A 56,691-nucleotide genomic window follows, 5' to 3' on the forward strand; every position below is an offset into this window, starting at 1 on the left:
CAGCCGGCGTTCGCCGGGGGTATCGAAGCGGCAGGTGGTACGAGCGGGGAAGAATTGAGCCATTTGGGTTGCCTGTTCCTTGGCGTGCTAGGGAGCACTGGTTAGTATGTAAGGCGGATCGGGGCGAGTAGCCGAGTTTTTTCGTCCACCGTGACGCCGCCCACCGGTGGATCGATGACGCGTGATCCACCCTACTTGCTACTTGCTGAACGCGATAGCCATGCGATTGAGTGATGGCCATCGTTGATGGGTATCGCTGCGCTCAACCCACCCTACCGGGCTATAGATGTCCCTCAAAGGCTCGATGCTGCAAGCTAATGAACAACTTATCCATCTCGTTAATACTTTTCCGCAGCTCGCTCTTCTGCCGGATGATGTTTTCGGCTATGCGTGCAAAGGTTTGTTGAAGCTCCATCGGAGGGATTGGAATGTGCATCTTTTTGAGGTGTGTCGGACCAAAGTGCTTAATCACAGCGCCTGACGCAAGTTTTTGTGCTTGCCGCAAAAACCAAGGCGAAGCGAGGAAGGCCTTCAAAAATTCAGCCGATAGTCCGGCGTGCCTAGGATTGAAACGGATGATGCCAGTGTAAAAAATTGAACCTACCGTTTCCTTGCCAACAACTGCAGGCTTCCCGAAGGTGGCACTGGTCAACACAAGGATGTCGCCTTCTGACAAAGCAAATTGTGACCATTTTCTCTCGAACATTTCACGATCAACAAAATTACATCCCTTAAGTGACACCTTCCCATCATTGATACCTGCCAGGCGCACCAAAGGCACGCCTGCATCACGGAAGTCTTTTGCAAGAATTCCGGGACCTTCTTGAAAAAACGTTGCCTCCGCCAAGTTGTGTAACTGCCAGTTTTTCGGATTTGTAATTGGATCGCCGAACATTTCCAAAAATACCGAATGCAGCAGTTGATCGAGCTTGGCGATGGCTTCGCGGCGCTTGGTGCGCAGAGCGTCGGCCTTGTCCAGAATCGCCGCGATACGGCGTTGCTCGGGGAGTGGTGGAAGCGGGATATTTAGCCCTTTAAGAAACTTAAAGTGCCTGCTGTAGCCAGCATCCGGAATCTTGGCTTGCCGCAAAAAGTGATACAGAAATTTGGCGTCACACTCTTTGTTTGGCTTCAGCACTTTGACGCCATCCGCCCCCATGACGAAGGGAAAGTCGATAAATTTGATCGCCTTTGTATGGTCGCCAAATACAACAACAGGAAGTTCGTCACTTCTAAAAGCGCATGTCATTTCATCGGTGTAACCCGCGATGAAGCGTTGGCCTTGATCAATCACAGGCAGCTCACCGGCAAGCTGGTACTCGGATTGAGGCAGCTTCGTGTTACCCCCTGAAACATCCCGAACAGCATCCGTGAACTTGATCATCTGGAGACTCAATTCAACATCCCCTCCAACTCATCCATCCCCCGCATAATCTCCGCCTCCAGCACCTTTAACTCGGCCAGAATTTTCTGCGGCGACTCGTGCTGCACTTCCTCGTACACCACTTGCTTATAGCGATTGATCGACAGGTCGTAGTCATTGCCGACGATCTCAGCCTTGGGCACCAGAAAGCTTTGGGCGGTGCGGTCCAGGCCGACGCTGGTGGTGCGGTTGTGCCAGCGTTTGATGATATCGGGCAGGTTGTTGGTTTCGTGCTTGCTGGCGTCCAGCTCGTTGCGCTTGTCGTCCAGCGAGAAGCCGTCGGCCTGCATGTTGTAGAACCAGACGTGATCGGTGCCGCCGGAGTTGGTTTTGGTAAACAGCAAAATGGCGGTGGATACGCCGGCATAGGGGCGGAACACGCCGGAGGGCATGGAGACGATACCGTCCAGTTTGTGCTCTTCCACCAGCATCTGCCGCAGCGCCTTGTGCGCCTTGCTGGAGCCGAACAGCACGCCGTCCGGGACGATCACCGCCGCGCGACCGCCGGCCTTCATCAGGCGCAGAAACAGGGCGAGAAATAGCAGCTCGGTCTTTTTGGTTTTAACGATTTGCTGCAGATCCTTGGCGCAGCTTTCGTAATCCAGGCTGCCAGCAAACGGCGGGTTGGCCAGAATCAAACTGAACTGCCCTTCTACGCTGGCATGGCCCTCACTGAGCGAGTCGCGGTTTTCAATCGCCGGGTTCTCCACGCCGTGCAGCAGCATGTTCATAGAACCGACGCGCAGCATCGTGCTGTCGAAGTCGAAGCCGTGAAAGGTGTCATGGTTAAAGCGCTTGGCGCTGGCCGCGTCCTGGTACAGCTCGTGGCTATGGTGTTTGTTCAGGTACTCAGCAGCCGTTACCAGAAAACCCGCGGTGCCGCAGGCCGGGTCGCAGATGGTGTCCGACGGCTTAGGCGCCATCATCTCGACCATCAGTTTGATGATGTGCCGCGGCGTGCGGAACTGGCCGTTCTGCCCGGCGCTGGCGATTTTGCCGAGCATGTATTCGTAGAGGTCGCCCTTGGTATCGCGGTCTTCCATGGGGATGGCGTCGAGCATATCCACCACCCTGGCCAGCAACGCCGGAGTGGGAATGGTGAAACGCGCATCCTTCATATGTGCGGCGTAGGTGGACTGACCATCCTCACCGCCCAGGGTTTTGATAAACGGGAACACTTTGTCCGCAACCAGCGTGTACAGGCTGGCCGGATCACCCAGCGCCTTGAACGCCGCCCAACGCAAGTGCGCCTGGTAGGGACTGAAAATCGGCTTATCAATCGGCTGCCCTGTACGCGCGGCTTTGCGCTCCTTAACCGTCTGCAATTCGTCGAGGCGTTTGATAAACAGCAAGTAGGTCATCTGCTCGATGACTTCCATGGGGTTGGAAATCCCGCCACTCCAAAACGCATTCCAGATTTGATCGACTTGGGATTTGATAGCGCCGGTGATCACGTAGATGACTGCCTAAATTGAAGAGTGGATTTACTGCCCTGAGCAGCGACGCTGTGGGCAATACGCAAAGGCGGGAAAACCGGCCTGGCAAAGTGCGCGCAGTGTAACGGTTAGCGCGCCACGCCGGGACAGTGAGCGCCCGCCCGAACGACACAAAGAGCCCACTAAAGAAAAATGCACGCACAAAAAAGCCCGATCATTTCTGACCGAGCTTCGATGTTGGGATTATTTGGTCGGGACGGAGTGATTCGAACACTCGACCCCTTGCACCCCATGCAAGTGCGCTACCGGGCTGCGCTACGCCCCGACTGGTGTTGCGGGTACCTTTGGCGTTAGCCGAAAGCGGGAGGAACTATAAACTAAGCATATGAATTACGGAAGGTTTTTCTTCGCAAAAATCATTTGCGCAGGACGAGGAGAACATCTTCCAGCTCGGCGATCATCTGCTTGATGAGTTGCTTGTACTGGGTGTTGTCGTCCTTGGCTTCGTCGCCGGTCAGGCGCAGCCGTGCACCGCCGATGGTGAAACCCTGGTCGTACAACAAGGCACGGATCTGGCGGATCATCAGCACATCCTGGCGCTGATAATACCGACGGTTGCCGCGACGCTTTACCGGGTTGAGCTGCGGAAACTCCTGCTCCCAATAACGAAGCACGTGCGGTTTCACCGCACAGAGTTCACTGACCTCGCCGATGGTGAAGTACCGCTTGCCGGGTATGACAGGCAGTTCGTCGTTATGACTTGGTTCCAGCATAAGCTTCAACTCTGGCTTTAAGCTTCTGGCCGGGGCGGAAAGTCACTACACGGCGGGCCGTGATAGGGATTTCCTCCCCTGTTTTTGGATTACGACCGGGGCGCTGACGCTTATCGCGCAGATCGAAGTTACCGAAGCCTGAGAGCTTCACCTGCTCATTGAGTTCCAAAGCCTGGCGGATTTCTTCGAAGAAGAGTTCCACCAGCTCCTTGGCTTCTCGCTTGTTCAGGCCCAGCTCATCGTACAGACGTTCGGCCATCTCAGCTTTCGTCAGTGCCCCCATACGCTAGTTCCTTAACGTGGCGTTGAACCTTTGTTCCAGGGAGGTGAGGATATTCTGGGTTGCGCTGCTCACCTCATCGTCATTCAGAGTGCGCGATGGATGCTGCCAGGTCAAGCCAACGGCGAGGCTTTTTCTAAGCGGATCAATGCCTTTACCGTGATAAACATCAAACAACCTGAGGTCGGTCAGCCATTCACCAGCCTGCTCACGAATATCGGCCAGCAGATGCTGGGCCGGTACTTCGCGATCTACCAGCAAAGCTAGGTCGCGGCGCACTTCGGGGAAGCGCGACAGCTCTTTGAATGCCGGCATGCGGCCCTGGGTGATTTCGCTCAACACCAGCTCGAACAGGAACAGCGGCTGATCGAGGCCGAGGGTCTTGGCCAGCTCCGGGTGGATGGCACCTACGTAACCAACCAGGCGCCCTTCCCGCTCGATGCGTGCGGTCTGGCCCGGATGCAGGGCACTGTGCTCGCCCGGCACGAAACTGAAGCTGCCGATGTCGCCAGCTGCAGCTAGGAGGGCTTCGACGTCTGCCTTGGCATCGAAGAAGTCCACGCCGTCACGGCCATGGGCCCAGCTCTCCGGCAGACGGCTGCCGGTGATCACGCCAGCGAGCATCGGCTCTTGCTTGAGTTCGTCCAGCTGGCCAACGAAACGCAGGCCGCTTTCGAACAGGCGCACGCGCGGCTGCTGGCGGTTGAGGTTGTGCTCCACAGCCTTGACCAGGCCCGGCCACAGCGAGGCGCGCATGGCGGCCATATCGGCGGAGATCGGGTTGGCCAGGGTCAGCGGCTGCACGCCCGGGCTGAACAGCTCGAACAGTTTGGGATCGATGAAGCTGTAGGTGATCGCTTCCTGGTAACCGCGGGCCACCAGCAGGCGACGCAGCACCGGCAGGTCAGCCACGGCTTCGGCCTTGGTCTGCGGCGCCAGGCGTGCTTGCGGGTAACGAACCGGCAGGCGGTTGTAGCCGTAAAGGCGGGCCAGCTCTTCGATCAGGTCGACTTCCAGGCTGATGTCGAAGCGGTGACTCGGTACTTTAACCTGCCACTGCCCTGCCCCTTGTGCTTCGATATCCAGGCCCAGTGCAGAGAGCAGTTTGACAATCAGTTCGTCGTCGAGCTTGAGGCCGAGCATCTGCTCGACGCGCTCGGCACGCAGGCTGATCGGTGCGATGTTCGGCAATTGCGCTTCGGCTACTGCTTCGATGATCGGGCCGGCTTCGCCGCCGACGATCTCCAGCAGCAACGACGTGGCGCGCTCCATGGCTTCGCGGGCAAGCTGCCAGTCCACGCCGCGCTCGAAGCGGTGCGAGGAGTCGGTGTGCAGACCGTAGGAACGGGCCTTGCCAGCGACGGCGATGGTGTCAAAGAAGGCGCTTTCGAGGAACAGGTCGCGGGTGTTGTCGCTGACGCCGCTGTGCTCGCCGCCCATCACACCGGCAATGGCCAGGGCGCGCTCATGGTCGGCGATGACCAGGGTGTCGGCACGCAGGGTGACTTCCTGGCCGTCGAGCAGTACCAGCTTCTCGCCCTCTTCGGCCATGCGCACACGAATGCCGCCCTGGATCACGTCGAGGTCGAAGGCGTGCATCGGCTGGCCGAGTTCGAGCATCACGTAGTTGGTGATGTCGACGGCGGCGTCGATGCTGCGTACGTCGGCACGGCGCAGACGCTCGACCATCCAGCGCGGGGTCGGCTTGGACAGGTCGACATTGCGCACCACGCGGCCCAGGTAACGCGGGCAGGCCTGGGTAGCGAGCACATCGACCGGGCGCACTTCGTCGTGGGTCGGGGCGACTGCAGCAACCTGTGGCCGGGTTACCGGCACGTCGTAGAGGGCACCGACTTCACGGGCCAGACCAGCCAGCGACAGGCAGTCACCGCGGTTGGGGGTGAGGTCGACTTCGATGCTGACGTCGTTGAGTTCGAAGTACTCGCGGATGTCCTGGCCAACCGGCGCATCGGCTGGCAGCTCGAGCAGGCCGTCGTTGTCTTCGCTAATCTGCAGCTCGGAAGCCGAGCAGAGCATGCCGTTGGACTCGACGCCGCGCAGCTTGGCCTTCTTGATCTTGAAGTCGCCGGGCAGTTCGGCGCCGATCATGGCGAACGGAATCTTCAGGCCGGGACGCACGTTGGGCGCGCCGCACACGACCTGGAAGGTTTCGCTGCCGTTGCTGACCTGGCACACGCGCAGTTTGTCGGCGTCCGGGTGCTGCTCGGTGCTCAGCACCTCGCCCACGATCACACCACTGAAGGCGCCGGCCACCGGGCTGACGCTGTCGACTTCGAGGCCGGCCATGGAGAGGCGCGCGACCAGTTCGTCACGGGAAACCTGCGGGCTTACCCAGCCACGCAGCCACTGTTCACTGAATTTCATACTGTCTGTTCTCCTGATCCGATTCGATTACAAAATGCGAGAGGTGCTAGCGAAATTGCGCCAGGAACCGCAGATCGTTATCGAAGAACAGCCGTAAATCGTTGACGCCATAGCGCAGCATGGCCAGGCGCTCGACGCCCATGCCGAAGGCGAAGCCGGAGTATTTTTCCGGGTCGATGCCGCTCATGCGCAGCACGTTCGGGTGCACCATGCCGCAGCCCATCACTTCCAGCCAGCCGGTCTGCTTGCACACGCGGCAGCCTTTGCCGCTGCACATCACGCACTGCATGTCGACTTCGGCCGACGGCTCGGTGAACGGGAAGAAGGAAGGACGGAAACGCACGCCCAGGGGCTTCTCGAAGAACACGCGGAGGAATTCCTCGATGGTGCCCTTGAGGTCAGCGAAGCTCACACCCTCGTCGACCAGCAGGCCTTCGACCTGGTGGAACATCGGCGAGTGGGTGATATCGGAATCGCAACGGTACACGCGGCCCGGGCAGACGATACGAATCGGCGGCTGCTGGGACTCCATGGTGCGTACCTGTACCGGCGAGGTATGGGTGCGCAGCAGCATGTTGGCGTTGAAATAGAAGGTGTCGTGCATGGCACGAGCCGGGTGGTGGCCCGGAATGTTGAGCGCCTCGAAGTTGTGGTAGTCGTTCTCCACTTCGGGGCCTTCGGCAATGCCGTAACCAATGCGCGTAAAGAATTGCTCGACGCGCTCCAGGGTACGGGTAACCGGGTGCAGACCACCCGATGCCTGACCACGGCCCGGCAGGGTGACATCGATACGTTCAGCGGCGAGCTTGGCGCTCAGCGCGGCCGACTCGAGAATGTCCTTGCGGCTGTTGAGGGCGTCCTGGACGCGCTCCTTGGCCGAGTTGATCAGAGCGCCCGCTTTGGGACGTTCTTCGGCAGACAGGTTGCCCAGAGTCTTCATCACCTGGGTCAGTTCGCCCTTCTTGCCCAGATAGTGAACCCGCAGTTGCTCCAGGGCGTTCACATCGTCGGTGTGGCTGACGGCCTCAAGCGCTTGCGAGACCAGCACATCCAGATTTTCCATTTACAGACTCCAGATACGAAACAGGGGAAGAGCTTGAAGGCTCTTCCCCTATTGGTGACGTTTAGCACCGGGCCGAAACCCGGTGATTGTCGGGGACTTAAGCCAGTACGGCTTTCGCTTTCTCGACAATCGCAGCAAACGCCGCTTTTTCGTTCACTGCCAGATCAGCCAGAACCTTACGGTCGATTTCGATCGACGCTTTTTTCAGGCCAGCGATGAAACGGCTGTAGGACAGACCGTTGACGCGAGCACCAGCGTTGATACGAGCGATCCACAGAGCGCGGAACTGACGTTTTTTCTGACGACGGTCACGATAGGCATATTGACCAGCCTTGATGACAGCCTGCTTGGCAACACGGAATACGCGCGAACGTGCACCGTAGTAGCCTTTAGCGAGTTTCAGAATTTTTTTGTGACGAGCACGAGCGATAACGCCACGTTTAACACGAGCCATGAGTTATTTCCTCTATCTTGACCGAGATTAACGAACGCGCAGCATGCGCGCGACCTTTGCAACGTCAGACGGATGCACCATGGTGCTACCGCGCAGGTGACGCTTACGTTTGGTCGACATCTTGGTCAGGATGTGGCTCTTGAAAGCGTGTTTGTGCTTGAAGCCGGTGGCGGTTTTCAGGAAACGCTTAGCCGCACCGCTTTTGGTTTTCATCTTTGGCATGTTCGGATACTCCGCATTCAGTTGATATAGATAACCATAAGGCCTGCCGTGCCCTGGAGGTTACTTCTTGCGTTTGGGAGCGATGACCATCATCAGTTGGCGTCCTTCCATCTTAGGATGCTGTTCGACGGTACCGTGTTCGGCGAGGTCAGCTTCGACCCGCTTCAACAGTTCCATACCCAGCTCCTGGTGGGCCATCTCACGACCACGGAATCTCAAAGAGATCTTGGCCTTGTCCCCTTCCATCAGGAAACGTACCAGGTTGCGAAGTTTTACCTGGTAATCCCCATCTTCCGTCCCTGGACGAAACTTGATTTCTTTAATCTGCTGCTGGTGCTGGTTCTTCTTGGCAATCGCTGCCTGCTTCTTCTTTTCGAAGAGGTGCTTGCCGTAATCCATGATCCGGCAAACCGGCGGCAATGCATCAGCAGAAATTTCCACCAGATCCAGCTTGGCGTCTTCGGCTATTTTAAGCGCTTCTTCAATAGAGACGATGCCAATCTGCTCGCCTTCAGCGCCAATTAACCGAACCTCGCGTGCCGAGATATTCTCGTTGATCGGGGCCTTCGGTGCAGCTCGTTTATCTTGTCTCATTTCACGCTTAATAATAATTACTCCAAATCTTGGCGACCGCGCCGGGAAACCGCTTGTGCGAGCAACTCATTGAATTGGGCGACGGGCATGGAGCCCAGGTCAGCACCTTCACGGGTACGCACAGCGACAGTTTGCGTCTCGACTTCGCGATCCCCGATGACTAGCAGATAGGGGACCTTGAGCAAAGTATGCTCGCGGATTTTAAAGCCTATCTTCTCGTTCCTCAAGTCGGACTTGGCACGATAGCCGCTTTGAGTGAGTGATTTTTCCACTTCGAGGGCAAAATCGGCCTGTTTATCGGTGATATTCATGATCACTGCCTGGGTTGGCGCCAGCCATGCCGGAAAGGCACCCTCGTAGTGTTCGATGAGAATTCCGATGAAACGCTCGAAGGAACCGAGAATCGCGCGGTGCAGCATGACCGGGATCTTGCGGCTGTTGTCTTCGGAAACGTAGCTCGCTTCCAGACGCTGCGGCATGTTCGGGTCGTACTGCAGGGTGCCGCACTGCCAGGCACGGCCGAGGCAGTCGAGCAGGGTGAATTCGATCTTCGGACCGTAGAATGCACCTTCGCCCGGCAGGTATTCCCACGGCAGGCCAGCGTCATTCAGGGCGTCGGCCAGGGCTTTCTCGGCGCGATCCCAGAAGGCGTCGTCGCCAACACGCTTGGCCGGACGAGTGGACAGCTTCATCTTGATGTCGCTGAAGCCGAAGTCCGAATAGACCTGCAGAGTCAGCTTGATGAAATCGGCCGCTTCTTTCTTCACCTGCTCTTCGGTGCAGAAGATGTGCGCGTCGTCCTGAGTGAAGCCGCGCACACGCATGATGCCGTGCAGGGCACCGGATGCTTCGTTGCGGTGGCAAGAACCGAACTCGGCCAGACGCAGCGGCAGCTCGCGGTAGCTCTTCAGGCCCTGATTGAAGATCTGCACATGACACGGGCAATTCATGGGCTTGATGGCGTAGTCGCGACTTTCCGACTCGGTGGTGAACATGTTGTCGGCGTAGTTGCCCCAGTGCCCGGACTTCTCCCACAGCACACGGTCGACGACCTGCGGGGTACGGACTTCCTGGTAGCCGTTTTCACGCTGCACACCACGCATGTACTGCTCGAGCACCTGATAGATGGTCCAGCCATTGGGGTGCCAGAACACCATGCCCGGCGCTTCTTCCTGGGTGTGGAAGAGATCGAGGCGCTTGCCGATCTTGCGGTGATCGCGCTTCTCGGCTTCTTCGATGCGCTGAATGTAGGCAGCCAACTGCTTCTTGTCGGCCCAGGCAGTGCCGTAGATGCGCTGCAGTTGCTCGTTCTTGGCATCGCCGCGCCAGTAGGCGCCGGACAGCTTGGTCAGCTTGAATGCCTTGAGGAAGCGGGTGTTGGGCACGTGCGGGCCGCGGCACATGTCCACGTACTCTTCGTGGTAGTACAGGCCCATGGCCTGCTCGTTCGGCATGTCTTCGACGAGGCGCAGTTTGTAGTCTTCGCTGCGCGAGGTGAACACGTCGATGACTTCGGCGCGCGGCGTTACTTTCTTGATGACGTCGTAGTCCTTGTCGATCAGCTCTTTCATGCGCGCTTCGATGGCGGTGACGTCATCGGGCGTGAAGGGGCGTTCGTAGGCGATGTCGTAATAGAAGCCATCGTCGATCACCGGGCCGATAACCATGCGTGCAGTCGGGTACAACTGCTTGACTGCATGGCCGATCAAGTGAGCACAGGAGTGGCGAATGATTTCTACGCCCTCCGCATCCTTGGGCGTGATGATCTGCAGGGTCGCATCGGCTTCGATCAGGTCACAGGCGTCAACCAGACGGCCATCGACCTTGCCAGCGACGGTGGCTTTGGCCAGGCCGGCACCAATGGATTGAGCCACCTCGAGTACGGATACCGGATGATCGAACGAACGCTGACTGCCGTCGGGAAGAGTAATGATAGGCATGGCGCTTCCTCTCCTAGTGGTGACCTCTACCAAAGGCCACATGGGTTGGGATGAGCCAGTAAGCGATCCATTGGCGTACCTGCCATACAGAGGCAGGAGCTGTTAGGCCAGCCAAGGAACCACAATCACTGGAAAGTGTTAAACGGTGGATGCTTGCAGAATCACGGACACCTGACAAGGCGCCCTAGAAAGCCCTGGGAGAATCTCCCCAAATCGCGAACAGCATCCCGAAAGGCAACAACCAGGAATCGCGATCAAAAAAAATGGCCGCCGAAGCGACCATTTAAAATTTGGTAGGCACAATTGGATTCGAACCAACGACCCCCACCATGTCAAGGTGGTGCTCTAACCAACTGAGCTATGTGCCTGCTGTGGGTGCGCATTTTACGTAGGCACGCTAAAGAGTCAATACCCTTTTTCGCTAACTGACTAAAAAAATTGAGTTTTTTGGATTTTGAGATGTGTAGCTGCCCTGCCCTCGCCGCCGTAACGCCAGCTCTTATTCCTGAGTATCGCTTCGCTCAACCCAGGCTACGATGATGCGCATCGCCCTCGTAGGGTGGAAAACGCTCTTCTATTCCAGCACTGGGACAGCAATTGATCGCTCCTCACGCTCAGCGTGGGAATGCATCCTGGGACGCTCTGCGTCCCTGCGAGCCGGGAAGCGGGCGCGGAGCGCCCAAGCCGATGCTCCCACGCTGGAGCGTGGGAGCAATCAATCAACCTGACGGTGGGTGCAAAGAGCGCCAGCTCAGCTACGCGCGCCCATCCACCCTACAAGAGACAGTTCACGTGCGGCATGCACCAGCCCCATACAAAACGGCGCTCTCGAGCGCCGTTTTGTTTTGCCAGATGAGATGGACTACTGGGCTGGGCACGCGGTGGGGGCACCGCACTGATCTGACGCAGCGCCCTGCTTGCCGATTACCGTGAAGCGCTTGTCGTCCGGGGCGATACGTTGGGCGCATTGACGGGCGCTGGTAGCTTCGGTTTTGCAGCCGCGTTCGTCGAGCACCTGAGACAGGTTGAACCAGCCCGGGGCGAAGTCCGGCTGGCGGCTGACACTTTCGCGTAACGCCGCTTCGGCACCGCGCAGATCACCACCGGCGTAACGGCTATTGGCCAGGGCGAACCAGCCTACGGCCTGCTCCGGCCAGCGTTGGGTGGCGGTGCGATAGGCGTGCTGGGCGACATCATTGCGGCCAACTTCTTCCAAGTCAGCGGCGGCCTTGAGCCATACGGTCGGCTCGGCGGTCGCGGGCAGAGTATCTGGCGGCATGGTCACTACGGCCCAGCGGTTGCCTCGCGCCCAGGTCTTGTCGAACGCGGCGAAGTCGGTCACCCAGCGGCGAGTGGTACCAGAGCGCAGGATCAGCGTCTGCTCACGGCGGTCGTAACCCACCAGCACCGCGAAGTGCCACTGCGGGTACCAGTCGAAGGCCAGGTTCTGCAGCACCAGCACCGGGTTGCCGGCAGCCACTTCGGCCAGCAGCGCGTCGAGCCTGGGCTTGAGCGGGTAAACGAGTAAATCGTGAGAGCGCGCTGCTGCCACCATTTCCACCTGCAAGCTGCCTTCGCGGCCAGGGATATAGACCTGATCCTGCAGGAAACCTGGGGTGGTCAGCACACCGCGCTGATTGAGCATGGTCGCCAAAGCGGCGGGGCCACACTGATAAGCGGTCTGCGGATAGAAGGGAACGCTGCTGAGCTCGACCCGCTCAGGCAGGCGCTCGGTCTCCGGTAAAAGTACCGGAGAGCTGGCGCACGCGCTGAGCAGGACGATCAGAAGTGAAGCGAGGAGCGGTCTTAGCGATTTATACATTTCACGAAACTGAAGAGGTCTGTGGCGCAGAGCATATCGGTGATGATGAAGATCACCAAGAACAACACAATGATGCCGACCACACCGGCACCAGCCGGGGCTTCAGAGAGCTGTGCATTGAATTGCGACAGTTCGGCGCTGGTCAGGTTGTTGATGCGGTTTTCCACCTGATCACGCTCGACGCCCATGGCGAGCAGCTTTTCCTTGACCTGCTGATCGTCGAGCATCGACAGCAGCTGCTGACGGTCGACCTGCTGTTGCTGCTCGGTGAGCACTTCACCCGTACCGATCATCGCGGCATTGGCGAGTGGAACCTGGGCGATCATGAGGACATGGAACACTGCCAACATGGCAGCCAGACGACGAAAGAACGGGGACTTGGTCATTTTGGTATCTCCTTATCAACCATCATCCTAGACCCGTGTGGCACTCGGCCAGTTCCACCTATATATACGACCACTGGTACATATGCTGCAGCCCAGGTAATCCGGGCACTCGGCCCGCGCCCGGCTCCAGCGAAAACCCGCCCGAATCACTCTGTATTTCACGCCTTTGCGAGCACGTGAAACTCACAGCGTCTGGCCCAGCTCGCAGCTCAGGTAATCAAGAAAACAGGTGATGCGCGACGTCAGTGCGGTGTTGCGGTAGTACACGGCATGGATCGGCTGGCGCACCTCCACGGTGTGCTCCGTGAGGATTTGTACCAGCTCGCCCGAAGCACGGTCGCGGTGGGTCATGAAATCCGCCAGGCAAACGATCCCCGCGCCGCTCAAGGCCAGTTGGCGCAGTGTCTCGCCGCTGGAGGCCTGCAGGCTGGGCTCGATGGCGTAACGGTCGCCGTGCTCATGGCGCAGCGGCCACAGGTTGAGGCTCTCCGGCTGGGTGAAGCCGAGCAGGCTATGCTCGCTCAGCGCCTCGACACTGCTCGGCACGCCTCGCTCCTGCAGATAGACCGGGCTGGCCAGAACGCGGATGCGATTGCTGCCCAGCGGCCGGGCATGCAGGGTGGAGTCGCGCAGCGGGCCGATGCGGATGGCCACGTCGGTGCGCTTCTCGATCAGGTCGATGATTTCATCGCTGCTGTGCAGCTCCAGCTGGATATTCGGGTAGCGCTCGCGAAAGCCTTTGACCAGCGGCACCATCGCATGCAGCACGAACGGCGCGGCAGCGTTGACGCGCAAGCGCCCGGCCGGCGTCTGCCTACGCACGCGCATCTGCTCCTCGGCTTCTTCGACACTGGCCACGATGCGCCGCGCCTGGACGAGAAAGGCATGGCCCTCCTCGGTCAGTTCCAGGCGCCGGGTGGTGCGCTGCAGCAACGTTACATCGAGCTTTTCTTCCAGTCGGCTAAGGGCACGGCTGATGCCCGAAGCGGTCTGCCCCAACTGCTGCGCGGCGGCGCTGATGGAGCCGCTGGCCACCACGGTACTGAAGGCAAGGAGTTCGTCGAGGGTGGTTTTCATGGCGACCATTCGTGATTGCGGCGCAAATATGTTCTGCATGAAACGCGGTTTTTCCGCATAAGTCCACGGCACATACTGGCTCACGAATCCAGCGCAACAACCCTTGGGCATCGCTGTCAGCTACAGACAGCTGTCCATTCAACAGGAGACTTACATGCCACAGATTCCCGCCCTCGGCCTCGGCACCTTCCGCCTCAAGGATCAGCAGGTGATCGATTCGGTACGCACCGGCCTTGAGCTTGGCTACCGGCATATCGACACCGCACAGATCTACGGCAACGAAGCCGAAGTGGGCCAAGCCATCGCCGAAAGCGGCGTGCCGCGCAGCGAACTGTTCGTCACCACCAAGATCTGGACCGACAACCTGGGCGCCGACAAGCTGATCCCCAGCCTGGAAGAAAGCCTGCGCAAGCTGCGCCTCGACCAGGTCGATCTGACCCTGATCCATTGGCCCTCCCCCAATGACGAACTACAGGTGGCCGAATACATGGCAGCCCTGCTGGAGGCCAAGGCTGCTGGTCTGACCGCGCTGATCGGTGTGTCCAACTTCACCAACGCGCATCTGCAACAGGCAATGGAGGTGGTCGGCGCTGACCAGATCGCCACCCACCAGGTGGAAATCCACCCGTTCCTGCAGAACCGCAAGGTGGTGGAGTTCGCCCAGGAACACGGCGTGCACCTGACCGCCTACATGCCACTGGCCTACGGCAAGGTGATGAGCGATCCGGTGATTCAGGACATCGCCGCCAAACACGCCGCCAATCCAGCACAGGTCGCACTGGCCTGGGCGCTGCAGCAGGGTTTCGCGGTGATTCCGTCATCCACCAAACGGGCCAACCTGGATAGCAACCTGGGCGCATTGAAGCTGACACTCAGCGAACAGGACATGGCAGCCATCGCCAAACTGGAGCGCGGGGAGCGGCTGGCCAACCCGGGGTTTGCGCCGCACTGGGATTAAAAATCGACCTTGCCCCTGCCCGCTTTGATCGCCCCGCGCTTGGTCTTGCCTTCCAGCCGACGCTTCTTGGAACCGAGGGTCGGTTTGGTCGGGCGGCGGGCCTTTTCGGTCTTGCCTGCGGAACGGATCAGCTCGGCCAGGCGCTCCAGGGCGTCGGCGCGGTTCTGTTCCTGGGTGCGATATTGCTGCGCCTTGATGATCACCACACCATCGGCAGTGATGCGGCTGTCACGCAGCGCCAACAGCCGTTCCTTGTAGAACGGCGGCAGTGACGACGCCTGGCTGTCGAAGCGCAGGTGCATGGCGCTGGACACCTTGTTGACGTTCTGCCCGCCCGCGCCCTGGGCGCGGATGGCGGTGAGTTCGACTTCGTCGTCAGGCAGATGGATGCTGTTGGAAATGACCAGCATGGGGGTTCCGGCAATGAGCTGAGCCGCGCAGCATAACGCCGGAGCGTCGCCAGGCACCAGCGCTCGCGGCCAACGGCACAGCTCAGGCTCGCTGCCGGAACGGCGCCAGAAACTGCTGGGCGCGGGCCGTTTGCGGGGCACTGAAGAAGGCTTCCGGCAAGCCGCTTTCAACGATGTGGCCGCCATCCATGAAGATGATTCGGCTGGCGACCTGCCGGGCGAACTCCATTTCATGGGTGACGATCACCATGGTCGCGCCCTCGGCGGCCAGATCGCGCATCACCTCCAGCACCTCGCCGACCAGCATCGGGTCGAGGGCGCTGGTGGGTTCGTCGAACAACAGCACGTCCGGCTTCATGGCCAGCGCACGGGCAATGCCGACCCGCTGTTTCTGCCCGCCCGAGAGCCGCGACGGGAACATGTTGGCCTTGTCGGCAAGCCCGACCTTGGCGAGCAGCGCCATAGCCTCGTCATGCACCTCCTTACGGTTGCGCTTCTGCACGTGTACCGGGGCTTCCATGATATTGCCGAGCACGGTCAGGTGCGGCCACAAAGCGAAGTGCTGGAACACCATACCGATGCGCGAGCGCATCTGCGCCAGTTCGGCATCGCCGATCCGCGCGCCGCCCTTGTGCGCACCGAAACGCTTGGAATTGAGACGGATGCTGCCGGCGTCCGGCGTCTCCAGCCAGTTGATACAGCGCAGCAGGGTCGACTTGCCGCAGCCCGACGGCCCGAGCAGGCACAGCACTTCGCCACGCTCCAAATCCAGGGATACATCCGCCAATACGCGGTTGGCGCCAAAGGACTTGGACACGCCCTGCACCTGCAACACCTTGGTCGTTGCTGACGTATCCACGTTGTTCATAAGACTGCTCATGCGCGGCGCACCTCGGCGTAACGGGTAAATAGGTTGGTGAGCAATTCGATGGCCAGACAGATCACCCAGTACATCAGCACCGCCGACAGAAAGCTGGCGAAGGGAATGAAGTAAGTCGACTGAATGGCGTTGATGGCGGCCGTCAGCTCGGTCACGGCGATGATTCCCAAAAAGGCGCTGTCCTTGACGATCTGGATCATCTGGTTGCCGATCATCGGTGTCGCGCGCAGCAGCACGGGCGGCATGATGATGCGCCGCAGCAAGCCGAAGCCGTGGAAGCCGAACGCCCTGCCCGCCTCGATGGTGTCGTGGGGCAGATCCTTCCAGGCGCCCTTGAGGATGATCGCCATGTAGGCGGTGTTGTAGATGATCAGCGCAACGATGCCCGACACCCAGTTGCTCAGCTGGATGCCCCCAGATGGCAGCCCGAAATAGATCAGGTACACCAGCAGCAGGAACGGCGTGCAGCGCATGCACTCACAGTAGAACGAAGCGCTGCGGCCAATGAACACGCGGTTCGACATCAGCAGCGGCGTGAGCAGAATCCCCAGCAGCAGCGAGACGCTGCCGGCGATCAGGATGAACACCAGGGTGTTCATGAAGCCTTCCAGAATTGACGGATAGTGCTGCCAGACGGTGATGAAATCGCTGAGGTTCATACGGCGGACTCCAGACCCTGGACGTTGCGCTCCAGGCGACGTTGCAGCCTGACCAGCAGAAAGATGATCGCCACGTACAGGCACAGCCCGACCAGCAACGGCGGCAATGGATCATAGGTTCTGGCGCCCACACGCTGGGCTGCACGGGTGATCTCGACCATGCCGATCACCGCGATGGCCGGGCTGGACTTCACCAGCATGGTCATCTCGTTGACCAGCCCAGGCAGGCTCGACTGCCAGACCTGGGGCAGCACGATGCGCATCACCCGCATGCGCCGCGGCATGCCGAAGGCCAGCGCCGCGTCGTACTGCTGTCGATCGAAGGCCAGCAAGGCCGCGCGCCATATCTCGCAGTTGAATGCAGCGGCGGTGACCGAAAGGGAAATCAGTGCGGCGAGCAGCGGGCTCAGCGAGATGCCGAACTGCGGCAGGCCGAAGTACACCAGCAGAATCAGGGTCACCGCAGGGCAGGATCTGATAATGCTGACGTAGACGAAGGCCAGTTGCCGGGCTACCGGGATCCGGGCCCAGCGCACCAGCGCCAGGCCCAGCCCCAGAGGAATGCCAATCACGATTCCTACCAGTGACACACCCACCGTGGCAAAGGCACCCTGCAGGATGCTCCAGTAGTCGTATGCATTCATGATGGCTTTATCAGTTCACGTTAAGCGGCATGTTCTCGAAGCGCACGCCCAACCATTTTTCCTGCAGGCGATACATCTCACCGCTTTCACGGATTTTCAGCAGTGCGTTGTTGATCACCTCGAGTACGCCATCGTTGCCTTTCTTGACGGCCCAGGCTTTGTGGCCAGGCTCACCGATCGGCTGCCCCAGCTCGAACACATCGCCACGCTCCTTGACCAGCGCACGCAAGGTCAGATCAGTGTTAACGACTGCATCGATACGGCCCTGGGCCAGATCTTGATAAGCCTCGGGATAGCCGTGGTACTCCATGATTTTCTTCACGCCCTCGCCTTTGCTGGCCTTGAGCTTGGCGTCGAATGCCTTGAGTTCGGCCAGGAAGGCACTACCGGTTTCAGCCCCGACTACCTTGCCGATCAGGTCTTCGGCGGTCTTGATCGAACTTCCCTTCTTCACCCCGTAGTAGGTCGCCGATTCAGCCGTTGGCGTGGTGTAGTCGAAGCTCTGCTTGCGTTCGGCGGTGACCATGACCGCAGACAGCGCCATGTCGAACTTGCCGCTGGTGACGCCAGAAAGAATCCCGGCCCAGGGCATGATCTGCTGACGCAGTTCCAGGCCGGTTTCCTTCTCTACCAGATCCTTGAGTTCGTTGTCGTAGCCGGTCGACTTGCCGTTCTCCATGAATTCGAAGGGACGGTAGTCATCTTCGGTGGCGACCACGACGTAGCCCCGAGCCTTCACCTCTTCAGCGGTCATGGCCTGGCTGATGGATACGGCGCCGATGGTGGTCGCCAGTGCCAGCGCGATAGCCGAAAGAGATTTACCAACGTGCCCCTTGGCAACAGCCGTGGAGCAAATAAGGTCGCGAATTGCTGACATGCTGACTTCCTTCTAGTTATTGACGTTGACATCAATGCGGGCACGCAAAACCACGGCCGGCGCAGCACAAGGGTCAAAGCAAGTGGCATGCCATTTATTTTTTACGGTTAATAATCAGATAGTTAATTAATTTTCAGGTTTTTTGATAGCTGGATCATGTGCATTGTTCGCCCCAACAGCGCTCGCGATATGGGTGGTATGCCACTTAAATGGGCGAGGCTTCATTCAGGCCAGTCCCCTGCCTGCAGTCACGTACTGCTCGAGGCGAAAGCAGGCTTGCGCTCTGGCTACGCATGAGCCCATTCGAGGGCGTATCACGCCTGCATCAAAACAAGGCACAAATAGGTGGCATACCCCACTTTAGTTCGTAAAGGGCAATTAAGATTCGCCACCGACAATCATAAAGAGTGGTATACCCCTCTATAAATAAAATAATAAATCTATATTTATCAATATATTGAGATTTTAATGGAAATAGATACGGGATAAATGGCACAGCCGTTGCACCCACTTGGGCATACCTCAACGCAGTGTTGGGTTCGCGACTAGTAGAAGGTGAAGAACAATGGCTGATGTAATCCTCAAAGGTGGTTACCTGATCGACCCCGCCCAGGGCTACGACGGGAATTTCGACATCGCCATCAGCAATGGTCGTATCGAGGCGATCACCGCGCCTGGCGCTGCCGGTGCGGCAACCACGGTGATCGATGTCAGCGGCAAGCTGGTTACGCCCGGCCTGATCGACACCCACGGCCACGTCTTCGAATTCGTGACCGGCCGCTTCGGGCTGGATGCCGATCTCGCCGGCGTGCATTCGGGGGTGACCACCCTGATCGACCAGGGCGGGCCATCGTGCATGACGCTGCCGGCGTTCCGCGAGCATGTGGTCAAGGCCAAGAAAACCCGCGTATTCGCCTACCTGTCGGCCTACCTGGTCGGCGGCCTGGAGGGTCATTTCTACCCCAGCCTGTATACCCCGGAGTGCGTGGACGTCGACGCGACCGTACGCGCGGCGCTGGCCAATACCGACATCATCAAGGGCTTCAAGGCCCACGCCGAATTGGGCGGCTTCGAACGCTGGGGCAGCGATGTGATGGCGATGAGCGCGGAGATCTCCCGGCGCGCCGGCATGCCGCTGTACATTCACTTCGGCCAGCTGTGGCCAAGCCCAGGAGACCCGAGCCCGGTGCATCCCGACTCGATCCTCGCCGATGTGGTGCCGATGCTCAAAGCTGGCGATATCCTCGCCCACCCGTTCTCCCGTCATCCGGGCGGTGTGGTCAGCGCCGACGGCAAGCTGCACCCCTTCATGACCCTGGCCAGGGACATGGGGCTGAAGGTGGATGTCGGTCACGGCTCGCACTTCAGCTTCCAGTGCGCGCGCATCGTTCTCGATGGCGGCGTGATTCCCGACACCCTCGGTGCCGACATGCACGGCTACAACACCCTGGTACCCGCGCCGCCGGGCACACCGAAAGAGCACTCGGATACCGAGCACATGTTCTTCGGCAAACAGCGCTTCTCCATGGCCTCGGCGATGACCAGCATGCTGGCCCTGGGCTTGCCCATCAACCACGTGGTGGCCATGGCCACCTGCAACCCGGTGGAGGTGTTCGGCCTGCCGAAAGACCTCGGCACCCTGGCCATCGGCAACCCGGCCGACATCAGCGTACTCAACGATGAACGTGGCCGCTTCCAGCTGAAGGACAACGAAGGCACCGCCGCCTACAGCGACCGCCTGCTGACCCCGGCGTTCTGCCTGAAAGACGGCGAGCGCTTCGACGCTGTCGCCTCGATCCTGCCGCCCTACTCCAGCTTTGCGGCCTGAGTGAACACATGGATCGCTCGCAAGCGCAGAGCTGGCGTAGACCCCAATCCTGTAGGAGCGTCGCCCCGGCGCGAAGCGATAGCGGTCACACCGCACCATCTGCGTCGGCCACATATTCGCCCCGAGGTCGGGGCTCCTACAACATGGAGGTGTTTGCAGACCTCACCCTGTAGGAGCGTCGCCCCGGCGCGAAGCGATAGCGGCCACACCGCACCATCCGTGTCGGCCACATATTCGCCCCGGGGTCGGGGCTCCTACAGCATGGAGGTGCTTGCAGACCTCACCCTGTAGGAGCGTCGCCCCGGCGCGAAGCGATAGCGGTCATACCGCACCATCTGCGTCGGCCGCATATTCGCCCCGGGGTCGGGGCTCCTACATGGCGGCTGGCGATAATGCGCTGAGGTCGCATGAATCACCTGTTATCTTTCATCGCCCACTGTCAGGAACATGCCCATGAAGCTTGCCAACGGAATGATCACCGATGATCCGATCCACCTTGCCGCCACCGGTTCGGGCCCGCTCGACGGCTTGAGCTTCGCGGTCAAGGACGTGATGGCAATCGCCGGCCACCGCACCGGCGGCGGTCATCCGCTATGGCGTAACAGCCACCCGCCTGCGCCAACCACCTCGCCGCTGATCGACCAACTGCTGGCCGCGGGCGCCACGCTGACGGGCAAGACTCACACCGACGAGCTGACTTACAGCCTGGCCGGCAGCAACGTCCACTACGGCACGCCACCTAATCCTGCGGTGCCGGGTGCGACAGCGGGTGGTTCGTCGAGCGGCTCGGCATCGGTGGTGGCCGCAGGCCTGGTGGATTTCGCCATGGGCAGCGATACCGGTGGCTCGATCCGCATTCCGGCCAGCTACTGTGGGATTTACGGGCTGCGCCCCAGCCATGGCGCGCTCACCTACGCGCACTGCGCGCAACTGGCACGCAGCTTCGACTGCCTGGGCTGGTTCGCCCGCGATGGGGAAACCCTGGAGCGGGTCGGCAAGGTGCTGTTGCCCACGAGTGAACCTCGCCTACGCCGTGTGCTGCTGGTCAGCAACGTGCGTGAGGAGGCTGGCGAAGCGGTGCTGGCGCAATTCAACAGCTGGCTGACACTGTCGCGCCTGCCACTGCCCTGTGATGGCTGGCAGGCACTGCCGTCGCTGGCCGACCTCGCCAACGATTTCCGCACCTTGCAGGCCTTCGAAGCCTGGCAGGAATACGGCAGCTGGATCAACCAGCACCAGCCGCAGTTCGGCCCAGGGGTGAAAGAGCGCTTCGCCAATGCCAGCCGCGTCAGTGCGGCGGATGCTACCGCTGCGCAGAAACGCCTCGGCATATTGCGTGCAGAGCTGGATGCCCTGCTCGGCGATGACGGCGTGCTTTGCTTGCCCACTGCACCCAGCCCGGCGATCGCCCTGACAGCCAGCGACGAGCAGGTCGAGCAGATTCGCCTGGCGACCCAGCGGATGACCGCTATTGCCGGCGTCGGCGGGTTACCTCAGGTATCCGTGCCGTTGCTGCAGACCGCTGACGGCCCGGTGGGCGTTTCGCTGATCGGCCCGCGTGGCAGTGACCGTGCGCTGCTCGCCCTGGCCCGTCAGCTGAGCTGAGGCCGCTTTGGCCTGTTTGCTAGACGCCTGATACAGAGATCAGTTGCCGGTCTCTGTAGGCTGTAGCCGCAAGGGAGCACTTCTGACCTCGTTGTTGGCCTCCACCAAGCGGATCAGCTGGAGCATGAACAGGTCACGCTCTTCGGCTGGCAGCGCCTCCAGCGTGCGGTCATGGGCACGCTGAACGGCATCGTTCATCTTCGTGACCAGGGTTTTGCCCTTGCGCGCCAGTTTCACCAGTTTGACGCGCTTGTCCTTTTCGCTCTGCCGGCGCAGCAACAATCCGCGCGCCTCGAGACGGGGAATCACCTCGGCAACGCTGGTGCGCTCCAGACCAATGGCCTGAGCGATGGTGTTCTGATCCATCTCGCCCAATATGCCCAGTGAACTGAGCAGGCTGTACTGCACGGGCGTGATGTCATGGCCTCGGGTTTCCTCCTGGAACAGGCTGCAATGCACCTGGTGCAGACGGCGTATCAAAAAACCAGGTCGACCCAACAGGCTCGAGCGACTCACGGCCTCGTCGACCATGGCTTTTACTTCTTGGTTGTCCATATTGCGCTCCGTAGCTCCTGGCTACTCGCTGATGATTAACAGTTGCGTCGTTACGTTTCGACAGATCCACCAGTGCCAGCGATCGTCAGCGCTATCCCTCCCCGCTCAGGCTCACCGGCGCTAACAGGCTGTTGAAAAACTACCTGCGTGGCCATCGCGACGTTAAAAACAGGCTCAAAATGCTCATTTACAACACGTAAACTCCGCTTTTTCGCCTGTTTTTGCCTTGCGCTGGCTGCCTCGCCAACGTTTTTCAACGGCCTGCTAACCACAAAATGCCAAACGACGATTCCCCTCAGCACGAATCATGCCGTCAAAGCTGGAGGCTTCTTGTTCGCATTTACGTCGTCAAGCTACCACACCTGCCCATATAAGTGGCATACCACTCAAATAGCGCACGCTTATATAGCAGTGCGCTGCCTTTAGCGCTCCCTCCCGGTATTGAAGGAAATCGGCTGATTGCGCCCCGCCTGGGTTGCAGGCGTAGACAAAAAACGTGGCATACCTCTTGCTTTTCATTGGCCATTGGAAACATTCGCGCACTGCGACTTTTCATCCCAGCGCTTAGCCGGCCTGGAATCCTTATGTGCAGGAACGGAGTTCGACCCATGAATTGCAAAGAGCATCTCAACAACCTGGACGCCCCGCTGGCACCCGCCCTGCTCAATGACTGGCATGTGGTCGCCAGCAGCAAGGAAGTGGTAGAGGGCACGCTGTATCCGTCCACCCTGTTCGACCGTGATCTGGTTATCTGGCGGGACTCCAAGGGCCAGGCCTATGTCTGGGAAGATCTGTGCATTCATCGCGGCGCGCGCTTGTCCAAAGGCTTCATCGCCTCCGACAAGGTGATCTGCCCGTACCACGGCTGGAACTACGACGGCAGCGCGCAGTGCACACTGATTCCGGCATCGCCCAACGAAACGCCGATGAAAAAAGCCAAGGCCATCGCTCACCATGTGAAGGAGGCCTACGGTTTCATCTGGACCTGCCTGGGTGAGCCGGCACAGGATATCGCCGCCTTCCCCGAATGGCTCGACGACAGCTACAAGAAGGTGGTCTGCGGGCCGTACGAGTTCAAATCCGGCTACCGCGCGCTGGAGAACTTCATCGACCCGACCCACTTTCCCTTCGTACACGCTGGCGTCAACGGCCTGATGGACGCACCGGATCCCATCGGCCAGTACCAGGTGTGGGAAGAGGATGGCGTGCTGGCCACCTCGGAAGTCCAGGTCACCCAGCCCTATGGCGACCCGCGCCAGGTGCCCGTCATCGCCTACTACGCCTACAAGTGCCTGCGCCCGGGCGTGGCCTATTTCAAGAAGCGCCTGATCATTTCCGACCCGTTGCGTGCCCATGAAGGTAACGAGAACGACCGTTTCTGCACCTTCTTCACCATGCAGCAGGTCAGCGAGACACGCAGCATCGTGCGCATCTGCTGCGCCATGAACTTCGACCCGATGCCCAGCGATGAAGACGTGCGCCGCCGTCAGGATCTGGTCTACGCCCAGGACAGCGCGATCGTCGACACCCAGCGCCCCGAGCGCATCCCCACCGACCTGCGCCAGGAGCTGCACCACAGCACCGACCTGCTCGGCATGAAGTACCGATCCTGGCTGCGCGGCATGGGTATCAACTATGGCACCGTCTGAAACGCTCGCGCCGACGTTCCGCCTCACGGCCATGCGCTACGGGGCACAGGACATCGTGCTCTACGAATTCCAGCCGCTGGACGGCCTGCCTCTGGCAGCCGTTCAGGCCGGCGCCCACCTGGACATCGTGCTGCCCAACGAGCAGATCCGCTCGTACTCGCTGCTCACTCCACTGTGCGATACCGAGCGCTATGTGGTCGCGGTCAAGCGCGACGCCGACGGCCTCGGCGGCTCGCGCTGGCTACACGATCAGGCACGGGTCGGCCAGACCTTCGTCCTGCAGCCGCCACGCAACCACTTCGCGCTCGCCGATGGCGATGCCCCGGTGCTGCTGCTCGCCGGTGGCATCGGTATCACGCCGCTGTTCTCGATGCTCGCGGAGCTGCGCAGTGCCGGGCGCCGGGTGCATCTGCACTACTGGAGCAGGTCGGCCGAGCAGACGCTGTTCCTCGACGCCCTGCAGCGCAGCGATGACGTGACCCTGCACGTCTCCGGTACTGCGGGCCGCAAGTCCCTTGCCGATATCCTCGCCGCTATCGACCCGCGCACCGAGATCTATTGCTGCGGCCCGCTGCGCATGCTCGCCGACCTCGAGACGCTGAGCGCCGCCCATGGCCTGGAGCACGTGCGCGTGGAGCGCTTCCAGAGCGCCAGCCCACCGGCCACAGCTAGCGAAACCTTCACCGTGGTGCTCGCGCGTTCGGGCACCGAAGTGCAGGTCTGCAAGGGCGAAACCATCCTCGGCGCGCTGCTCGAGGCCGGTGCCGATGTCATGTACTCCTGCGAGCAAGGCATCTGCGGTGCCTGCGAAGTGAAGGTCGTGGAAGGCGATCCGCTGCACGCGGACTCGGTGTACTCGGCCGAGGAACATGCTCAGCGCGGCAGCATGATGATCTGCTGCTCCAGCAGTAACAGCGCCCGGCTGGTGCTGGACATCTAGACACTCCAGGGAGCGAGCGAACCCCATGACCGATCTGCAGCCTGCGCTAGAAAAGCTTTATGCCGTGCGTCCCGTCTGGCAACGGGTGGTCAGCGCCGCCGAGGCCATCGGCCTGCCCGACAGAACCCTGCTGCACGCCGGGCCGCCCTTTCGTCTCGGTGAACAACCGAGCGCGCCGATCCTGTCATCCGCGGTGCTCTGCTGCCTGCACGAGGGCTGGGCCGACAGCGAGGCTGCAGCGCAATACCTGATCACCAGCGGTGAAGTGCGCCTCGAATCGGCACAGGATTTCAATGTGGTGACGCCACTGGCCGCGGTGATTTCACCGAGTACCACGCTGGTCGAGGTGGTCGATGCCGCTGGGATCAACCCGCGCCCCTGCTGGTCGATCCTGGGCAGTGGCCGGGGGCCGCAGATCCGTTTCGGCACGCGCCAGCAGGCGGTGATAGAACGTTTGGCCTGGCGCGATGGCGAGCTTGCCCGGGCATTGCAGAGCGCCCTCGCCGCCGGCCCCATCGATCTGCTTCCGGTGGCAGTCATCGGGCTGCAGCGCGGTGACGACCTGCACAGCGTCACCAGCGGTGCCAGCCGGGCACTGCAGGAGCGGCTGATACCGCTGCTGAAAGGCGCCGACGAGGTCGAGCGGATGCTCGATGAAACACCGCTGTTCTTCCTGACGCTGTGGATGGCCGCCTGCCATTTGCTGCTCGACACGCTGTGCGATGAGCCCGCAGCGCGATCGCTGCTGGTGGCAATGGCCGGCAACGGTATCGAGGTCGGCATCCGGCTGGCCGGCGAGCCCACTCGCTGGCGCACGGCCGCAGCCCACACACCACTAGGGCCACGCCTGAAAGCGGGTGAAGAACCAATCAGCCCGATGCTCGGCGACAGCGGTGTGATCGATGCCGCCGGCTTCGGCGCCCAGGCCTGGCACCACGCCACCGGTGTCGCCGCCGATATGGCCGGCTGGCTGCCGGGGCGCCCGGCTGGCGCACCGCACTGGCAGGTAGGCCAGCACCCACTGTTCGCCCCATTCGGCCTGGGAGCCGCTATCGACATCGAGCGGATCGACCCTCGCGCAAGCTTGCCGAACGTCGCTATCGCCATGCTCGATGCCCGGGGCGAGGCCGGCCTGCTAGGGCGCGGCGTATGCCTGACACCGGCACGCCTGTACGGGTCGCCTGCAGCCGATGAGTCGGAGCTGAACGATCCTCTGGTCATCGCCCAGGTCAGCGCAGCCTTCGAGCGTTACGAACAGGCATTGGTCAGCAACGACATCGCCACGCTGGACGAGCTGTTCTGGCAGAGCCCTCATACGGTTCGCTACGGCGCCACGGAAAACCTCTACGGCAGCGCCGCGATACGCGCGTTTCGTGATGGCCGCCCGGCAACCGGACTGTCACGCAAGATCATCGAGCGCTCGATAACCAGCTTCGGCAGCGACAGTGCCGTCACTCATATCGCCTTCAGCCGTGAGGGCAATCCGCGCACGGGCCGCCAGACCCAGACCTGGATACGCATCGCGGGCGCCTGGCGGATCGTGTCCGCCCATGTCAGCAACATGGACTAGCAGGCTGTTGAAAAACTACCTGCGTTGCCGTTGCTTCGTTAGAAACTGGCTCAAAATGCTCATTTACGGCTTGTAAACTCCGCTTTTTCGCCTGTTTCTGCCTCGCATCGGCGGCCTCGCCTACGTTTTTCAACGGCCTGTTAGGGTCTATCGGCTGAAACCTTTGCTTGAAATTTGCCGATACGAGCGCCGAGGCGCTCAAGTAACTTAGTCGACCGCGCAGGCATTTCAGAGAAGACCATGGATTCGATTACCCAAGCCGTACTCGGCGCCAGCATTCAGGGCGCTCTGCTGGGGCGTTGGCAAGGGCGCAAGGCGCTGCTGTACGGCGCCGTGCTGGGCACCTTGCCGGATCTGGATGTGGTCATCGACTATGGCGACTCGGTGGCGGCGATGACCTACCACCGGGGCTTCAGCCATTCACTGTTCGTGCTCACTGGTTTTGCCCTGCTGCTGACCTGGCTGCTACGACAGTGGCGACCACACCCTGGTTATTCGGCGCAGCGGCTGTTCCTGGCGATCTGGCTGGTACTGATTACCCATCCGCTGCTTGACGCCTTTACCAGCTACGGCACGCAGCTGTTCTGGCCATTCACACCAACACCGGCAGCCTGGTCGAGCATCTTCATCATCGATCCGGTCTACAGCCTGCCGCTGCTTGGCGCGGTGATCTATGGGCTGATCAGCGGCCTGAAAGATCGGGCCAACCCGGTGGTGAATTGGGCACTGGCGTTTTCTACCGTTTACCTGGCCTCGACCCTGGGCGGCAAATACATGGCCGAACAACGGGTTGAGCAGGAACTGGCCCGTCAGGGCATCGAGGCCAAAGCCATCTTCAGCTCGCCGACGCCATTCAATACGTTGCTGTGGCGAGTGATCGTGATCGAGGGTGAGGACTACCACGAAGCGCTAGTGGGCTGGTTCGACAGTGCACCACCGGTACTGGAAAGAATGCCTCGCGGTGCCGAGCTCGGGAAGGTGCTGGATGATTCGCCGTCTCACCAACGGCTGCAATGGTTCACGGATGACATACTGCGCTACGACAAGCTCGGCGACCACCTGGTGGTGACCGATATTCGCCTGGGCATGACCGGCTTCCACCCGTTCCGCTTCGATTTCGCCCATTGGCAGGACAACGCCTGGCAGGTGCAGCCTTATATCAATCGTTGGCCGGCAGAACGGGGTGACATGCAGCGCCTTGCCCTGCTCTGGCAGCGCATCTGGCAACCTTCGACGCCCGTGCCACTGGCGCTCTGGGCCAGCGAGCTGAGCCAGTACCCGCAGGGCGAGCGCTCACCCGCCGATACCGATCTGGCCCCAGGCCGCAAAGCCGCCAGCTCCGCAAACGACAAGAAAGACCCGGCGCTATAAACCGTAGCCTGGGTTGAGTGCAGCGATACCCGAGAAATCCCCTGGGTTTCGCAGGCTCAACCCAGGCTACATAGCTCGCGTACATCCGCCGGAGTTGTTAAACGAAAGCAGCCCGTAGCCTGGGTCGAGCGAAGCGATACCCGGGAAACCCTCTCCCAGGTATCACGGGCTCAGATTCGGAACTGCCGCACCAGGCCCTGCAGCTCGACGCCAAGACGGGCCAGTTCGGCACTCGATGCAGCGGTTTGTTGGCTGGCGCTGGCACTCTGCTCGCCGATGTCACGTACTCGCGTAACGCTCTCGCTGATGGTTTCCGCCACCGCGCTTTGCTCTTCCGCCGCCGCGGCGATCTGCTGGTTCATCTGCTCGATGGTACTCACCGCCTGGGTGATGCGGCCAAGCGCCTCCCCTGCCTCGCCTGCCAGGCTCACGGTGCGTTGAGTCAACGCCCGGCTGCCTTCCATCTGGGTCGCGGCGCCACCGGCCAGACGCTGCAGATTGGCGATCAGGTTTTCGATTTCCTGGGTCGAGTCATGGGTGCGTCGCGCCAGGGCTCGCACTTCATCGGCCACCACGGCGAAACCGCGCCCTTGGTCGCCAGCGCGGGCGGCCTCGATGGCGGCGTTGAGCGCCAGCAGGTTGGTCTGCTCGGCAACCGCGCGGATCACCTCGAGCACGCTGCCGATACGACCGCTTTCCTGATTCAGCTCCTGCATGGCTTCGGCCGACTGCTCGACCTCCTGGGCCAGCTTGCCGATCTGGCTGATCGCCTGCTGCACCACCTGATTGCCCTGCTGAGCTTCACGATCCGCATCTGCAGCGGCCAGCGATGCCTGCTCGGCGTTCTGCGCGACTTCCTGCACGGTGGCGGCCATCTGGTGCATGGCGGTAGCAGTCTGCTCGGTTTCGACCTTCTGGTTCTGCACGCCGGCGCTGGTCTGAGCGGTGATCGCCGAGAGCTGCTCGGCTGCCGCGGCGATCTGCCCAACACCGCCGCCAATCCGCCCGACCAGATCGCGCAGGCTACGGGTCATGCCCTGCATGGCTTCGAGCAGCTGACCGAGTTCATCGTGGCGATTAAGCGGCAAATCCTGACTGAGGTCACCGCCGGCGATACGCTGGGCGAAGGCCACCGTCTGGCGCAGCGGCGCGACGATGGAACGGCTGATACTCAGCGCCGCGAACAGGCCGATCAACACGGCCGCGCCGCCCATGCTGCCAAGCAGCAACATGGCGCTACGGCTGTCATCGGTCATGCTCTGCTCTTCGACGTTCTTGGCCTGCTCGGCCAGCGCCAGCACCTGGTCGGCTTGCTGGAGCATGGCCGCATCAGTGGCTTTGCTCTGTTCGTAGAGCGCCTGGAAATTGGTGAACGCCTGCTGATAAGTGCTGAGCGCCACCAGAGCAGCCTCGATCGCGCGTTTCTGATCGTCATTGAGCCACACCATCAGGCCGCTGGCTGACGATTGCAGGTCGTAACTGACGAAGTTCCAGTCTTCCAGCGCAGCTGGTGAACCATCGATGATGAACTGGCTTTCGTGGCCGCGCAGTTCGAGCATGCGCTTGCTGAGGTTGGAGGCGGTTTCCGCCAGGGTCAGTGGGTCGCTGCCCCGCAGTTGGTCGCCACCCAGACGTAACTCACGCACGGCATCGTACATACCCAGCTCGATCATCTCGAACTGGCTGCGCGCTTCCTGGGCCGCTTCGCCCATCTGGGTACGGGCCTCGCTGGCGCGAGCCTGCTGCTGCACGCTGGCATCGAACTGCTGCAGGTAATCAGCAGTGGCGGTATCCATGGCCTGCAGGCGCTCGCGTTCGGCGGGGGTGGCACTGGCGATCTGCTCGGCCAGGCCGGCACGCACCTTGGCGAGCTGCTCACGCATACGCTGCGCATCGGCTTCGCTGTGGCTGATGGCGTAGTCGCGCTCCATACGCCGCGCACCGAGTATCTGCGCGTCGATGGTCGACAGCCCGAGGGACTGGGCGTGCCCCTGCATCACCGCCTGCACGGCGACGAAACCACTGCCGGTCACGGCAACGGTCAGCAACAGCACCAGGCCAAAGCCCATCAGAAGTTTCTTGCCTACGGAAAGGTCGACGAACAGTCGAGTGGCAGAATGCAACATCTAAGCGGCTCCATTTATTTTTATAAATTGCAGTGCTCGAGCGCCGTTACATCGACGCTACTCATGGCTTCAGAAAGGTAATCGGCCGCGCGGCGCAAAGCCTTAACAAAAAGGCAGCGCCATTAAGTTGCCACTATACCTTCAGGTTCACTGAGAGGTTTGCTGTAGCGCAACAAAAGGTTGCAGCACGGCAACAGATGGCAAAAATGACACCCGCAGCGTTGTGCTGCGGGTGTCGCAGATGGCGGCCCCGTTGGTTACCGAGCGAGCCGACGCTGGCGCAGCTGGAAGCAGCCCCAGATGAACAGCAACCAGAACGGAATGGCGAACACCGACATGCGAATGCCCGGAATGAATAGCATCACACCAAGGATGAACAGCACGAACGCCAGGCACAGGTAGTTGGCGAAGGGAAACCAGAAGGCCTTGAACGACGGCTCGACGCCCTTGGCCTGCATGGCCTTGCGGAATTTGATGTGGGCCAGACTGATCATCGCCCAGTTGATCACCAGCGCGGCGACCACCAGGGACATCAGCAGCTCCAGTGCGCTCTTCGGTACCAGGTAGTTGACCACCACGCAGATCAGCGTGAAGGCTGCCGAGAAGAAGATCGCCAGTACCGGCACACCGCGCTTGTCGACCTTGAGCAGCGATTTGGGCGCATTGCCCTGCTCTGCCAGGCCATAGAGCATGCGGCTGTTGCAGTACACGCCGCTGTTGTAGACCGACAGCGCCGCGGTGAGCACCACGAAGTTGAGGATGTGCGCGGCGGTGTCGCTACCGATCAGCGAGAAGATCTGCACGAAGGGGCTGCTGCCGTAGGAGTCGCCACCGGCGGTGAGGGTCGCCACCAGATCGTCCCAGGGATGCAGCGACAGCAGTACGGTCAGCGCGCCGATGTAGAAGATCAGGATGCGATAGACCACCTGGTTGATCGCCTTGGGGATCACCGTTTTCGGCTGATCGGCTTCGGCCGCGGTGATGCCCACCAGCTCCAGGCCGCCGAAGGAGAACATGATGATGGCCATCATCATCACCAGCCCCGAGATACCGTTGGGGAAGAAACCACCGTGGCTCCACAGGTTACTGACCGATGCCTGCTCGCCGCCTGCGCCGCTGAACAGCAGGTAGCAACCGAGCAGGATCATGCCGATGATCGCCACCACCTTGATGATCGAGAACCAGAACTCGGCCTCGCCGAACACTCGCACATTGGTCAGGTTGATGGCATTGATGGCGACGAAGAACACCGCCGCAGTGGCCCAGGTCGGCACGTCTGGCCACCAGTACTGCACGTACTTGCCCACTGCAGTGAGCTCGGCCATGCCGACCAGCACGTAGAGCACCCAGTAGTTCCAGCCCGACAGGAAGCCCGCGAACGGCCCCCAGTAGGCGTTGGCGAAGTGGCTGAAGGAGCCGGCCACGGGCTCTTCGACGATCATTTCGCCGAGCTGGCGCATGATCAGGAAGGCGATGAAACCGCCAATCGCATAGCCAAGGATCATCGATGGTCCGGCCGACGCCATGACCCCGGCCGAGCCGAGGAACAAACCGGTGCCGATGGCGCCACCCAGGGCGATCAATTGAATATGGCGGTTCTTCAGGCCGCGCTTGAGCGGGCCTGTCTGGAGCATTTCGCTTGGCATCTGTCACCTGTGGGTGATCGACCGTGACGGGATCGAACCCGCTCGGCTCGTGGCCTGGCGGAATGGCTTGGTTTTCTCGTCGATCACTGCGCGTCGGGCTGGGCATCCGGTGCGGCTTGCTGGAATGCCTCGAGGGCCTCACAGCGTGCGGTCAGAGCGAGGATGCGAGGATACGCATCGAGGTCACAGTCGAAACGGCGCGCATTGTACACCTGTGGAACCAAACAGGCTTCCAGATAGCCGGGCCGCTTGCCCAGGGAAAATGTTTCACCGTACGCCACCAGGCCCTGCTCCACGGCAGTCAGGCCCTGAGCCACCCAGTGCCGGTACCAGACGTTTTTTTCCTCCTCGGAGACGCCCAACTCACGCTCGAGATACTGCAGCACCCGCAAGTTGTCGAGCGGATGCACCTCGCAGGCGATGTGCAGCGCCAGCGCCCTGACCGCCGCGCGCTGGGCCGGGTCACCAGGCAGTATCGCCGGCACCGGGAAGATCTCGTCGAGGTATTCGAGAATCGCCAGGGACTGGGCGATACGCACGCCACCGTTCTCCTCATCCACCAGCAGCGGCACCAGGCCCTGGGGGTTCAGCGCCCGGTAGGCATCGCCGTGCTGCTCACCACCGTCGCGAACCAGATGCACCGGCACGTGCCGGTAAGCGAGGCCCTTCAGGTTGAGTGCAATCCGCACCCGGTAAGCGGCGCTGGAGCGCCAGTAGCCGTATAGCGTCAACACGATGGCCTCCCTATTTGTAGGCGCCCGCCCCCGGGGCGAATCGCGTGGCGACGCCGAGTACGCGGCAAAACAGCTATCGCTTCGCGCCGAGGGCGACGCTCCTACAGGCTAGTGATAGCGTTCGACCTGCTGGTCGATGGCGCCGAAGATGCTTGCGCCAGCGGCGTCGAACATCTCGATGCGCACCCGGTCACCGAACTTGAGAAACGGGGTTTTCGCCTCGCCGTGTTCGAGCACTTCCAGCATGCGCTTCTCGGCCAGGCAGCTGGAGCCGGCACTGCGGTCGTAATTGGAGACGGTGCCCGAGCCGATGATGGTGCCGCTGCCCAGGGGGCGGGTACGCGCGGCGTGGGTAATCAGCGTGGGGAAGTCGAAGGTCATGTCGGTGCCGGCGTCGGGTTGGCCGAACAGCTGGTCGTTGATGTGCGACACCAGCGGCCGATGTACCCGCCCCTCGCGCCAGCTCTCGCCCAGCTCGTCCGGGGTGACCGCCACCGGTGAGAAACTCGACGATGGCTTGCTCTGGTAGAAGCCGAAGCCCTTGGCCAGCTCGCCGGGAATCAGGTTGCGCAGCGACACGTCGTTGACCAGCAGCAGCAACTGTACATGCCCGAGTGCCTGGGCAGGCGTGACACCCATCGGTACGTCGTCAGTGATCACCGCCAGTTCGGCTTCCAGATCGATACCCCAGGCTTCGTCACCCAGGCGGATCGGCGCGTGGGGCGGGATGAAGGCATCCGAACCGCCCTGGTACATCAGCGGCTCGTGCCAGAACGACTCGGGCATCTCGGCACCACGGGCCTTGCGCACCAGCTCGACATGATTGACGTAGGCACTGCCATCGGCCCAGTGATAGGCGCGCGGCAGCGGGCTGTGGCAATCGCGCTGGTCGAAGTCGAACGCGGCGGCCTCCAGGCCATCATTGAGACGCTGGTAGACCGCCTCCAACTGTGCCCGCACGCTCGCCCATTGATCCAGGGCGGCCTGCAGCGTGTGGGCGATCTGCGGCACGCGAACGGCACGTGACAGATCGCGGGAGACGACCACCAACACGCCGTCGCGCCCCTGGTTCAGTGATGCCAGTTTCATCAGGACTCCTTGCCCGGCGCACGCCAGGAATTCACGTACTCGGCAACGTCCACCGCAGCGGCGGCGTCAGCCACCTCCAGGGCACGACGCGTGTCGATCATCACCGCCACCTCATCGGTGAAGGTGGCTGGGTCGGTCTGCGCCTTCTTCAGGGCCTTGGGGTGCGGGCCATGGGGGAAGCCGCAGGGGTGCAGGGTGACCATCCCGGCTTCGATGTTGTCACGGCTGAAGAAATTGCCGCGGTGATAGAACAGCACTTCGTCGTAGTCATCGTTGTTGTGGAAGAACGGCACCTTGAGTGCACCGGGGTCGGACTCCACCGGGCGTGGTGTGAATGTGCAGACCACGAAACCATTGGCCACGAAGGTGGTGTGTACCGACGGTGGCAGGTGGTAGCGATGGCTCACCAGGGGCCGGATATCGCGCCAGTTGAGGCGCACCACGGTGTTGTCGCCGTGCCAGCCCACCACATCCAGCGGGTTGTAGGGGTAGGTCACGGTGCTGATCTGGTTGCGCCGCTTGATGCGGATCTGCCAGGAGCGTTCGTCCTGCTGGGCCCTGAAGGCATCATCGATATGTGGGTGATCGAGCACCGCCGGATCGAAGATCGCCTGAGGCCCGAGCAGCCCCTTGTCGGGAACCTGATAGGCGCCATCGGTGTTTTCGATCAGCAGGAAATGGCTGGGCGCTGTCGGCTCGATGCGCCAGGCGGTGCCACGGGGAATCACCAGATAATCGCCATCGCGATACTCCAGGTGCCCGAAATCACAGTAGAAGTGCCCTGCGCCGTCATGCACGAACAGCAGTTCGTCGCCATCGCTGTTGCGCACCAGGTGGTTCATGGCGCCGGCGGTCTTCCACACGCGCAAGCGAATGTCGGCGTTATGCAGGGTCAGCGGCGCCTGTAGCGGGCAGTCGTGCTCGCTGGCAATCCGGTTGAAGTCGAAGGCATGGGGCCGCAGCGGGCCCTGCCAGTCGACCCAGCCGGTGGGCGGATGCTTGTGATGCAGATGGGTCACAGGGCCGAAGAAACCCTCGCGGCCCATTTCCCGCTCGTAGGTCTCGGCCGGCAAGTCACAGTGAGCCTGGCGCGAGTGCTCGCCTTCACGCAGGGGAAAGCTGATCCATTGGCGGCTCATGGCGCTACTCCTCGCTAATCACACCACGACGCAGCTGATCCTCTTCGATGGATTCGAACAGGGCCTTGAAATTGCCCTCGCCGAAGCCCTGATTGCCCTTGCGCTGAATGATCTCGAAGAAGATCGGGCCGATCACCGTGTTGGTGAAAATCTGCAGCAGGATGCCGTCGTCTCCCGGCGCACCGTCGATCAGCAGGCTCAGGTCACGCAGCACGTCCAGCGGCTCGCCATGCCCGGCCACGCGCTGGTCGACCTTCTCGTAGTAAGTGTCCGGCGTGCTCATGAAGGCCACGCCGTTGGCCTGCAGCTTGCGCACGGTGGCGTAGATGTCGTCGGTGGACAGCGCGATATGCTGGATACCCTCACCGTGGTACTCGCGGATGAATTCCTCGATCTGCGACTTGTCGTCCGCCGACTCGTTGATGGGGATGCGGATCTTGCCGCAGGGCGCGGTCATGGCCCGGGAGACCAGGCCGGTGAGCTTGCCTTCGATATCGAAATAACGGATCTCGCGAAACCCGGCGATGCGCTCGTAGAAGCCGGACCAGACGTCCATCTGTCCGCGCTTCACGTTGTGGGTGAGGTGGTCGATCATCTGCAGGCCGACGGCGTTGTCGTCCGGGCCGCGACCTTCGATGAACTCGAAGTCCACGTCGTAGATGCTTTGTTCGCCGTAACGATCAACCAGATACAGCAGCGAGCCGCCGATGCCTTCGACGCAAGGAATGTTCAGCTCACCGAAGTTGGCGTGGCTGCCGACCAGGGTAGCGCCCTGCTCCTTCACATAGGCGGCAGCCTGGGCGGCGTTGTGAACCCGGAAGGCCATGGCACAGGCGCTCGGCCCGTGCTTCTCGGCAAAGGCGTGCACATGGCCAGTCGGGCTGCCATTGAGAACGAAATTGACGCCGTGCTGCTGGAACAGCCACACCTGCTTGCTGCGGTGCTTGGCCGTTTCGGTGAAGCCCATGGCGGTGAACAGCTGGCGCAGCTGATCGATGCCTTCAGGCGTAGGAGCGGTGAATTCGACGAACTCGAAACCGTCGGTTCCGATGGGGTTGTGCTGTTCGATTCTGGACACGGCGTTCATGGGTTGTCCTCGTTGTCATTATGGCTTCATGACAGTCGAGGCGAGTGTTCGGGGCAAGGCCCTCGGATGGGTGCGAGATGACTATTAGGTCGTGGCCGTGGCAACGGATCGATACATCACATGGGCGCGGGCCAATATTCACTGCTTTCAGAGCGACAGACCTCCACCGCTCGTAAACCTTTCTTTACAGCATGGTCGATTTGGCTGCCGACGGGATGATGGCCGAATGACAGGCAGATAACCGCAAACGCTGCCAGAATGACAACCATCCAAGACGAGCCAACAACGAGGCCGCTATGAGCAGTGAAACGCCTTCCGAAGCCGAGAGCCCCGCCGCGTTCGATCTCACCCCTGACAGCGATGAGGTGCGCCTGGCCAAGCTGGAAAAGGCCAACCGCCTCAACCGCCTGCTGATCTTCGGCTTGGCGCTGCTGCTGTTCATCGTGCTCTCCAGCCTGGCCACCTCGGCGGTGGTGAAGATGCTCGCTGACGAGCCACCTCCTTTCGACCCCGCGGCATTCGCCGCCGTCCAACAGCGTGCCGAAGCGCTGGAAAAGGAATTGGCCAGCCTCAAAGAGGATCAAAAACGCCAGGATGCCCTACTGAAACTGGCTGCCACCCCGCCGCCCGCGGCTCCAGCTGCCGCGGCGCCAGCGGCACCGCCGTCCCAGGACATCGCCGCGCTGAAACTTATGGGCCGCACCCTGCTGGGTCAGGAGCAGAGCTTCCAGCAGAGCCTGCAGGCCCTGAAGAACGGCATGCGCGACCTGGCCGACATGATCCCCGGCTCGCGCAGCTGGCTGGATGATTACAACGAAGAACTCGACAAGGCCGTCAACGCCAGCGTGCAACGCACCAAGGCGATCCAGCAATGGGGCAGTAAACTGCCACACGAGTAGAGAACGTTATCGGTAGCTCGGCGGATCGCCGCAAATGATGCGGTCAGGCCACAATCGTTTCGCGCCGAGGGCGACGCTCCTACAGGGCTGGCGGCAACCGCACAGCCTGCAGACAGCTCAGTAGTGTAGGAGCCCGCTTGCGGGCGAATCGTCTTGCCAACGCCGATCTTGCGATATGGCCGCTCTTGCATCGCCCGCAAGCGGGCTCCCACGCCGTACTGGGTTAGCCCGCCTAGTGCTGCAGATTGCCGTATAGCTTGGCGTACAGGCCGCCGTCGGCGATCAGTTGGCGGTGGTCACCATCTTCGGCGACGCTGCCGCCATCGAATACCAGTACCCGATCAGCCTGCTTAACCGCGCTCAGGCGGTGGGCGATGATCAGCGTGGTGCGGCCGCTGAGAAACTGCGCCAGGGCTTCGTGCAGGGCGTATTCGGTAGCGGCATCCAGTGCCGAGGTAGCTTCATCGAGAATCACTACCTTGGGTTCGGCAAGCACCATCCGTGCGATGGCCAGGCGTTGCCGCTGGCCTCCAGAGAGGCGCACGCCAGAACGACCCACAACAGTATCCAGGCCCTGCGGCAACTGGCGAATGGTCTGTGCCAACTGGGCAATGGTCAACGCGTGCCAGCAGGCTTCGTCACTGCGCTCGCGGCCCATGCACAGGTTGGCACGCACCGTATCGTTGAACAGCGCAGGATGCTGCAACACCACCGCCACATGCTCACGAATGACCGGCAGACCGATCTCCTCCTGGCTGCTGCCACCAAAGCGAATGATCCCCGCCTGCGGCGTGTACAAGCCCAGCAGCAGTTGCACCAGGGTGCTCTTGCCGCCGCCGCTGGCACCGACGATGGCGACCTTTTCTCCTGGCGCGATGGACATATTCAGCCCACTGAGCACTGGCTCTTCACCGTAGGAGAAGGTCAGCTCACGGATATCGATACCCACCGTTTCACGGCCCTTGAACGGATCGGCGCCACCGACATAGTCCGGTTCGTCGCGACGTGCCAGCAACTGGTTGATGCGGGTCAGCGCACCACCGGCGGCATAGAAGGCGTACTGCAGGCTGAGCAATTGCTCCACCGGACCGATCATGAACCACAGGTAGCTGAATACCGCGAGCATCTGGCCGATGGACAGGTCGGAGAACAGCACGGTGAGCATGGTCGCGGCGCGAAACACGTCAATGCCGAACTGGAATAGCAGGCCGCTGGCGCGGTTCGAGGCATCGGTCTTCCACTGCGAGGCGATGGCGTAATCACGTACCTCACGGGCACGCCCACCCAGGCGACCGAGAAAAAAGCCCTGGCGGTTACCGGCACGCACTTCCTGGATCGAATCCAGCGTTTCCGTCAGCGCCTGGGTGAACCGAGAGGTGCTGTCGTTCTCGAGTTTTTTCAGGTGTTTGACGCGCTTGCCCAATTGCACCGTGGCGTAAATCACCAGGGGATTGAACAGCAGAATCAGCAGCGCCAGCTTCCAGTGCATCCACAGCAAGATCCCCGAGGTGCCGGCCAGGGTCAGCACGCCGACCAGGAAGCGACTCAGGGTCTCGCCGATGAATTTGTCGAGGGTGTCGAGATCGGTGACCAAATGCGTGGTCACCGTGCCGCCGCCGAGGCTTTCGTACTCGGCGAGAGAAATACGCTTGAGCCGCTCGATCAGACGGATACGGATGCGATAGACGATGTCCTTGGAGAGCCGCGCGAACAGTCGCGCCTGCACCACGTTGAAAATCAGCGCACAGCCGCGCAGCACGAACGTCAGCGCCAGCATCAAAAAAATGTAGCCCACCGCCGTTTGCCAGGCGTCGGGCAGAAAGTTGTCCATCACCTTGAGCGCGGTATTGCCGTCACCTAACAGGACTTCATCGACCAGCAATGGCAGCAGCAAGGGGATTGGCACGCTGCACAGGGTCGCCAGCACGGCGACTAGATTGGCGAGGATCAGCGCTCGCTTGTGGCGCAAGGCCAGGCGACGGATTTCCGCCCAGCTCAGGCGATCAACCATCGATGGCATGCTCCAGCCAGCGCGCGAGCAGTGGCGACAGGGCGTCGAGTGGCTGATAGCCGTTGGTGAGCAACGCCAGGCGCCCGCCCTTCTCGGCCAGCAAGGTCGGGAAACCGGAGATGCCGAGATCTTGTGCCCAGCTGAAATCCGCGGCAGTGGCCTTGTGCTGTTCTTCGCTGTCGAAGGCTTCGGCGAATTCGATGCGCGGAATACCAACCTCTTCGGCCAAGCGCACCAGGGTCGTTGCCTGGGTCACGTCCGCACCTTCCTGGTAGAAGGCCTGCTGAATGCGGCGCGCCATTGGCCAGGCACTCTGTGGGTCGAGGCCACGCACGGTGACCACCGCTCGGCAAGCCGCCTCGGTGTCGTAACGCATGCCCTCGGGCAGCCCGGCATCAAAGTTGAATAGCTGACCAGTGCTGGCATTGACCGCCTGCCAGTAGCCCAGGTAACGCACCCGCGCGGCGGCATCGATGGCCACCTGATCACGGCGCAGACCGCCAAGCACCAGTTCCATCGGCACACCGCGCTCGGCGGCCTGGGCTGCCAGCGCTTCGACCACCGGCGCGAAGCCCCAGCACCAGGAGCACATCGGATCCATTACATAGAGTAGGCGCGCGTGCATCCTCAGGCCTCGTGTTTTTGGCGGGGGTTGTTGCCCAGAGGATGGGGCTGATTGCGCACTTTCGCCAGTTCGATCTGACGCTGGCGCTCACGGGCGCCCTCGCGGGTCTTCTCCGGCAGCGTGTCCCAACAGTGCGGGCAACTCACGCCTGGGCTGAAGTATTCAGAGGCGCGATCCTCGACCGAGATCGGCGTACGGCAAGCGTGACACTGGTCGTAGTCACCCTCGCTGAGGTCGTGACGCACGGTGACGCGGTTGTCGAAGACGAAGCAGTCGCCCTGCCAGCGGGTTTCTTCCTGAGGCACTTCTTCCAGGTATTTGAGGATGCCGCCCTTGAGGTGGTAAACCTCCTCGAAGCCTTCGTTGAGCATGTAGCTGGAGGCCTTCTCGCAGCGGATGCCACCGGTGCAGAACATCGCCACCTTCTTGTGCTTGCTGGGGTCGAAGTGCTCGCGGATGTAGGCCGGAAACTCGCGGAAGGATTTAGTCTGCGGGTCGATGGCGCCTTCGAAGGTGCCGATAGATACCTCGTAATCGTTGCGGGTGTCGATCAACAGCACTTCGGGGTCGGCGATCAGCGCGTTCCAGTCCTGAGGCTCAACGTAGGTACCAACACGCTGGTTAGGATCGACGCCCGGAACACCGAGGGTGACGATTTCCTTTTTCAGTTTGACCTTGGAACGGTAGAACGGCTGCTCGGCGCAGTACGACTCCTTGTGATCGACATCGGCCAGACGCGGATCGAGGGCGAACCAGGCGAACAGGCCGTCGATGCCTTCACGGCTGCCGGAAACGGTACCGTTGATGCCCTCTTCGGCGAGCAGCAGCGTGCCCTTGATGCCATTGGCGACCAAGGTGTCGAGCAAGGGTTGGCGCAGCGCCTCATAGTCCGGCAGGGAAACGAACTTGTAGAGCGCCGCCACGACGATATTGTTGGTCATGTCACTGTCCTTCAGTAGTCGCCCTCGCAAAGGGCGGACTGGGTACGAAATGGGAAACCACTGCCGCAAATCGCTCGCCACAGCCTCTGGCGTTGCCGGAGTATGGGCTGTCTTGGAAATGGGCCGGCTAGTTTACTGGTGTTGACCGCTCAGGTGTAGGGCGACGCGCAATGGGCTGCACCAAGCGCGCCACTGCCAGATAGTACGTGGCCAACGGAAATGATCCCGATCGACTCGAACGCTGATGGGCAGGACGCTGCCTTACCCTGCACAGACGATCAGTAAGCTACCTTTGCAGGTGCACCTGTTTTTCGTCGCCAGTTGCCGTCGTCGATCAGCACCAGCATCGACCTGAGTCGATCAACCCGATTCAAGGAGCCTCACATGCCCCGCCTCACCGCCAAGGACTTTCATCCCGAGCTGCTGGAGCTCTACGATTATTACGTGCACGGCCGGATCAGCCGCCGTGACTTTCTCGACCGCGCGACCCGATTCGCCGTCGGTGGCATTACTGCAGCCACCCTGCTCTCCTCCCTGAGCCCGGATTACGCCATGGCCGAGCAGGTCAAATTCACCGATCCGGACATCGTCGCCGATTACCTTCACTACTCCTCGCCCAATGGCACCGGCCAGGTGCGGGCCTATCTGGTTCGCCCGGCCAATGCCAAGGGGCCTGTGCCTGGCGTGGTGGTGGTACACGAGAATCGTGGCCTGAACCCCTATATCGAGGATGTCGCGAGGCGTGTCGCCAAGGCTGGTTTCATTGCTCTGGCGCCGGATGGCCTGAGTTCGGTGGGCGGCTACCCAGGCAATGACGAGAAAGGTCGCGAGTTGCAACAACAGGTCGACCCGGAAAAGTTGATGAACGATTTTTTCGCCGCAATCGAGTATCTGCAGGCCAGCGATCAGACTACCGACAAGATCGGCATCACCGGTTTCTGCTATGGCGGTGGAGTATCCAATGCGGCTGCGGTGGCCTACCCGGAACTGGCTGCGGCAGTGCCCTTCTATGGCCGCCAGGCAAAACCCGAAGACGTCACTCGGATCAAGGCGCCCCTGTTGCTGCATTTCGCCGAGACAGACCCGAACGTCAACGCCACCTGGCCGGCTTATGAGGCGGCACTCAAGGCTGCCGGCAATACCTACGAGGCGCACATTTACCCCGGTACCAATCACGGTTTCCACAACGATTCGACACCACGCTACGACGAAGCCGCTGCTGAACTCGCCTGGGAGCGCAGCATTGCCTGGTTCAAACGCTACCTGACCTGAATCGAACCTTACGTCCATTGATTTACTGGCCTGCACAAGGTCGAGGAGCAGTCATGAAAGCCATGATCATTCGCGCACCCGGCGGGCTGCAGCGCATCGAAGCCCGCGAAATCGCCGATCCCGGGCAACCCCAGGCAGGTCAGATCCGCGTGGCCTTGCACGCCAGCTCGCTGAATTTTCACGACCTGCTGGTGGCCAACGGCAGCATTCCTACGGCGGATGGCCGGATACTGATGGCCGACGGGGCCGGCGTGGTCGAAGCCGTGGGCGAAGGAGTCAGTGAGTTTCAGGTCGGCGACCCCGTGGTTTCCGGCTTCTTCCCACAATGGCCGGACGGCGACGTATTCGCCCCGGTCAGCAACTTCGCCGGCACACCGGGCGATGGCATCGACGGTTTCGCGACCCAGTACGCGGTACGCGCCGCCACCGCCTTCACCCATGCACCGCGTGGCTGGAGCCATGCCGAAGCAGCGACCATCACCACTGCGGGGCTGACCGCATGGCGAGCCTTGGTTGTAGACGGCGGGCTGAAAGCCGGTGACAGCGTACTGATTCTGGGCAGCGGCGGCGTGTCCATCGCGGCCCTGCAGATCGCCAGGATGATGGGCGCCTCGGTGATCGCCACCTCCTCGTCCGACGAGAAACTCGAGCGGCTGCGCCAGCTCGGTGCCGATCACACCATCAACTATCGAAAGACGCCGGACTGGGGCAAACGGGTGCTGGAGCTGACCGGTGGACGTGGCGTCGATCAGGTGGTCGAAGTCGGCGGCCCGGGTACCCTGGCGCAATCGATCAGCGCCGTGCGCGTGGGCGGTCATATCGCCCTGATCGGCGTGCTGACCGGGCGTCAGGGAGAGGTGCCGACCTCGCTACTGATGGCCAAACAGGTGCGCTTGCAGGGATTAATCGTCGGCAGCCGCCGCCATCAGCAGGATTACATCCGGGCGTTGCAACAGTCCGGCGTGCGCCCGATCCTCGACCGCAGCTTCGCCCTGGAAAACCTCGCGGATGCCTTCCGCTTGCAGGAAAGCGCCGGCCATTTCGGCAAGATCGTCGTCGAGTGGTAACAGCGTTACCGGAACGTCCGCGTAGGGTGGGCCGGGCGGCGATCCGCTTCAGCCCACCATTCACAACGCAGCCAGAGCCGATAACCCGCGAACCGCGCACGGCGAGCACCCGGCGACTGTGGCGCTGAACGGCCTCATGGTCGGTGAAGCGCTAACCAGCCTGCGCAATGGGGATCAATGATCGTGCTTGCTGCCACCGCGGCAGGTCGGCGAGTCCGGGGCAATGCCCTGAGCGGCCCATTCCTGAGGGGTGTAGGTGTGCAGCGCCAAGGCATGCACCTGGCTCATCAGATCGCCTAACACGCCATACACTTTCTGATGGCGCTTGACGGCGTTGAGGCCATCGAACTGCGGGCTGACGATCACGGCCTTGTAATGGGTTTCCAGGCCGCGGCTGTGCATGTGGCTCTCGTCCAGCACGTCGAGGTGCTCGGGTTGCAGGGCCGCAAAGGCTGTCTGGAGGTGTTCAATTTTGGACATCGATTGCTCCGCGAGGGAAACCGTGGCCGGCCAGTGCCGACCACGGCGGATATCAGGGCTTCTTGGCGCCCAGTTCAGTGCCCATGTCCGACAGCAGCTTGTTCACCGACGGTACCGCGCTTTCCAGCTTGGCCTGGGTGATCTGAGCGGACTGCGCGGTCAGTGCCGGCATTTTCTGCAGTACCTTCTGGCCCAGTGGCGACTGATAGAAGGCAATCAGATCCTTGAGTTCCTGTTCGTTGAAGTTGCTGGTGTAGAGCTTGACCATATCGGGCTTGAGCTTGTCCCAGCCGACCGCCTTGTCCAGCTCGGCGTTGGCCTTGGCCTGGTAGGTTTCCAGCACGGCCTGCTTGCTCTCAGGCGCCTTGGCCTCGGCGAAGCGCTGGGCGAACATTTGTTGAACCTGGGCGTACACCGGAACGGCGAGCTTGTCGGCGTGGGCGAGCTGCAGGAAGCGCTCAGCATCAGCGGCATGGCTGCGGGCATCGGCCAGCACCTGAGTGCTGCCGACAGCCAGCAGAGCGGCAATGCAGAGTGCGGGGATACGGGACATCGGGGTACTCCTGATCACGAGGGTGAGGTGCTTTGACCGACTGTCGCGCATTTTGTGCCCCGTTCCCTTGCCTCTCAAGCCTTTTCGCACAGGTGAACGATCTTGGCCTGGCTATCAAGAGCTCATGACTATCGCTAAATGCCTATTGGCGCACCCTTCCAGCAAGGTCCAAAATGCCAGTACTTGCTTGCCAACGAGCAACGCCTGCATGCTCGGCGACTGACTAGTGCACACATGGACGTGCCTGATGAATAGCCCTTTCGTTCTACCACCGCCAATTCCGTTGTGTGACCCGCAAGGTCGCTTCAACCCGGATGCAGCCGGCTGGTCGTCGCAACCTCGGGTCGACTGCTCCCTGCCGGGCAACCTGGGGCGCCGCAAGCGCTGGAACCACTGGAGCATCAATACACCTGACTGGACGCTGTCGCTGATTCAGGCCGATCTCGATTACGTCGGCTACGGCGCTGTCTATTTTCTCGACCTGAACAGCGGCCACAATGTGGCCCACAGCCAACTGAGCCTGTTCGGCCGCGGTTGCAGCCTGCCGGATACCCCACAGGGCAGCCATGCCTTCAACCACCCCCGCCTGCAGATTCATTTCAACGAATACCCTGGCCGCGTTCGCCTGACCGCCACCTCGACGAATATCGGCGGCATGCCCCTGCATCTGGCACTGGATATACAGCGCCCCGCCCATTTGGAATCGGTGAATTTGGTCATACCGCTCGGCAAAAAAAGCTTTCATGCTACTTGCCGACAGGTCGGCCTGCCGGCCAGCGGCAGTATTCACTTAGGTGATCGTGAATATCACTGCGCCAGCGGCCAGAGCTTCGCGTCGATGGATTTCGGCCGCGGTGTCTGGCCACTCAACAGCCATTGGACGCGCGCCGCATTTGCCGCACCAGGCGGCATCGGCGGCAATTTCGGCGCGGGCTGGACGGATCACAGTGGCCTGTCGGAGAACGCCCTGTGGTTTGGTGGACTCTTGCTGCACCTCGATCAAGCCGTACAGATGCGCCAGGTTCAGACAAACCCGCTGGCACCCTGGCACCTATGCACCGACGATGACCAGGTCGACCTCACCTTCACGCCGCGGCAGGTTCATATCGCCAAGCCACGGTTAGGCCTGCTGTACGCCGATACCCAGCAGTGGTTCGGCCACTACGACGGCATGCTCCGCGACGCCCAGGGCGAGCGCGTGCCCGTAAAGGCTGCGCAGGGCTGGATAGGCGCGACACAAACACGCTGGTAAACGACTGGAAGTGGAACGTGTAGCCGTTGTCGCAGCCTAAACTGCCTGAACAGCAACGGAGAGCCCCCTCATGAGTCGCACCGAAACCGACAGCATCGGCCCCATCGACGTCCCCGAAGAAGCCTACTGGGGCGCCCAGACCCAACGATCGCGAGTCAACTTCGCGATTGGCGAGGAACGCATGCCCATCGCTGTGGTGCATTCGCTCGCTTTGATCAAGAAAGCCGCTGCGCGCATCAACGACCGTATCGGCGACCTGCCGCCGGAGATCGCTCGGCTGATCGAACAGGCTGCCGACGAGGTGATCGCTGGGCAGCACGACGAACAGTTTCCACTGGTGGTCTGGCAAACCGGCAGCGGCACCCAGAGCAACATGAACGTCAATGAAGTGATCGCCGGGCGCGCCAACGAGCTGGCCGGCAACCCGCGCGGCGGCAAGAGCCCGGTGCACCCCAACGATCACGTCAACCGTGCCCAGAGCTCCAACGACTGCTTCCCGACCGCCATGCACATCGCCGCAGTCGGCGCGGTGCAACGCGACCTGCTGCCCGCCATCGGCGAATTGTCCGAAGCCCTGGCGGATCAGGCCGCGCGCCACAGCCGCCTGGTGAAGACCGGCCGTACGCACATGATGGACGCCACACCCATCACCTTCGGCCAGGAGCTGTCGGCTTTCGTGGCCCAGCTGGAATACTCGGAACAGGCGATCCGCGCGGCACTGCCAGCGGTCTGTGAGCTGGCCCAGGGTGGTACCGCAGTGGGCACCGGGCTGAACTCGCCATCTGGCTTCGGCGAGGCCATTGCCGCCGAACTGGCCGCATTGAGCGGCCTGCCATTGCGCAGCGCACCGAACAAGTTTGCTGCCCTCGCCGGCCACGAGCCGCTGGCAGCCCTTTCCGGCGCCCTGAAAACCCTGGCCACCACGCTGATGAAGATCGCCAATGACCTGCGCCTGCTCGGCTCCGGTCCCCGCGGCGGCTTTGCCGAAGTGCGCCTGCCGGCCAACGAGCCCGGCAGCTCGATCATGCCCGGCAAGGTCAACCCGACCCAGTGCGAAGCGCTGTCCATGCTCGCCTGCCAGGTGATGGGCAACGACGTGACCATCGGCTTCGCGGCCAGCCAGGGTCACCTGCAACTCAACGTCTACAAACCGGTGATCATCCATAACGTATTGCAGTCGATTCGCCTGCTGGCCGACGGCTGTCGCAACTTCCGTGAACACTGTATCGTCGGGATGCAACCTGATGAGCAGCGCATGGCGGAGCACCTGGAACGTGGCCTGATGCTGGTCACTGCCCTGAATCCGCATATCGGTTACGACAAGGCCGCCGAGATCGCCAAGAAGGCTTATCAGGACGGCACCACCCTGCGTGAAGCAGCGTTGGCGCTGGGTCATCTGACCGCGGAACAGTTCGACGCCTGGGTTCGCCCGGAAACCATGCTGGAGGCAGGGCAACATGACTGAAACCGCCAAGAGCGGCGCCACCCCACTCGAGGGTGATGGCAAGCGCATCCTGATGATCATCGGCACGCCGAAAAGCGACAGCCTGTGCCATTCGCTGGCCGAGGCCTACGCCCTTGGCGCGCGTACCGAAGGCCACGTGGTGCGGCAGATTCATCTGGGGGCGATCAGCTTCGATCCGGTGCTGCACGAAGGCTACACACAGAGCCAGACCCTGGAGCCGGACCTGCTCGAAGCCCAGCGACAGATTCACTGGGCCCAGCACCTGGTGTTCGTCTATCCGGTCTGGTGGGGCGGCTTGCCAGCGCTGCTCAAAGGCTTCTTTGATCGCGTGCTGCTACCCGGCTTCGCCTTCAAGTACCGCAGCGACTCGCAGCTGTGGGACAAACTGCTTAGCGGCCGCACTGCAGATCTACTGGTGACCCAGGACACGCCAAGCTGGTACTTCCGCTGGATCTACGGCGCCCCGGCTCACCGTCAGATGAAGCGCACCATTCTCGGTTTCTGCGGCATCAAGACCCGGCGCCTGGCGGAGTTCTCACCCGTGCGCCCCTCTTCGGAAACCCAGCGCCAGAACTGGCTGCGCCGCGCCGAACAGCTCGGTAGCCAGGTATAGAGCCGGAAGCGGACACTGGAGTTGGTGGGCTGAAGCCCACCCTACCGCCCTACGATTGAGCCATGTAGGGTGGGCTTCAGCGGATCGCCGCCCGGCCTACCACCTGGTCGCATCACCGCCATGAGGGGCAAGCGCTCAGGCTGGCGTGACGTGGATGAACATCAGCGCCACGCTGATGGTGACGAACGACAGCACGGTGGCCACCAGCAGGGTCGCGCTACAGCGATCCTCCAGGCCGAAGCGCTGACCGAGGATCGGGAAGATGCTCATCATCGGTGAGCAGGCGAACAACACCCCGACGGCCTTCATGACCGGATCTACGCCGGGCACCAGCATGAACGCGCAAAGCACCGCCAGTGGATGGAAAATCAGCTTGCCGGTGGATATCCACGCGGCGTCGATCCACACACCGCGAGCCTTCATGCCGAACAGTCCGGCACCGATCACGAACAGCGCCAGCGGCGCCGAAACCCCGGCCAGCATGTCGATGGGCTTGAGCAGCAGTGGCGGAATCTCGATCCCCAGCAGCGACACGCTGAGCCCAATGACGATGCCTATGATCACCGGGTTCTTCAGCAGCCGTCCAAAGGTCATACGCAGCACGGTCAACAAGTCGCCACCCTGCTGCTTACCTGCCTCGGCCAGTACCAGCGCCAACGGAATCAGCAGCAGGTTTTCCACCAGCATGCCCATGGCCATGCCCAGCACCGCAGGCGAACCGATGGCCGCCGCCACCAATGGGTACCCGACGAAGCCGCTGTTGGATACCGACATGCCCATGGCGTTGATCGCCGAGCCGGAAAGGTCGTCACGGCGCAGCCAGCGCGAAACGCAGAATGCTGCCACGAAGGCCACGCTGGAACCTACGGTGTAGGCCAGCAGGTAGCCGGGAATAAGGGTTTGCTGAATCGGCGAGGTGCCCAGGGTCTTGATCAGCAGCGCCGGCATCGCGAAGGTAATGACGAACGCACCGATGCCGCGAATCTGTTCGCGGCTGAGTACAGCGCTCATGGCGGCGGCATAACCGAGCCCGATCAGCAGAAAGATCGGCGCGGTGATCTGGAGGATTTGCAGCACGGTTTCAGAATTCCTTGTCGCTGGCAGCACCGACATCGTGGGCGGTGTTTTCGATCATGCAGAGCTCACGTGCCTGCAGTTGGCTCAACCGGCTTCGGGTACGCCCGAAGTCCTGGTGAGCCGAGCCGCGGCATAGGCGCTCGAGGCTGGACTCGCTGCACAGCAGCAAGTTAGCGCCGGCATCGTACGCGATATCGATCAGGTTGATGAACCGCTGACAGGCATCGGTGGGCTGCGAATCCAGGGTCGGTACCCCCGTCAGCGCAATACGCGGGTAGCGTTGCAGCAGCCAGAGGAAGTCCGCGGTGGAATGGGCGTTACCGCACAGCTCGGAGAACTCCAGCCAGGCGCGGCCAGGAGCCAGTGCCCTTACCTGCAGTGGATGATGGTTGACGGTCAGCGACTGGTCGCGCTGCGCCTCGTCATCCAGCGCCAGCCACTTTTCCAGGTACGCCAGGCCGCCCGCCGATTGTGGCCAGAGGTATTCGCCCCAGCGCTGCCCGCCACCGGGCAGTTCGCGGTAATCGATACCGGCGTCCAGCGCCAGCACGGTGAAGCGCTTTTCGATCATGTTGATCGCCGGCGTGAAGCGCTGGCGGTACAACGGATTGGGGCACAGGCCCGCGGGCGCATAGTTGGAGGTCATGACCAGGCCGACGCCCTCCTCGACCAGCACATCGAGCAGGCGCCGCAGGAGCATGGCATCGCCGATGTCATGCACGTGGAATTCGTCGAAGCACAGCAGGCGGATGTCCTGCGCCAGCGCGCGGATCGCCAGCACCAGAGGATCGGGGTGGCCGGCGAATGCCTTCATGCGCTCCTGCAATTCCTGCAGGAACGCATGGAAATGCACACGGCGCTTGGCGGCGAAGGGTACGGCGGCGAAGAAGGCATCCATGACGAAGCTCTTGCCGCGGCCTACGCCGCCCCACAGGTAAACCCCGGCGGCGGGTTTGCGCAGCCAGCCACGACGCCCGGTGCACCAGCCTTGCAGCCAATGCGCCAGGGTATCGATTGCTCGCTGCTGCTCGGTATCGGCACGAAAGCCGCGGGCTTCGAGTGCCGCCGTGAACCCCTGATGGATACGCTCGTCGATCTGCTCGACGGACGTATCCAACCCTCTGTCAGAAATCAAAAAACACCGTTTCGCCGTCCCCCTGAATGCGGATATCAAATCGGTAGGCCGGCTTGCCGTCAACCTCGCAGCGTTTGGCGACCAGGGTTTCACGACGCGATGGCTGCTCGATCAGGTTAAGCACCGGATCCTTGCCGTTGGCCTCGGCTTCATCGTCGAAGTAGATGCGCGTGTGCAGGTGGATGTTGATGCCGCGGGCGAACAGCGAGACGTTGACATGCGGCGCCATCGGCACCCCGGCGGCGTTGTCGACCACGCCGGGCTTGATGGTCTGCACCGTCCATTCGCTGCCGGCATCGAAGGTGGTCGCAGTGCGACCGAAACCGTTGAAGGGTTTGTCCAGATCGTACTCGGTGTCGTAGCGGCCCTGATGGTCGGCTTGCCAGAGTTCCAGAAAGGCGTCACGCACCAGGTGGCCGTTGCCATCGTAGACGTGGCCGATCAGGGTGATGTGCTCGCCCGGCGCACCAGGCTGAGCCATCTGGTTCCAGATTTCCTGCTCGCGGGTCGGGTTGCCGGCGGCAGCCAGTGCCAGGCCGATATGAACGTAAGGGCCGGCTGTTTGCGAAGCGGTTTCGCGCAAGAGTTCGACAGGCATGACAGGCTCCTCAGCAGTTCTCGAAGTGGGTCTTGCGCTGGCCGCGCAGCACGATGTCGAAGCGGTAGGCCAGGCAATCCATGGGGTTGGCCATGCTCATGTCGAGCTTGGCGATCAGCGTCTGTACCGCGTCCGGGTTGGCGATGGCCTTGACGATCGGGCACAGCAGGATCAGCGGATCCCCTTCGAAATACAGCTGGGTGATCAATTTGGTCGAAATCGACGGGCCACTGATCGAGAAGTGAATGTGCGCAGGGCGCCAGTCATTGGGGCCGTTGCGCCATGGGTACGGGCCCGGCTTGACGGTGCGAAAGCTGTAATTGCCTTCACTGTCGGTCAGGGCGCGGCCTACACCGCCGAAGTTCGGATCCAGCGGCGCCAGATAGCGGTCGTTCTTGTGGCGGTAACGGCCACCGGCATTGGCCTGCCACATTTCCACGAAGGTATGCGGAATCGGCTTGCCGTACTGATCCATCACCCGCCCGCAGACCAGGATGCGCTCGCCTACCGGCAGACCGCCATTGTTGAAGTTGAGCAGCAGATCGTTGTCGTACTTGCCCATTTTCAGATGGGTGAAGTCCGGCCCGGTGGTTTCCGAAATGGATTGCGGAATACTCACCAGCGCCTGACGCGGCGAACGCGGTATGGAGGTCTTGTAATCGGGGGTGAAGGCTTTGGGGTGCCAGTTACGATCACGAATGATGAAACGGCTATTGTCCTCAACAGGCATGACAGGCTCCGGTTATTGAAATTATGGAGTCGACCCGTTGACCGTGCTCAGACTTGGCCGACGGTACGGGCTCTGCGAAGTATGGTCGCGCGGATAGAGCATGGCGCCTATTGAAAACAGCGCGCCCATCCATAACCAATAGGTTATGGGTAAGGCTGGCGATATTGGCAACCCTGGAGCCCCATGGCGATGCATTGGTGGTAGCAGGAGGCTCGCGTGGATACACCTTAACCAGCCAATCGAACGAGACCAAGATATTGCTACCAGGACAATGACCCGCATGCGGCGTCTGGTGCGATAGGCTGCACCCATTCGTACAAATCACGAGGATCATTCGATGAGAGCTTTTCAGATAGGAACCCAGAACGGCCTGGACGCACTAACCCTTACCACTCGCCCTGAGCCCATTGCGGCACTGGGTGAGGTGATCGTGGCTCCGCGCATGGTAAGTCTCATCAGCCGAGACGTGCAGATCCTGCGCGGGATCTATGGCCCCAAGCAGACCCCGAAGCGGATTCCCACCTCGGAAGGTGTCGGTGACGTGATCGCGATTGGCGAGGGCGTGACCAACGTCAAGCCTGGCGACCGCGTTGTTTGCGGGCATTTTCCAGACTGGCTGGAGGGCGAGTTCCGCCCTACCGTGTTCAGCCACGACATTGGCGTCACTCACGACGGGTGGCTGGCCGAACGGATTGTGCTGCCTGCCACGTCGCTCATCCGAGTACCGGACAGCCTGGCAGACAAGGACGTAGCGACTCTGGCCTCAGCCGGCCTGACGGCATGGAATGCGCTCGTGGAGGTGTGCAAGGTGAAACCAGGCGAGCTCGTGCTCTGCCTGGGTACGGGCGGTGTCGCACTGGCAGCGCTACAGATCGCCAAACTTCACGGTGCGCGAGTGGCGATCACGTCTTCCAGCGACGAAAAGCTGGGCATCGTTCGCCAGCTCGGTGCCGACATTACCGTAAATTACCGTAAGAATCCTGACTGGGCTCCACAGCTCATGGCCCAGAACAATGACACGGGAGCCGATATCATCATCGAAACTGGCGGCCAGGATACCCTGGGCCAATCCATAGCAGCAGCAGCCGCCAACGGCCGTATTGCGGTGATAGGCGTAACGCCTGGGCAGAACTCACCAATCCCTGACTACCTGTCTCTGATCATCAAGAACGTGACGATCAGAGGTATCGCCAACGGCAACCGCAAAATGTTCGTCGACCTGATCCGGGCTGTCGAAGCAAACAGGATCGAAACCTTGGTGAACAAGACCTTCCGGTTTGAAGACGCCCCCGATGCTTATGCGTATTTCGCTGCCGCGAAGCATGTAGGAAAGGTAGTGATTGCGTTCGAATGACTCACCCCTGCAACGGTTTGGCCATGCCGAGCGTCTGTCGAGCATACGCAGTGCTTGGCGGTGCTGCCGTACGCGCAAACAGATCCCCCTCAGAGAAGGCGGTCTCGGTACTCCGCTGCCAGTTCACGTAATGTATCGCAGCACCACTGGGCAGCCAGTGGCAATGGCAGTGCCGCGTTGCTGCAGATACCAACCGAACCACCGGGCTCGCGAATGCCCAGAGACAGCTCCGCCAGTTCGCCGCTTTGCAGATCCAGGCGCACGGCGTCCAGCGGCGCGACCCAGACCGCGTCGCTGCATTGCACGTAACGCCGACTGAGAGCCGGCGAGAGGGTTTCCAGACGTTGTCGAGGCTGCGGCACCCCGCATTGCACGAACAGGCTGTCGGCATAGCGGCGGATGGTGGTGCCGGCCAACGGCAGCACCAGTGGATAATCACCCAACTGCGCCAGGCCTTCGTCGCCCAGGGCCAGCAGAGGGTGCCCCGGACGCACCACCAGACTCATCGACTCGCTATATAGATGCTCGAAGGTCAGGCCCTGGATCTCCGGGCTGTCGGTCATGCGCCCGACCACCAGGTCGAGCTCGCCGACGCGTAGCTGTGACAGCAGATAGGCGCTCGGCCCAGTGGCGACACTTACCACCAGCGCGGCGTGACGCTCATGGAGGCGCCGCACCACCTCCGGGATCAGCAGGCTCTCGACGGTCGACAACACGCCAACGCGCACATGGCCAGCGTCGTGCTCACCTCCGCGCAGGCTCGCCACGCCATCGCGCAGCGCCTGCACGCAAGGCCCGGCATAGCGCATGAACGCCAGACCGGCAGCCGTCAGGCTGACGCCGCCCTTGCCGCGTTCGAACAGCACCGCAGTGAGAATCTCCTCCAGTTCCTTGAGCGTCTTGGACACTGCTGGCTGGCTGATCGCCAGGCTATCGGCAGCTTTGGCGAAACTGCGCTGGCGGGCGATTTCGAGAAAGCAGGTCAGGTGGCGGAATTTGATGCGGTTATCGAGGTTCATGGCCATGGCGGTGCTGTTGAGGGCTGCGCCACAGTACCAGAATGCCTCGTACGGACGCCTCTCGAACGGGCGGGCGTTCACGATTTTCAACAGCGTGCGGCAGCAGGCGTATGTACTACGTCGTAATGACCAGAAAATGCAGGCTGAAAGCCAAGAAAAATGGCAAAACTTCAGCCCTTCTGCGACAGACAGCATTCGACTGCAAACAGTCCACTCTTAATTACGACAGGAAATATTGAACACTTAAAGATCCATATACGTTTTAACGTCGATAGTTGTTCAAACGATCAAACTAAAGTGCCAGCATCTCATCACTTCCTCCCTCATCTTAGTTGCCCAACTCTCAACAAGACCGATACAGGCCATCGAAAACTCGGGACGGTAGAATTCAACATGACCGCCTGTCGCCCTGATACGGCCAAAAACCTGAAAAGCGCGTCCCTGAGCGACTTACGGGCAGCTGAAAGCTCCAACCAGACGTGTCTATCACAGTCGAAAATCAATCACTTACGCCGTAATCGCAGCGAAAACCTGCTGCTTTTCATTAGTTCCCTGCTGCCCGGCTCGACATTGAAAATAGTCGAAACTTCTTCTTTCCTACCTAGGTCATGAACTACGTGGGAATTAATAATTAGAAAGCAGCTTTTCCTCCGGCCCCGACACGGGATTCAACTGGAACGACATGCGGCATATTCCCGTTAGCGTGCAAGCGAAAGAAACAGTTACGGGTCAAGGACAGAATCGATCGGAGGTGGTTATGGGAAACGCTGTCGTGGCAACACGGTTTGATCAGGCTTTATCGATAGAGATGCCACTCAAGCCGCAGAGCAAAATCACCAATCTGCATGCAGTCAAGAAGAAAGTCCTCTTTGTAAGTTCCGAGCTCGCCGACCTGATCAAGGTGGGCGGCCTGGGCGACGTGTCAGCCTCGCTGCCACGCGCCATGAGCACCAATCACGACGTCCGGGTACTGATCCCCGGCTACCGTCAGGTGCTGGAAAGTGGTCACGCCATTCGAGACGTAGGCAGCGTTCCCGGCCATGCCGCCCTGCCCCCGGCCCGCGTCGGCTGCATGACCCTACCCGACGGCCTGATCGTCTATGTACTGATCTGCCCCGAACTCTATGACCGTGACGGTACGCCCTACGCCGACAGCCACGGCCGTGACTGGCAGGACAATCACATCCGCTTTGCCCGCCTGGGCCTGGCTGCCGCTGAAATCGCTGCCGGCACCGCGTGCCTCAGTTGGTGCCCCGAGGTGGTTCACGCCAACGACTGGCCCGCTGCGCTTACGCCGGCCTACATGACCTGGCGCGGCCAGAACACGCCCACCGTGTTCACCATTCACAATCTCGCCTATCAGGGCCTGTGCAGCCTGGAGTGCAGCCCGGAGCTGGGCCTGCCCTCTTCGGCTTGCGGCCATCAGGGTATGGAGTTCTACGGCAAGCTGTCGTTCCTCAAGGCAGGCCTGGTCTACTCGGATCACGTGACCACGGTGAGCGAAAACTACGCCCGCGAGATCACTACCCAGGAATTCGGCTGTGGCCTGGAAGGCATGCTGCAGTTCAAGGTGCAGCTCAACCAGTTGAGCGGCATCCCCAATGGCATCGACGAGAGCTGGGACTCGTTGAACGACCCGCATCTGGTACAGGGCTTCGAGGCCCACGACTGGGAGAGCAAACGGGTCAACACCCGCCACGTCGAGAAGATGTTCGGCCTGGAGCAGAGCGATGGCCCGCTGTTCGCCGTGGTATCGCGCCTGGTGCAACAGAAAGGCATCGACCTGACCCTGGAAATCGCTGACACCATCGTTGCCGAAGGTGGCCGCATCGCCATCATCGGCCAAGGCGAAGAACACCTGGAAAACGCAGTGCGGGAACTCGCCCGCCGTCACCCAGGCCGAGTTGGCGCCAATGTTGGCTTCAACGAAACGGACGCGCGCTGCATGTTTGCGGGTAGCGACTTCCTGCTCATGCCGTCGCGCTTCGAGCCGTGCGGCCTCAGCCAGATGTATGCCCAGCGCTTCGGCTCGCTGCCGATTGCCCGCGCTACCGGCGGCCTGGCCGACACCATTGAGGATGGTGTCAGCGGCTTCCTGTTCAACGAAACCAGCAGCGAAAGTTATCTGGAAGCGGTACGCCGGGCCATGGCCGTGCACCGCAACCCGGAACTGCTCAACGCCATGCGCGCCCGCGCAATGGCATCACCGCTGTACTGGACACAGTCGGTGGAGCCCTATGCGGCGCTGTACCGCAAGCTGCTGGCCGCGAAGATGTCGGGTGGGAAATTGGCGTGATGGTTGAGAAATTCCGACGACATGGCGCCTGGCTGGACGAACATGGTCACACCCATTTCGCCCTCTGGGCACCAGACGCAAAGAGCGTGGCAGTAGAACTGCAAGACCATCAGCGACACGCAATGACCGCCAGCGAAGACGGCTGGTTCACGACAACGCTACCGGTAGGTGCCGGTAGCGATTACCGCTACCTGATCGACGAAGATCTGCTGGTACCCGACCCCGCGTCGCGCTGGCAGGCTAATGATGTGCATGGCCCGAGCCGAGTGGACGCACCAGACCAATACAATTGGCGTACGGCCAACTGGCAGGGTCGCCCCTGGCAGGAGACGGTGCTCTACGAACTGCACGTCGGCACCCTCGGCGGATACAGAGGCGTGCAAGAAAGGCTGCAGGCGCTGAGCGATCTGGGCATCACCGCCATCGAATTGATGCCGTTGGGCGAATTTCCCGGTGGCCGCAACTGGGGTTACGACGGGGTTCTGCCCTTCGCTCCGGACTCTTCCTACGGCACTCCCAACGAACTGCGCGCACTGATCGACCATGCTCACCAGTTGGGCTTGATGGTCTTCGTCGATGTGGTCTACAACCACTTCGGCCCCGACGGCAATTACCTCGGGCAGTACGCCAGCGGCTTCTTCCGTGAGGACGTCCACACGCCCTGGGGCCCTGCCATCGACTTCCGCCGCCACGAAGTGCGCGACTACTTCATCGAAAACGCCCTGATGTGGGTACAGGACTATCGCATCGACGGCCTGCGCCTGGATGCCGTGCATGCCATCGGCGAGCGCGACTTCCTGCTCGAACTGGCCGAGCGTCTGCACGGCTCGATAGCCAGCAGGCGCCATCTGCACCTGGTGCTGGAAAACGAGAACAACGACGCCGAGCTGCTGCAGCGTGGTTTCGTCGCCCAGTGGAACGACGACGGCCACAACGTGCTGCACCACCTGCTCACCGGCGAGCACGAAGGCTATTACGCCGACTTCGCCGAGGACGCCACGCACAAGCTCGCCCGCTGCCTGCGCGAGGGCTTCATCTACCAGGGTGAAACCACCCGCCACGGCACTGCCCGCGGTAGCAGCAGCGGGCACCTGCCACCCAGCGCCTTCGTGCTGTTTCTGCAGAATCACGATCAGGTCGGCAACCGCGCCCTTGGCGAACGCTTGCCGAGCCTGGCCAATGGCGATGCGCTGAAGAGCGCCACCGCTCTACTGCTGCTCAGCCCGATGATTCCCCTGCTGTTCATGGGCGAGGAATGGGGCAGCGAACAGCCGTTCCAGTTCTTCACCTCGCACAACGACGAGTTGGGCGAAGCGGTACGCAAAGGCCGGCAGAACGAGTTTCGCGAATTCTCCAGGTTCTCCGGTCAGGAAATTCCCGCCCCGAATGAAGTCAGTACATTCGAGACGTCCACCCCCGATCAGCAAACCCGCGAAACTGCTTCCGGCAAAGCCTGGCTGGCCTTCTACCGTGAACTGTTGAGCCTGCGCCGCGAGCACATCGTGCCGCGCCTGCCGGGTAGCCAGGCCCTTGAGAGCCGGGTACTGGGCGACGCCGCAGTGGCTGCCAGCTGGCAGTTGGGTGATGGGCAAATTCTGCGCATCGAACTGAACCTGAGCGATGCCGAAGTGGCCGCAGGTTCCCACGCGGGCGCCAGTACGCTGTTCGCCTATCGCGCGGAC

52 protein-coding genes, 2 tRNA genes and 1 pseudogene (2 of these 55 running past the window's edge) are annotated in these 56,691 nt (G+C 61.4%); 16 read left to right on the top strand and 39 right to left on the bottom strand.

Going from position 1 to position 56,691, the window contains the following annotated elements:
* The 16 genes from ACZ3GY_RS11370 to ACZ3GY_RS11445 all read right to left on the bottom strand — a co-directional run.
* On the bottom strand, positions 1-63 hold the beginning of the coding sequence (locus ACZ3GY_RS11370; protein ID WP_465910100.1) for a UvrD-helicase domain-containing protein. Its footprint begins 1,623 nt before the window's first position; 63 of the gene's 1,686 nt are visible here — the first part of the coding sequence; it begins with the start codon at positions 61-63; the stop codon falls past the left edge of the window.
* Positions 64-280: 217 nt separating this feature from the next.
* On the bottom strand, positions 281-1,384 hold the full coding sequence (locus ACZ3GY_RS11375; RefSeq protein ID WP_465910101.1) for a restriction endonuclease subunit S: 1,104 nt from the start codon (positions 1,382-1,384) through the stop codon (positions 281-283).
* A gap of 8 nt (positions 1,385-1,392) precedes the next feature.
* Positions 1,393-2,802 (bottom strand): type I restriction-modification system subunit M, encoded by a 1,410-nt coding sequence (locus ACZ3GY_RS11380; RefSeq protein WP_465910102.1) that lies wholly within the window; start codon positions 2,800-2,802, stop codon positions 1,393-1,395.
* A 305-nt stretch (positions 2,803-3,107) separates the two neighbouring features.
* Positions 3,108-3,184 (bottom strand) — tRNA-Pro (locus ACZ3GY_RS11385).
* Between the two features lie 91 nt (positions 3,185-3,275).
* Positions 3,276-3,632, bottom strand: a complete 357-nt coding sequence (locus ACZ3GY_RS11390) for a MerR family transcriptional regulator (protein WP_463565335.1) — start codon at positions 3,630-3,632, stop codon at positions 3,276-3,278.
* Positions 3,613-3,915, bottom strand: coding sequence for an integration host factor subunit alpha (gene ihfA, locus ACZ3GY_RS11395; protein WP_013791841.1), 303 nt, complete (start codon positions 3,913-3,915; stop codon positions 3,613-3,615). The genes ACZ3GY_RS11390 and ihfA overlap by 20 nt, the downstream gene beginning before the upstream one ends.
* Before the next feature lie 3 nt (positions 3,916-3,918).
* On the bottom strand, positions 3,919-6,297 hold the full coding sequence (gene pheT, locus ACZ3GY_RS11400) for a phenylalanine--tRNA ligase subunit beta (protein ID WP_465910104.1): 2,379 nt from the start codon (positions 6,295-6,297) through the stop codon (positions 3,919-3,921).
* 46 nt (positions 6,298-6,343) lie between these two features.
* A complete protein-coding gene (pheS, locus tag ACZ3GY_RS11405) occupies positions 6,344-7,360 on the bottom strand; it encodes a phenylalanine--tRNA ligase subunit alpha (protein ID WP_225833268.1) in 1,017 nt (338 codons plus the stop codon).
* Positions 7,361-7,457: 97 nt separating this feature from the next.
* A complete protein-coding gene (rplT, locus tag ACZ3GY_RS11410) occupies positions 7,458-7,814 on the bottom strand; it encodes a 50S ribosomal protein L20 (RefSeq protein WP_225833270.1) in 357 nt (118 codons plus the stop codon).
* Positions 7,815-7,841: 27 nt separating this feature from the next.
* Positions 7,842-8,036, bottom strand: coding sequence for a 50S ribosomal protein L35 (gene rpmI / locus ACZ3GY_RS11415; protein ID WP_042552869.1), 195 nt, complete (start codon positions 8,034-8,036; stop codon positions 7,842-7,844).
* 60 nt (positions 8,037-8,096) lie between these two features.
* Complete coding sequence (gene infC, locus ACZ3GY_RS11420) at positions 8,097-8,648, bottom strand: translation initiation factor IF-3 (protein ID WP_225839773.1); 552 nt, start codon at positions 8,646-8,648, stop codon at positions 8,097-8,099.
* Positions 8,648-10,570 (bottom strand): threonine--tRNA ligase, encoded by a 1,923-nt coding sequence (thrS, locus tag ACZ3GY_RS11425; RefSeq protein ID WP_465910105.1) that lies wholly within the window; start codon positions 10,568-10,570, stop codon positions 8,648-8,650. The genes infC and thrS overlap by 1 nt, the downstream gene beginning before the upstream one ends.
* A gap of 291 nt (positions 10,571-10,861) precedes the next feature.
* Positions 10,862-10,938, bottom strand: a tRNA-Val gene (locus tag ACZ3GY_RS11430).
* Positions 10,939-11,432: 494 nt separating this feature from the next.
* The gene (locus ACZ3GY_RS11435) at positions 11,433-12,392 is read right to left on the bottom strand and encodes a PA2778 family cysteine peptidase (protein ID WP_465910106.1); all 960 of its coding nucleotides are present in this window, start codon (positions 12,390-12,392) and stop codon (positions 11,433-11,435) included.
* Positions 12,377-12,778: a PA2779 family protein gene (locus ACZ3GY_RS11440; protein ID WP_042552865.1), complete on the bottom strand. Its 402-nt coding sequence runs from the start codon at positions 12,776-12,778 to the stop codon at positions 12,377-12,379. Before ACZ3GY_RS11440 ends, ACZ3GY_RS11435 begins: the two co-directional genes overlap by 16 nt.
* 183 nt (positions 12,779-12,961) lie before the next feature.
* Complete coding sequence (locus ACZ3GY_RS11445) at positions 12,962-13,855, bottom strand: LysR substrate-binding domain-containing protein (RefSeq protein ID WP_465910107.1); 894 nt, start codon at positions 13,853-13,855, stop codon at positions 12,962-12,964.
* Positions 13,856-14,009: 154 nt separating this feature from the next.
* Between ACZ3GY_RS11445 and dkgB the strand changes: the two genes are divergently transcribed.
* Positions 14,010-14,813 carry a 2,5-didehydrogluconate reductase DkgB gene (gene dkgB, locus ACZ3GY_RS11450; protein WP_465910108.1) on the top strand — a complete coding sequence of 268 codons (804 nt, stop codon included), beginning with the start codon at positions 14,010-14,012 and terminating at the stop codon, positions 14,811-14,813.
* Here dkgB and arfB read toward each other — a convergent pair.
* From arfB to ACZ3GY_RS11475, 5 genes are all read right to left on the bottom strand, one after another.
* Positions 14,810-15,223 carry an alternative ribosome rescue aminoacyl-tRNA hydrolase ArfB gene (arfB, locus tag ACZ3GY_RS11455; RefSeq protein ID WP_042552863.1) on the bottom strand — a complete coding sequence of 138 codons (414 nt, stop codon included), beginning with the start codon at positions 15,221-15,223 and terminating at the stop codon, positions 14,810-14,812. The two genes, dkgB and arfB, sit on opposite strands and share 4 nt — an antisense overlap.
* Positions 15,224-15,305: 82 nt before the next feature.
* Positions 15,306-16,103, bottom strand: a complete 798-nt coding sequence (locus tag ACZ3GY_RS11460; RefSeq protein ID WP_463565341.1) for an amino acid ABC transporter ATP-binding protein — start codon at positions 16,101-16,103, stop codon at positions 15,306-15,308.
* Complete coding sequence (locus tag ACZ3GY_RS11465) at positions 16,100-16,762, bottom strand: amino acid ABC transporter permease (RefSeq protein WP_225833283.1); 663 nt, start codon at positions 16,760-16,762, stop codon at positions 16,100-16,102. Before ACZ3GY_RS11465 ends, ACZ3GY_RS11460 begins: the two co-directional genes overlap by 4 nt.
* Positions 16,759-17,406 (bottom strand): amino acid ABC transporter permease, encoded by a 648-nt coding sequence (locus tag ACZ3GY_RS11470; protein WP_465910109.1) that lies wholly within the window; start codon positions 17,404-17,406, stop codon positions 16,759-16,761. The genes ACZ3GY_RS11465 and ACZ3GY_RS11470 overlap by 4 nt, the downstream gene beginning before the upstream one ends.
* Before the next feature lie 10 nt (positions 17,407-17,416).
* On the bottom strand, positions 17,417-18,283 hold the full coding sequence (locus tag ACZ3GY_RS11475) for a transporter substrate-binding domain-containing protein (protein ID WP_225833287.1): 867 nt from the start codon (positions 18,281-18,283) through the stop codon (positions 17,417-17,419).
* A 565-nt stretch (positions 18,284-18,848) separates the two neighbouring features.
* Here ACZ3GY_RS11475 and ACZ3GY_RS11480 point away from each other — a divergent pair.
* Positions 18,849-20,111: an amidohydrolase/deacetylase family metallohydrolase gene (locus ACZ3GY_RS11480; RefSeq protein WP_465910110.1), complete on the top strand. Its 1,263-nt coding sequence runs from the start codon at positions 18,849-18,851 to the stop codon at positions 20,109-20,111.
* 453 nt (positions 20,112-20,564) lie between these two features.
* The gene (locus tag ACZ3GY_RS11485; protein WP_465910111.1) at positions 20,565-21,716 is read left to right on the top strand and encodes an amidase; all 1,152 of its coding nucleotides are present in this window, start codon (positions 20,565-20,567) and stop codon (positions 21,714-21,716) included.
* 39 nt (positions 21,717-21,755) lie between these two features.
* Here the strand turns inward: ACZ3GY_RS11485 and ACZ3GY_RS11490 are convergent, their stop codons facing one another.
* Complete coding sequence (locus tag ACZ3GY_RS11490; RefSeq protein ID WP_225833295.1) at positions 21,756-22,271, bottom strand: MarR family winged helix-turn-helix transcriptional regulator; 516 nt, start codon at positions 22,269-22,271, stop codon at positions 21,756-21,758.
* 608 nt (positions 22,272-22,879) lie between these two features.
* Here ACZ3GY_RS11490 and ACZ3GY_RS11495 point away from each other — a divergent pair.
* The 4 genes from ACZ3GY_RS11495 to ACZ3GY_RS11510 all read left to right on the top strand — a co-directional run bounded on the left by ACZ3GY_RS11495 (position 22,880) and on the right by ACZ3GY_RS11510 (position 27,801).
* A complete protein-coding gene (locus ACZ3GY_RS11495; protein ID WP_465910112.1) occupies positions 22,880-23,920 on the top strand; it encodes a Rieske 2Fe-2S domain-containing protein in 1,041 nt (346 codons plus the stop codon).
* On the top strand, positions 23,907-24,860 hold the full coding sequence (locus ACZ3GY_RS11500; protein ID WP_465910113.1) for a PDR/VanB family oxidoreductase: 954 nt from the start codon (positions 23,907-23,909) through the stop codon (positions 24,858-24,860). Before ACZ3GY_RS11495 ends, ACZ3GY_RS11500 begins: the two co-directional genes overlap by 14 nt.
* A gap of 25 nt (positions 24,861-24,885) precedes the next feature.
* Entirely contained in the window at positions 24,886-26,430 is a 1,545-nt protein-coding gene (gene hpxZ / locus ACZ3GY_RS11505; RefSeq protein ID WP_465910114.1) for an oxalurate catabolism protein HpxZ, read from the top strand.
* Between the two features lie 240 nt (positions 26,431-26,670).
* Entirely contained in the window at positions 26,671-27,801 is a 1,131-nt protein-coding gene (locus ACZ3GY_RS11510; RefSeq protein WP_465910115.1) for a metal-dependent hydrolase, read from the top strand.
* A gap of 170 nt (positions 27,802-27,971) precedes the next feature.
* Here the strand turns inward: ACZ3GY_RS11510 and ACZ3GY_RS11515 are convergent, their stop codons facing one another.
* The 7 genes and pseudogenes from ACZ3GY_RS11515 to hppD all read right to left on the bottom strand — a co-directional run bounded on the left by ACZ3GY_RS11515 (position 27,972) and on the right by hppD (position 35,622).
* Positions 27,972-28,844 carry a methyl-accepting chemotaxis protein gene (locus tag ACZ3GY_RS11515; protein ID WP_463566076.1) on the bottom strand — a complete coding sequence of 291 codons (873 nt, stop codon included), beginning with the start codon at positions 28,842-28,844 and terminating at the stop codon, positions 27,972-27,974.
* Positions 28,827-29,927, bottom strand: a pseudogene (locus ACZ3GY_RS11520) (HAMP domain-containing protein); the annotation flags it as partial. The gene ACZ3GY_RS11515 and the pseudogene ACZ3GY_RS11520, both read right to left, overlap by 18 nt.
* Before the next feature lie 257 nt (positions 29,928-30,184).
* Positions 30,185-31,573, bottom strand: coding sequence for an amino acid permease (locus tag ACZ3GY_RS11525; RefSeq protein WP_465910116.1), 1,389 nt, complete (start codon positions 31,571-31,573; stop codon positions 30,185-30,187).
* 83 nt (positions 31,574-31,656) lie between these two features.
* A complete protein-coding gene (maiA, locus tag ACZ3GY_RS11530; RefSeq protein WP_465910117.1) occupies positions 31,657-32,307 on the bottom strand; it encodes a maleylacetoacetate isomerase in 651 nt (216 codons plus the stop codon).
* Positions 32,308-32,415: 108 nt separating this feature from the next.
* Positions 32,416-33,396 (bottom strand): fumarylacetoacetate hydrolase family protein, encoded by a 981-nt coding sequence (locus tag ACZ3GY_RS11535; RefSeq protein WP_465910118.1) that lies wholly within the window; start codon positions 33,394-33,396, stop codon positions 32,416-32,418.
* Positions 33,396-34,535 carry a homogentisate 1,2-dioxygenase gene (locus ACZ3GY_RS11540; RefSeq protein ID WP_465910119.1) on the bottom strand — a complete coding sequence of 380 codons (1,140 nt, stop codon included), beginning with the start codon at positions 34,533-34,535 and terminating at the stop codon, positions 33,396-33,398. Before ACZ3GY_RS11540 ends, ACZ3GY_RS11535 begins: the two co-directional genes overlap by 1 nt.
* Before the next feature lie 4 nt (positions 34,536-34,539).
* Positions 34,540-35,622: a 4-hydroxyphenylpyruvate dioxygenase gene (gene hppD, locus ACZ3GY_RS11545; RefSeq protein WP_465910120.1), complete on the bottom strand. Its 1,083-nt coding sequence runs from the start codon at positions 35,620-35,622 to the stop codon at positions 34,540-34,542.
* 296 nt (positions 35,623-35,918) lie between these two features.
* Between hppD and ACZ3GY_RS11550 the strand changes: the two genes are divergently transcribed.
* Positions 35,919-36,521 carry a hypothetical protein gene (locus tag ACZ3GY_RS11550; RefSeq protein ID WP_465910121.1) on the top strand — a complete coding sequence of 201 codons (603 nt, stop codon included), beginning with the start codon at positions 35,919-35,921 and terminating at the stop codon, positions 36,519-36,521.
* Positions 36,522-36,753: 232 nt separating this feature from the next.
* Here ACZ3GY_RS11550 and ACZ3GY_RS11555 read toward each other — a convergent pair whose 3' ends face one another.
* From ACZ3GY_RS11555 to trhO, 3 genes are read right to left on the bottom strand one after another with little or no spacing between them, the layout of a single operon-like run.
* Entirely contained in the window at positions 36,754-38,532 is a 1,779-nt protein-coding gene (locus ACZ3GY_RS11555) for an ABC transporter ATP-binding protein (protein WP_463565357.1), read from the bottom strand.
* Positions 38,525-39,157: a DsbA family protein gene (locus tag ACZ3GY_RS11560; protein WP_463565358.1), complete on the bottom strand. Its 633-nt coding sequence runs from the start codon at positions 39,155-39,157 to the stop codon at positions 38,525-38,527. The genes ACZ3GY_RS11555 and ACZ3GY_RS11560 overlap by 8 nt, the downstream gene beginning before the upstream one ends.
* Positions 39,158-39,159: 2 nt before the next feature.
* Entirely contained in the window at positions 39,160-40,098 is a 939-nt protein-coding gene (gene trhO / locus ACZ3GY_RS11565) for an oxygen-dependent tRNA uridine(34) hydroxylase TrhO (protein WP_463565359.1), read from the bottom strand.
* 384 nt (positions 40,099-40,482) lie between these two features.
* On the opposite strand from trhO, the gene yghX reads away from it, so the two are divergent.
* Positions 40,483-41,370 (top strand): YghX family hydrolase, encoded by an 888-nt coding sequence (gene yghX / locus ACZ3GY_RS11570; RefSeq protein ID WP_465910123.1) that lies wholly within the window; start codon positions 40,483-40,485, stop codon positions 41,368-41,370.
* A 53-nt stretch (positions 41,371-41,423) separates the two neighbouring features.
* Positions 41,424-42,437 (top strand): zinc-dependent alcohol dehydrogenase family protein, encoded by a 1,014-nt coding sequence (locus ACZ3GY_RS11575; RefSeq protein ID WP_465910124.1) that lies wholly within the window; start codon positions 41,424-41,426, stop codon positions 42,435-42,437.
* Between the two features lie 174 nt (positions 42,438-42,611).
* On the opposite strand, the gene ACZ3GY_RS11580 is transcribed toward ACZ3GY_RS11575, so the two are convergent.
* Both ACZ3GY_RS11580 and ACZ3GY_RS11585 read right to left on the bottom strand, forming a co-directional pair.
* On the bottom strand, positions 42,612-42,917 hold the full coding sequence (locus ACZ3GY_RS11580) for a BolA family protein (RefSeq protein ID WP_225833328.1): 306 nt from the start codon (positions 42,915-42,917) through the stop codon (positions 42,612-42,614).
* 52 nt (positions 42,918-42,969) lie between these two features.
* Positions 42,970-43,470 (bottom strand): DUF2059 domain-containing protein, encoded by a 501-nt coding sequence (locus tag ACZ3GY_RS11585; RefSeq protein ID WP_463565362.1) that lies wholly within the window; start codon positions 43,468-43,470, stop codon positions 42,970-42,972.
* A 247-nt stretch (positions 43,471-43,717) separates the two neighbouring features.
* On the opposite strand from ACZ3GY_RS11585, the gene ACZ3GY_RS11590 reads away from it, so the two are divergent.
* The 3 genes from ACZ3GY_RS11590 to ACZ3GY_RS11600 all read left to right on the top strand — a co-directional run bounded on the left by ACZ3GY_RS11590 (position 43,718) and on the right by ACZ3GY_RS11600 (position 46,800).
* Positions 43,718-44,722 carry a DUF2804 domain-containing protein gene (locus tag ACZ3GY_RS11590; protein WP_463565363.1) on the top strand — a complete coding sequence of 335 codons (1,005 nt, stop codon included), beginning with the start codon at positions 43,718-43,720 and terminating at the stop codon, positions 44,720-44,722.
* A gap of 70 nt (positions 44,723-44,792) precedes the next feature.
* Positions 44,793-46,187 (top strand): class II fumarate hydratase, encoded by a 1,395-nt coding sequence (locus ACZ3GY_RS11595; RefSeq protein WP_465910125.1) that lies wholly within the window; start codon positions 44,793-44,795, stop codon positions 46,185-46,187.
* On the top strand, positions 46,180-46,800 hold the full coding sequence (locus ACZ3GY_RS11600; protein ID WP_463565365.1) for an NAD(P)H-dependent oxidoreductase: 621 nt from the start codon (positions 46,180-46,182) through the stop codon (positions 46,798-46,800). Before ACZ3GY_RS11595 ends, ACZ3GY_RS11600 begins: the two co-directional genes overlap by 8 nt.
* Before the next feature lie 135 nt (positions 46,801-46,935).
* Here the strand turns inward: ACZ3GY_RS11600 and ACZ3GY_RS11605 are convergent, their stop codons facing one another.
* The 4 genes from ACZ3GY_RS11605 to pcaH are packed head-to-tail and all read right to left on the bottom strand — an operon-like array spanning position 46,936 to position 50,340.
* Positions 46,936-47,877: an AEC family transporter gene (locus ACZ3GY_RS11605; RefSeq protein WP_465910126.1), complete on the bottom strand. Its 942-nt coding sequence runs from the start codon at positions 47,875-47,877 to the stop codon at positions 46,936-46,938.
* Between the two features lie 4 nt (positions 47,878-47,881).
* A complete protein-coding gene (gene zapE / locus ACZ3GY_RS11610) occupies positions 47,882-48,994 on the bottom strand; it encodes a cell division protein ZapE (protein WP_465910127.1) in 1,113 nt (370 codons plus the stop codon).
* A 7-nt stretch (positions 48,995-49,001) separates the two neighbouring features.
* Positions 49,002-49,610, bottom strand: a complete 609-nt coding sequence (pcaG, locus tag ACZ3GY_RS11615; protein ID WP_465910128.1) for a protocatechuate 3,4-dioxygenase subunit alpha — start codon at positions 49,608-49,610, stop codon at positions 49,002-49,004.
* 10 nt (positions 49,611-49,620) lie between these two features.
* Positions 49,621-50,340 (bottom strand): protocatechuate 3,4-dioxygenase subunit beta, encoded by a 720-nt coding sequence (gene pcaH, locus ACZ3GY_RS11620; RefSeq protein ID WP_463565368.1) that lies wholly within the window; start codon positions 50,338-50,340, stop codon positions 49,621-49,623.
* A gap of 337 nt (positions 50,341-50,677) precedes the next feature.
* Between pcaH and ACZ3GY_RS11625 the strand changes: the two genes are divergently transcribed.
* Entirely contained in the window at positions 50,678-51,694 is a 1,017-nt protein-coding gene (locus ACZ3GY_RS11625; RefSeq protein ID WP_463565369.1) for a zinc-dependent alcohol dehydrogenase family protein, read from the top strand.
* Between the two features lie 89 nt (positions 51,695-51,783).
* On the opposite strand, the gene pcaQ is transcribed toward ACZ3GY_RS11625, so the two are convergent.
* Positions 51,784-52,713, bottom strand: coding sequence for a pca operon transcription factor PcaQ (pcaQ, locus tag ACZ3GY_RS11630; protein ID WP_465911019.1), 930 nt, complete (start codon positions 52,711-52,713; stop codon positions 51,784-51,786).
* A gap of 808 nt (positions 52,714-53,521) precedes the next feature.
* On the opposite strand from pcaQ, the gene glgA reads away from it, so the two are divergent.
* A complete protein-coding gene (gene glgA / locus ACZ3GY_RS11635; RefSeq protein WP_463566078.1) occupies positions 53,522-55,009 on the top strand; it encodes a glycogen synthase GlgA in 1,488 nt (495 codons plus the stop codon).
* Positions 55,009-56,691, top strand: the 5' portion of a protein-coding gene (treZ, locus tag ACZ3GY_RS11640) for a malto-oligosyltrehalose trehalohydrolase (RefSeq protein ID WP_465910130.1). 60 nt of this gene lie beyond the right edge of the window; the window shows 1,683 of its 1,743 coding nt (coding positions 1-1,683); it begins with the start codon at positions 55,009-55,011; the stop codon falls past the right edge of the window. Before glgA ends, treZ begins: the two co-directional genes overlap by 1 nt.

It is taken from the genome of Pseudomonas sp. PME37.24/006, assembly GCF_055556635.1.

Bases quoted from the DNA above. Each gene is read 5' to 3' on its own strand.
- hppD (WP_465910120.1), bottom strand. From the start codon at position 35,622: ATGAACGCCGTGTCCAGAATCGAACAGCACAACCCCATCGGAACCGAC.
- ACZ3GY_RS11580 (WP_225833328.1), bottom strand. From the start codon at position 42,917: ATGTCCAAAATTGAACACCTCCAGACAGCCTTTGCGGCCCTGCAACCC.
- ACZ3GY_RS11445 (WP_465910107.1), bottom strand. From the start codon at position 13,855: ATGAAAACCACCCTCGACGAACTCCTTGCCTTCAGTACCGTGGTGGCC.
- ACZ3GY_RS11375 (WP_465910101.1), bottom strand. From the start codon at position 1,384: ATGATCAAGTTCACGGATGCTGTTCGGGATGTTTCAGGGGGTAACACG.
- ACZ3GY_RS11460 (WP_463565341.1), bottom strand. From the start codon at position 16,103: ATGAGCAGTCTTATGAACAACGTGGATACGTCAGCAACGACCAAGGTG.
- ACZ3GY_RS11470 (WP_465910109.1), bottom strand. From the start codon at position 17,406: ATGAATGCATACGACTACTGGAGCATCCTGCAGGGTGCCTTTGCCACG.
- ACZ3GY_RS11515 (WP_463566076.1), bottom strand. From the start codon at position 28,844: ATGCAGGGCATGACCCGTAGCCTGCGCGATCTGGTCGGGCGGATTGGC.
- ACZ3GY_RS11465 (WP_225833283.1), bottom strand. From the start codon at position 16,762: ATGAACCTCAGCGATTTCATCACCGTCTGGCAGCACTATCCGTCAATT.
- ACZ3GY_RS11625 (WP_463565369.1), top strand. From the start codon at position 50,678: ATGAGAGCTTTTCAGATAGGAACCCAGAACGGCCTGGACGCACTAACC.
- rplT (WP_225833270.1), bottom strand. From the start codon at position 7,814: ATGGCTCGTGTTAAACGTGGCGTTATCGCTCGTGCTCGTCACAAAAAA.
- ACZ3GY_RS11380 (WP_465910102.1), bottom strand. From the start codon at position 2,802: ATGGAAGTCATCGAGCAGATGACCTACTTGCTGTTTATCAAACGCCTC.
- pheT (WP_465910104.1), bottom strand. From the start codon at position 6,297: ATGAAATTCAGTGAACAGTGGCTGCGTGGCTGGGTAAGCCCGCAGGTT.
- yghX (WP_465910123.1), top strand. From the start codon at position 40,483: ATGCCCCGCCTCACCGCCAAGGACTTTCATCCCGAGCTGCTGGAGCTC.
- pheS (WP_225833268.1), bottom strand. From the start codon at position 7,360: ATGGAAAATCTGGATGTGCTGGTCTCGCAAGCGCTTGAGGCCGTCAGC.
- ACZ3GY_RS11480 (WP_465910110.1), top strand. From the start codon at position 18,849: ATGGCTGATGTAATCCTCAAAGGTGGTTACCTGATCGACCCCGCCCAG.
- ACZ3GY_RS11485 (WP_465910111.1), top strand. From the start codon at position 20,565: ATGAAGCTTGCCAACGGAATGATCACCGATGATCCGATCCACCTTGCC.
- arfB (WP_042552863.1), bottom strand. From the start codon at position 15,223: ATGCTGGTCATTTCCAACAGCATCCATCTGCCTGACGACGAAGTCGAA.
- ACZ3GY_RS11575 (WP_465910124.1), top strand. From the start codon at position 41,424: ATGAAAGCCATGATCATTCGCGCACCCGGCGGGCTGCAGCGCATCGAA.
- ACZ3GY_RS11440 (WP_042552865.1), bottom strand. From the start codon at position 12,778: ATGACCAAGTCCCCGTTCTTTCGTCGTCTGGCTGCCATGTTGGCAGTG.
- ACZ3GY_RS11560 (WP_463565358.1), bottom strand. From the start codon at position 39,157: ATGCACGCGCGCCTACTCTATGTAATGGATCCGATGTGCTCCTGGTGC.
- ACZ3GY_RS11510 (WP_465910115.1), top strand. From the start codon at position 26,671: ATGGATTCGATTACCCAAGCCGTACTCGGCGCCAGCATTCAGGGCGCT.
- dkgB (WP_465910108.1), top strand. From the start codon at position 14,010: ATGCCACAGATTCCCGCCCTCGGCCTCGGCACCTTCCGCCTCAAGGAT.
- ACZ3GY_RS11390 (WP_463565335.1), bottom strand. From the start codon at position 3,632: ATGCTGGAACCAAGTCATAACGACGAACTGCCTGTCATACCCGGCAAG.
- hpxZ (WP_465910114.1), top strand. From the start codon at position 24,886: ATGACCGATCTGCAGCCTGCGCTAGAAAAGCTTTATGCCGTGCGTCCC.
- ACZ3GY_RS11495 (WP_465910112.1), top strand. From the start codon at position 22,880: ATGAATTGCAAAGAGCATCTCAACAACCTGGACGCCCCGCTGGCACCC.
- ACZ3GY_RS11500 (WP_465910113.1), top strand. From the start codon at position 23,907: ATGGCACCGTCTGAAACGCTCGCGCCGACGTTCCGCCTCACGGCCATG.
- pcaG (WP_465910128.1), bottom strand. From the start codon at position 49,610: ATGCCTGTCGAACTCTTGCGCGAAACCGCTTCGCAAACAGCCGGCCCT.
- ihfA (WP_013791841.1), bottom strand. From the start codon at position 3,915: ATGGGGGCACTGACGAAAGCTGAGATGGCCGAACGTCTGTACGATGAG.
- ACZ3GY_RS11525 (WP_465910116.1), bottom strand. From the start codon at position 31,573: ATGCCAAGCGAAATGCTCCAGACAGGCCCGCTCAAGCGCGGCCTGAAG.
- ACZ3GY_RS11540 (WP_465910119.1), bottom strand. From the start codon at position 34,535: ATGAGCCGCCAATGGATCAGCTTTCCCCTGCGTGAAGGCGAGCACTCG.
- ACZ3GY_RS11490 (WP_225833295.1), bottom strand. From the start codon at position 22,271: ATGGACAACCAAGAAGTAAAAGCCATGGTCGACGAGGCCGTGAGTCGC.
- ACZ3GY_RS11435 (WP_465910106.1), bottom strand. From the start codon at position 12,392: ATGTATAAATCGCTAAGACCGCTCCTCGCTTCACTTCTGATCGTCCTG.
- ACZ3GY_RS11590 (WP_463565363.1), top strand. From the start codon at position 43,718: ATGAATAGCCCTTTCGTTCTACCACCGCCAATTCCGTTGTGTGACCCG.
- ACZ3GY_RS11595 (WP_465910125.1), top strand. From the start codon at position 44,793: ATGAGTCGCACCGAAACCGACAGCATCGGCCCCATCGACGTCCCCGAA.
- thrS (WP_465910105.1), bottom strand. From the start codon at position 10,570: ATGCCTATCATTACTCTTCCCGACGGCAGTCAGCGTTCGTTCGATCAT.
- pcaQ (WP_465911019.1), bottom strand. From the start codon at position 52,713: ATGAACCTCGATAACCGCATCAAATTCCGCCACCTGACCTGCTTTCTC.
- ACZ3GY_RS11585 (WP_463565362.1), bottom strand. From the start codon at position 43,470: ATGTCCCGTATCCCCGCACTCTGCATTGCCGCTCTGCTGGCTGTCGGC.
- pcaH (WP_463565368.1), bottom strand. From the start codon at position 50,340: ATGCCTGTTGAGGACAATAGCCGTTTCATCATTCGTGATCGTAACTGG.
- ACZ3GY_RS11475 (WP_225833287.1), bottom strand. From the start codon at position 18,283: ATGTCAGCAATTCGCGACCTTATTTGCTCCACGGCTGTTGCCAAGGGG.
- ACZ3GY_RS11555 (WP_463565357.1), bottom strand. From the start codon at position 38,532: ATGGTTGATCGCCTGAGCTGGGCGGAAATCCGTCGCCTGGCCTTGCGC.
- trhO (WP_463565359.1), bottom strand. From the start codon at position 40,098: ATGACCAACAATATCGTCGTGGCGGCGCTCTACAAGTTCGTTTCCCTG.
- ACZ3GY_RS11550 (WP_465910121.1), top strand. From the start codon at position 35,919: ATGAGCAGTGAAACGCCTTCCGAAGCCGAGAGCCCCGCCGCGTTCGAT.
- ACZ3GY_RS11600 (WP_463565365.1), top strand. From the start codon at position 46,180: ATGACTGAAACCGCCAAGAGCGGCGCCACCCCACTCGAGGGTGATGGC.
- ACZ3GY_RS11535 (WP_465910118.1), bottom strand. From the start codon at position 33,396: ATGAAACTGGCATCACTGAACCAGGGGCGCGACGGCGTGTTGGTGGTC.
- rpmI (WP_042552869.1), bottom strand. From the start codon at position 8,036: ATGCCAAAGATGAAAACCAAAAGCGGTGCGGCTAAGCGTTTCCTGAAA.
- glgA (WP_463566078.1), top strand. From the start codon at position 53,522: ATGCCACTCAAGCCGCAGAGCAAAATCACCAATCTGCATGCAGTCAAG.